This window comes from Mycolicibacterium sp. SMGY-1XX, from assembly GCF_059132455.1.
Genome location: NZ_CP101139.1, coordinates 5,792,480 through 5,847,546, shown reverse-complemented (window position 1 = coordinate 5,847,546; position 55,067 = coordinate 5,792,480). Strand labels below are relative to the sequence as shown.

At 67.5% G+C, this 55,067-nt stretch carries 60 protein-coding genes and 1 pseudogene (2 of these 61 running past the window's edge); 35 read left to right on the top strand and 26 right to left on the bottom strand.

The features are described 5' to 3' along the window. Both NL241_RS27970 and NL241_RS27965 read left to right on the top strand, forming a co-directional pair. Window positions 1-913 carry the 3' end of an AAA family ATPase gene (locus NL241_RS27970; RefSeq protein WP_494395635.1) on the top strand. 1,838 nt of this gene lie to the left of the window's left edge, so 913 of the gene's 2,751 nt are visible here — the last part of the coding sequence; its start codon lies beyond the left edge, outside the window; it ends in the stop codon at window positions 911-913. 48 nt (window positions 914-961) lie between these two features. Further along, entirely contained in the window at window positions 962-1,252 is a 291-nt protein-coding gene (locus NL241_RS27965) for a hypothetical protein (RefSeq protein WP_487692816.1), read from the top strand. A 9-nt stretch (window positions 1,253-1,261) separates the two neighbouring features. On the opposite strand, the gene NL241_RS27960 is transcribed toward NL241_RS27965, so the two are convergent. The 3 genes from NL241_RS27960 to NL241_RS27950 all read right to left on the bottom strand — a co-directional run bounded on the left by NL241_RS27960 (window position 1,262) and on the right by NL241_RS27950 (window position 3,281). Then, window positions 1,262-1,768, bottom strand: coding sequence for a hypothetical protein (locus NL241_RS27960; protein ID WP_494395634.1), 507 nt, complete (start codon window positions 1,766-1,768; stop codon window positions 1,262-1,264). Between the two features lie 193 nt (window positions 1,769-1,961). After that, window positions 1,962-2,150, bottom strand: a complete 189-nt coding sequence (locus tag NL241_RS27955; RefSeq protein ID WP_494395633.1) for a hypothetical protein — start codon at window positions 2,148-2,150, stop codon at window positions 1,962-1,964. Window positions 2,151-2,252: 102 nt separating this feature from the next. After that, window positions 2,253-3,281, bottom strand: a complete 1,029-nt coding sequence (locus tag NL241_RS27950; protein WP_494395632.1) for a CobW family GTP-binding protein — start codon at window positions 3,279-3,281, stop codon at window positions 2,253-2,255. A gap of 103 nt (window positions 3,282-3,384) precedes the next feature. On the opposite strand from NL241_RS27950, the gene NL241_RS27945 reads away from it, so the two are divergent. From NL241_RS27945 to NL241_RS27935, 3 genes are all read left to right on the top strand, one after another. After that, window positions 3,385-4,197 (top strand): acyl-CoA thioesterase domain-containing protein, encoded by an 813-nt coding sequence (locus NL241_RS27945; protein WP_494395631.1) that lies wholly within the window; start codon window positions 3,385-3,387, stop codon window positions 4,195-4,197. Between the two features lie 81 nt (window positions 4,198-4,278). After that, window positions 4,279-5,643: an acetamidase/formamidase family protein gene (locus NL241_RS27940; RefSeq protein ID WP_494395630.1), complete on the top strand. Its 1,365-nt coding sequence runs from the start codon at window positions 4,279-4,281 to the stop codon at window positions 5,641-5,643. A 28-nt stretch (window positions 5,644-5,671) separates the two neighbouring features. After that, a complete protein-coding gene (locus NL241_RS27935) occupies window positions 5,672-6,547 on the top strand; it encodes a peptidoglycan recognition protein family protein (RefSeq protein WP_494395629.1) in 876 nt (291 codons plus the stop codon). Here the strand turns inward: NL241_RS27935 and NL241_RS27930 are convergent. The 5 genes and pseudogenes from NL241_RS27930 to NL241_RS27910 all read right to left on the bottom strand — a co-directional run. Beyond that, window positions 6,530-7,294, bottom strand: coding sequence for a DUF3060 domain-containing protein (locus NL241_RS27930; protein WP_494395628.1), 765 nt, complete (start codon window positions 7,292-7,294; stop codon window positions 6,530-6,532). The two genes, NL241_RS27935 and NL241_RS27930, sit on opposite strands and share 18 nt — an antisense overlap. A 39-nt stretch (window positions 7,295-7,333) precedes the next feature. Next, on the bottom strand, window positions 7,334-7,633 hold the full coding sequence (locus NL241_RS27925) for a hypothetical protein (protein WP_487692823.1): 300 nt from the start codon (window positions 7,631-7,633) through the stop codon (window positions 7,334-7,336). A gap of 134 nt (window positions 7,634-7,767) precedes the next feature. Next, entirely contained in the window at window positions 7,768-8,529 is a 762-nt protein-coding gene (locus NL241_RS27920) for a DUF427 domain-containing protein (protein ID WP_494395627.1), read from the bottom strand. Continuing rightward, entirely contained in the window at window positions 8,526-9,383 is an 858-nt protein-coding gene (locus tag NL241_RS27915; protein ID WP_494395626.1) for an LLM class F420-dependent oxidoreductase, read from the bottom strand. Before NL241_RS27915 ends, NL241_RS27920 begins: the two co-directional genes overlap by 4 nt. A gap of 572 nt (window positions 9,384-9,955) precedes the next feature. Then, window positions 9,956-10,762, bottom strand: a pseudogene (locus NL241_RS27910) (PE-PPE domain-containing protein); the annotation flags it as partial. Between the two features lie 969 nt (window positions 10,763-11,731). On the opposite strand from NL241_RS27910, the gene NL241_RS27905 reads away from it, so the two are divergent. Continuing rightward, window positions 11,732-12,910, top strand: a complete 1,179-nt coding sequence (locus NL241_RS27905; protein ID WP_494395625.1) for a YncE family protein — start codon at window positions 11,732-11,734, stop codon at window positions 12,908-12,910. An 81-nt stretch (window positions 12,911-12,991) separates the two neighbouring features. On the opposite strand, the gene NL241_RS27900 is transcribed toward NL241_RS27905, so the two are convergent. The 4 genes from NL241_RS27900 to NL241_RS27885 all read right to left on the bottom strand — a co-directional run bounded on the left by NL241_RS27900 (window position 12,992) and on the right by NL241_RS27885 (window position 15,145). Further along, entirely contained in the window at window positions 12,992-13,279 is a 288-nt protein-coding gene (locus NL241_RS27900; protein WP_494395624.1) for a hypothetical protein, read from the bottom strand. Between the two features lie 86 nt (window positions 13,280-13,365). Beyond that, window positions 13,366-13,698 carry a YnfA family protein gene (locus NL241_RS27895; RefSeq protein ID WP_494398405.1) on the bottom strand — a complete coding sequence of 111 codons (333 nt, stop codon included), beginning with the start codon at window positions 13,696-13,698 and terminating at the stop codon, window positions 13,366-13,368. 65 nt (window positions 13,699-13,763) lie between these two features. Then, a complete protein-coding gene (locus NL241_RS27890) occupies window positions 13,764-13,913 on the bottom strand; it encodes a hypothetical protein (protein WP_487692829.1) in 150 nt (49 codons plus the stop codon). 41 nt (window positions 13,914-13,954) lie between these two features. Then, window positions 13,955-15,145 carry a lipid-transfer protein gene (locus tag NL241_RS27885; RefSeq protein ID WP_494395623.1) on the bottom strand — a complete coding sequence of 397 codons (1,191 nt, stop codon included), beginning with the start codon at window positions 15,143-15,145 and terminating at the stop codon, window positions 13,955-13,957. A 79-nt stretch (window positions 15,146-15,224) separates the two neighbouring features. Here NL241_RS27885 and NL241_RS27880 point away from each other — a divergent pair, with 79 nt between their 5' ends. Together NL241_RS27880 and NL241_RS27875 are read left to right on the top strand one after the other, a co-directional pair. Beyond that, entirely contained in the window at window positions 15,225-16,292 is a 1,068-nt protein-coding gene (locus NL241_RS27880) for an NAD(P)H-dependent amine dehydrogenase family protein (protein WP_494395622.1), read from the top strand. A gap of 37 nt (window positions 16,293-16,329) precedes the next feature. Beyond that, the gene (locus tag NL241_RS27875) at window positions 16,330-16,602 is read left to right on the top strand and encodes a hypothetical protein (RefSeq protein ID WP_487692832.1); all 273 of its coding nucleotides are present in this window, start codon (window positions 16,330-16,332) and stop codon (window positions 16,600-16,602) included. Here NL241_RS27875 and NL241_RS27870 read toward each other — a convergent pair whose 3' ends face one another. After that, window positions 16,603-16,914: a protein UsfY gene (locus NL241_RS27870; RefSeq protein ID WP_494395621.1), complete on the bottom strand. Its 312-nt coding sequence runs from the start codon at window positions 16,912-16,914 to the stop codon at window positions 16,603-16,605. It lies immediately after the preceding gene. A 160-nt stretch (window positions 16,915-17,074) separates the two neighbouring features. Here NL241_RS27870 and NL241_RS27865 point away from each other — a divergent pair, with 160 nt between their 5' ends. Further along, entirely contained in the window at window positions 17,075-17,932 is an 858-nt protein-coding gene (locus NL241_RS27865; protein ID WP_494395620.1) for a patatin-like phospholipase family protein, read from the top strand. Here NL241_RS27865 and NL241_RS27860 read toward each other — a convergent pair. Further along, window positions 17,929-18,900: a patatin-like phospholipase family protein gene (locus tag NL241_RS27860; RefSeq protein WP_487692835.1), complete on the bottom strand. Its 972-nt coding sequence runs from the start codon at window positions 18,898-18,900 to the stop codon at window positions 17,929-17,931. The genes NL241_RS27865 and NL241_RS27860 overlap by 4 nt on opposite strands. A 73-nt stretch (window positions 18,901-18,973) precedes the next feature. Between NL241_RS27860 and NL241_RS27855 the strand changes: the two genes are divergently transcribed. Next, window positions 18,974-19,315 carry a VOC family protein gene (locus NL241_RS27855; protein WP_494395619.1) on the top strand — a complete coding sequence of 114 codons (342 nt, stop codon included), beginning with the start codon at window positions 18,974-18,976 and terminating at the stop codon, window positions 19,313-19,315. On the opposite strand, the gene NL241_RS27850 is transcribed toward NL241_RS27855, so the two are convergent. Further along, window positions 19,305-20,996, bottom strand: coding sequence for a CocE/NonD family hydrolase (locus NL241_RS27850; protein WP_494395618.1), 1,692 nt, complete (start codon window positions 20,994-20,996; stop codon window positions 19,305-19,307). The two genes, NL241_RS27855 and NL241_RS27850, sit on opposite strands and share 11 nt — an antisense overlap. 63 nt (window positions 20,997-21,059) lie before the next feature. Between NL241_RS27850 and NL241_RS27845 the strand changes: the two genes are divergently transcribed. Beyond that, window positions 21,060-21,665: a TetR/AcrR family transcriptional regulator gene (locus tag NL241_RS27845; RefSeq protein WP_487692838.1), complete on the top strand. Its 606-nt coding sequence runs from the start codon at window positions 21,060-21,062 to the stop codon at window positions 21,663-21,665. 35 nt (window positions 21,666-21,700) lie between these two features. Here NL241_RS27845 and NL241_RS27840 read toward each other — a convergent pair whose 3' ends face one another. Continuing rightward, a complete protein-coding gene (locus NL241_RS27840) occupies window positions 21,701-22,141 on the bottom strand; it encodes a lipoprotein LpqV (RefSeq protein ID WP_487692839.1) in 441 nt (146 codons plus the stop codon). Between the two features lie 120 nt (window positions 22,142-22,261). On the opposite strand from NL241_RS27840, the gene NL241_RS27835 reads away from it, so the two are divergent. Then, on the top strand, window positions 22,262-22,816 hold the full coding sequence (locus tag NL241_RS27835) for a cysteine dioxygenase (protein WP_487692840.1): 555 nt from the start codon (window positions 22,262-22,264) through the stop codon (window positions 22,814-22,816). Beyond that, a complete protein-coding gene (locus NL241_RS27830; RefSeq protein WP_487692841.1) occupies window positions 22,813-23,196 on the top strand; it encodes a rhodanese-like domain-containing protein in 384 nt (127 codons plus the stop codon). The genes NL241_RS27835 and NL241_RS27830 overlap by 4 nt, the downstream gene beginning before the upstream one ends. A 4-nt stretch (window positions 23,197-23,200) precedes the next feature. Here NL241_RS27830 and NL241_RS27825 read toward each other — a convergent pair whose 3' ends face one another. Genes NL241_RS27825 through NL241_RS27815 form a run of 3 tightly spaced genes read right to left on the bottom strand, consistent with a single transcriptional unit; the run spans window position 23,201 to window position 26,744 of the window. Continuing rightward, window positions 23,201-24,892 carry an alpha/beta hydrolase gene (locus NL241_RS27825; RefSeq protein WP_494395617.1) on the bottom strand — a complete coding sequence of 564 codons (1,692 nt, stop codon included), beginning with the start codon at window positions 24,890-24,892 and terminating at the stop codon, window positions 23,201-23,203. 9 nt (window positions 24,893-24,901) lie between these two features. Then, window positions 24,902-25,678 carry an enoyl-CoA hydratase gene (locus NL241_RS27820; RefSeq protein WP_487692843.1) on the bottom strand — a complete coding sequence of 259 codons (777 nt, stop codon included), beginning with the start codon at window positions 25,676-25,678 and terminating at the stop codon, window positions 24,902-24,904. Between the two features lie 7 nt (window positions 25,679-25,685). Continuing rightward, window positions 25,686-26,744: an enoyl-CoA hydratase/isomerase family protein gene (locus NL241_RS27815; protein WP_494395616.1), complete on the bottom strand. Its 1,059-nt coding sequence runs from the start codon at window positions 26,742-26,744 to the stop codon at window positions 25,686-25,688. A gap of 166 nt (window positions 26,745-26,910) precedes the next feature. Between NL241_RS27815 and NL241_RS27810 the strand changes: the two genes are divergently transcribed. Next, complete coding sequence (locus NL241_RS27810) at window positions 26,911-27,750, top strand: Bax inhibitor-1/YccA family protein (protein ID WP_487692845.1); 840 nt, start codon at window positions 26,911-26,913, stop codon at window positions 27,748-27,750. Window positions 27,751-27,880: 130 nt separating this feature from the next. Here the strand turns inward: NL241_RS27810 and NL241_RS27805 are convergent, their stop codons facing one another. Together NL241_RS27805 and NL241_RS27800 are read right to left on the bottom strand one after the other, a co-directional pair. After that, window positions 27,881-29,098, bottom strand: coding sequence for an acetyl-CoA C-acetyltransferase (locus NL241_RS27805; protein ID WP_494395615.1), 1,218 nt, complete (start codon window positions 29,096-29,098; stop codon window positions 27,881-27,883). 39 nt (window positions 29,099-29,137) lie between these two features. Beyond that, window positions 29,138-30,097: an SGNH/GDSL hydrolase family protein gene (locus tag NL241_RS27800; protein WP_487692847.1), complete on the bottom strand. Its 960-nt coding sequence runs from the start codon at window positions 30,095-30,097 to the stop codon at window positions 29,138-29,140. A 213-nt stretch (window positions 30,098-30,310) separates the two neighbouring features. Here NL241_RS27800 and NL241_RS27795 point away from each other — a divergent pair, with 213 nt between their 5' ends. From NL241_RS27795 to NL241_RS27775, 5 genes are all read left to right on the top strand, one after another. After that, a complete protein-coding gene (locus tag NL241_RS27795) occupies window positions 30,311-31,363 on the top strand; it encodes an alpha/beta hydrolase fold domain-containing protein (RefSeq protein ID WP_487692848.1) in 1,053 nt (350 codons plus the stop codon). Between the two features lie 31 nt (window positions 31,364-31,394). Beyond that, window positions 31,395-32,789 (top strand): cystathionine beta-synthase, encoded by a 1,395-nt coding sequence (locus tag NL241_RS27790; protein ID WP_487692849.1) that lies wholly within the window; start codon window positions 31,395-31,397, stop codon window positions 32,787-32,789. Window positions 32,790-33,000: 211 nt separating this feature from the next. Further along, entirely contained in the window at window positions 33,001-33,657 is a 657-nt protein-coding gene (locus NL241_RS27785; protein ID WP_494395614.1) for an Rv1078 family RDD domain-containing protein, read from the top strand. 67 nt (window positions 33,658-33,724) lie between these two features. After that, complete coding sequence (locus NL241_RS27780; protein ID WP_494395613.1) at window positions 33,725-34,369, top strand: Rv1078 family RDD domain-containing protein; 645 nt, start codon at window positions 33,725-33,727, stop codon at window positions 34,367-34,369. A gap of 38 nt (window positions 34,370-34,407) precedes the next feature. Next, a complete protein-coding gene (locus NL241_RS27775) occupies window positions 34,408-35,580 on the top strand; it encodes a cystathionine gamma-synthase (protein WP_494395612.1) in 1,173 nt (390 codons plus the stop codon). A 48-nt stretch (window positions 35,581-35,628) separates the two neighbouring features. Here the strand turns inward: NL241_RS27775 and greA are convergent, their stop codons facing one another. After that, a complete protein-coding gene (gene greA, locus NL241_RS27770) occupies window positions 35,629-36,123 on the bottom strand; it encodes a transcription elongation factor GreA (RefSeq protein WP_487692853.1) in 495 nt (164 codons plus the stop codon). A 249-nt stretch (window positions 36,124-36,372) separates the two neighbouring features. Beyond that, complete coding sequence (locus NL241_RS27765) at window positions 36,373-36,807, bottom strand: DUF4307 domain-containing protein (RefSeq protein ID WP_494395611.1); 435 nt, start codon at window positions 36,805-36,807, stop codon at window positions 36,373-36,375. A 119-nt stretch (window positions 36,808-36,926) separates the two neighbouring features. Between NL241_RS27765 and mca the strand changes: the two genes are divergently transcribed. From mca to NL241_RS27745, 4 genes are read left to right on the top strand one after another with little or no spacing between them, the layout of a single operon-like run. Then, window positions 36,927-37,793: a mycothiol conjugate amidase Mca gene (mca, locus tag NL241_RS27760; RefSeq protein WP_487692855.1), complete on the top strand. Its 867-nt coding sequence runs from the start codon at window positions 36,927-36,929 to the stop codon at window positions 37,791-37,793. Next, complete coding sequence (locus NL241_RS27755) at window positions 37,790-38,071, top strand: hypothetical protein (RefSeq protein ID WP_487692856.1); 282 nt, start codon at window positions 37,790-37,792, stop codon at window positions 38,069-38,071. The genes mca and NL241_RS27755 overlap by 4 nt, the downstream gene beginning before the upstream one ends. Then, window positions 38,064-40,034, top strand: a complete 1,971-nt coding sequence (locus NL241_RS27750) for a thioredoxin domain-containing protein (protein WP_494395610.1) — start codon at window positions 38,064-38,066, stop codon at window positions 40,032-40,034. Before NL241_RS27755 ends, NL241_RS27750 begins: the two co-directional genes overlap by 8 nt. 10 nt (window positions 40,035-40,044) lie before the next feature. Then, complete coding sequence (locus NL241_RS27745) at window positions 40,045-40,413, top strand: nuclear transport factor 2 family protein (protein WP_494395609.1); 369 nt, start codon at window positions 40,045-40,047, stop codon at window positions 40,411-40,413. On the opposite strand, the gene trhA is transcribed toward NL241_RS27745, so the two are convergent. Further along, a complete protein-coding gene (trhA, locus tag NL241_RS27740) occupies window positions 40,400-41,173 on the bottom strand; it encodes a PAQR family membrane homeostasis protein TrhA (RefSeq protein ID WP_487692859.1) in 774 nt (257 codons plus the stop codon). The genes NL241_RS27745 and trhA overlap by 14 nt on opposite strands. An 86-nt stretch (window positions 41,174-41,259) precedes the next feature. On the opposite strand from trhA, the gene NL241_RS27735 reads away from it, so the two are divergent. The 3 genes from NL241_RS27735 (at window position 41,260) to NL241_RS27725 (ending at window position 43,886) form a co-directional block, all read left to right on the top strand. Beyond that, a complete protein-coding gene (locus NL241_RS27735; protein WP_487692860.1) occupies window positions 41,260-42,057 on the top strand; it encodes a (2Z,6E)-farnesyl diphosphate synthase in 798 nt (265 codons plus the stop codon). Window positions 42,058-42,061: 4 nt separating this feature from the next. After that, entirely contained in the window at window positions 42,062-43,405 is a 1,344-nt protein-coding gene (locus NL241_RS27730; protein ID WP_494395608.1) for a hypothetical protein, read from the top strand. A gap of 85 nt (window positions 43,406-43,490) precedes the next feature. Further along, the gene (locus tag NL241_RS27725) at window positions 43,491-43,886 is read left to right on the top strand and encodes a hypothetical protein (RefSeq protein ID WP_494395607.1); all 396 of its coding nucleotides are present in this window, start codon (window positions 43,491-43,493) and stop codon (window positions 43,884-43,886) included. An 81-nt stretch (window positions 43,887-43,967) separates the two neighbouring features. Here the strand turns inward: NL241_RS27725 and coaA are convergent, their stop codons facing one another. Then, entirely contained in the window at window positions 43,968-44,906 is a 939-nt protein-coding gene (gene coaA, locus NL241_RS27720; RefSeq protein ID WP_487692863.1) for a type I pantothenate kinase, read from the bottom strand. 75 nt (window positions 44,907-44,981) lie between these two features. On the opposite strand from coaA, the gene NL241_RS27715 reads away from it, so the two are divergent. The 9 genes from NL241_RS27715 (at window position 44,982) to NL241_RS27675 (ending at window position 54,106) form a co-directional block, all read left to right on the top strand. Continuing rightward, a complete protein-coding gene (locus NL241_RS27715) occupies window positions 44,982-46,181 on the top strand; it encodes a DUF885 domain-containing protein (RefSeq protein ID WP_494395606.1) in 1,200 nt (399 codons plus the stop codon). Window positions 46,182-46,215: 34 nt separating this feature from the next. Then, window positions 46,216-47,706: a glycine hydroxymethyltransferase gene (locus NL241_RS27710; RefSeq protein WP_487692865.1), complete on the top strand. Its 1,491-nt coding sequence runs from the start codon at window positions 46,216-46,218 to the stop codon at window positions 47,704-47,706. A gap of 110 nt (window positions 47,707-47,816) precedes the next feature. After that, window positions 47,817-48,644, top strand: a complete 828-nt coding sequence (locus NL241_RS27705) for an acyl-ACP desaturase (RefSeq protein ID WP_487692866.1) — start codon at window positions 47,817-47,819, stop codon at window positions 48,642-48,644. Window positions 48,645-48,837: 193 nt separating this feature from the next. Then, window positions 48,838-50,151, top strand: a complete 1,314-nt coding sequence (gene phoH2 / locus NL241_RS27700) for an RNA 5'-3' helicase PhoH2 (RefSeq protein ID WP_487692867.1) — start codon at window positions 48,838-48,840, stop codon at window positions 50,149-50,151. Window positions 50,152-50,243: 92 nt separating this feature from the next. Continuing rightward, window positions 50,244-50,948: a polysaccharide deacetylase family protein gene (locus tag NL241_RS27695; protein ID WP_494398404.1), complete on the top strand. Its 705-nt coding sequence runs from the start codon at window positions 50,244-50,246 to the stop codon at window positions 50,946-50,948. After that, window positions 50,945-52,150 carry a cation:proton antiporter domain-containing protein gene (locus NL241_RS27690; protein WP_494395605.1) on the top strand — a complete coding sequence of 402 codons (1,206 nt, stop codon included), beginning with the start codon at window positions 50,945-50,947 and terminating at the stop codon, window positions 52,148-52,150. Before NL241_RS27695 ends, NL241_RS27690 begins: the two co-directional genes overlap by 4 nt. Before the next feature lie 65 nt (window positions 52,151-52,215). After that, window positions 52,216-53,145: an oxygenase MpaB family protein gene (locus NL241_RS27685; protein WP_494395604.1), complete on the top strand. Its 930-nt coding sequence runs from the start codon at window positions 52,216-52,218 to the stop codon at window positions 53,143-53,145. Next, on the top strand, window positions 53,145-53,732 hold the full coding sequence (locus tag NL241_RS27680) for a TetR/AcrR family transcriptional regulator (RefSeq protein WP_494398403.1): 588 nt from the start codon (window positions 53,145-53,147) through the stop codon (window positions 53,730-53,732). The genes NL241_RS27685 and NL241_RS27680 overlap by 1 nt, the downstream gene beginning before the upstream one ends. 20 nt (window positions 53,733-53,752) lie before the next feature. Then, window positions 53,753-54,106 (top strand): DUF732 domain-containing protein, encoded by a 354-nt coding sequence (locus tag NL241_RS27675; RefSeq protein WP_487692870.1) that lies wholly within the window; start codon window positions 53,753-53,755, stop codon window positions 54,104-54,106. Between the two features lie 57 nt (window positions 54,107-54,163). On the opposite strand, the gene NL241_RS27670 is transcribed toward NL241_RS27675, so the two are convergent. Beyond that, window positions 54,164-55,067 carry the 3' portion of a class II fumarate hydratase gene (locus tag NL241_RS27670; RefSeq protein ID WP_494395603.1) on the bottom strand. 509 nt of this gene lie beyond the right edge of the window, so only the last 904 of its 1,413 coding nucleotides appear in the window; its start codon lies off the right edge, out of view; the stop codon is at window positions 54,164-54,166.

Sequence of the window (55,067 nt, the reverse complement as noted above, 5' to 3'; positions counted from 1 at the left end):
GGCCGAGGCGGCGTTGATCGTCGACGACGCAGTGGAACGTGCCCAGCAGCTCGGCGGGGATCTACCGCTGTCGGTGGCGCTGACCAGCAGCGCGTTGAGTGCCGCCTACACGGGTCACGTTGCCAAGGTGCGCGACGAGGTGGCGGCCGCCTATGCCGCCAGCAGGCGGGCCGGATCGGACCGGTTGGGAGAGTGGCCCATCACCGCGCTGGCCTTTCTCGAAGTCTCCCTCGGCGACTACCGCAGGGCACTGAGCACAGTAGAGCCGCTACTGTCCCGGTTTCGTGCCCTGCCGAGGGCCACGGAGATCATCGGATCCTCCTACTTACCCGAGGCCATCGAGGCGATGGTGCATCTCGACCGCTACAGCGATGCGGAGCCGCTGGTGGCGGCGCTCGAGGAGAACGGGAACCGGCTGGACAGGCCCTGGATGCTGGCCAACGGCGGACGTGGCCGCGCGATGCTGCTCGCCGCCGGTGGCCAGGTGGGTGCCGCGGTGGTCGCGGCGACGCACGCCTTGGCCCAATACGAGCGATTGCCAATGCCTTTCGAGCGCGCACGCACCCAGCTGCTGCTGGGGCAGCTGCAACGACGTCAACGCCAGAAGGACGTCGCGGCGGCCACCCTCGAGGAAGCGCTGCGCGCCTTCGACGAGCTTGGCACCCCACTGTGGACAGCGAAGGCCCGTGCCGAGCTGGGGCGTGCCAATGGCGGCCGTCGGGGCGGCGAACTGACCGCCTCCGAACAGCGGGTCGCGGAGCTCGTCGCATCCGGTATGACCAACCGCAGCGTGGCAGCGGAGATGTTCATCAGCCCGAAGACCGTCGAGGCGAACCTCGCACGCATCTATGCAAAGCTCGGCATCCGGTCCCGTGCTGAACTGGGTCGATACATCAGCTTGTCGGAAAAATAGGGAAACCCCCGATAGCTCCAGTGGCGCAGCCGGTTTAGCGTTCAGTCGATGAGCACCACCGTGCCGTGTTACCTCGTCGAATGGTACCGATTCGCTTTCGCCGCTGAGTCGCTGGAGCGCACGGCCGCCCGGCTCAGTGCCACCGCGGCGCTGTTCTCCGACCGCGGGGTGCCGGTGCACCTGACGGCCATGCTCGCAGTTCCCGCCGACGAGGTGCTGTTCGGTGTCTTCACCGCCGACTCCGCCTCGACGGTTGCCCAGACCTGCGCCGAGGCGGGTATCCCGGCCCAGCGGGTCACCAACGCCACCGATCTGGATTTCGCGTCCCGATCCGACTGAGCGCTGGTGCTAGTTCGGCAGCAGCGGACCCACCTTGCGCGCCAACTCCACGGCGGCGTTGTCGGCCTGTTCACCGAGCATGCTCAGTACCGCGACCTGAACGACATTGCTGCGCCCGCCGGCCGGGAATTCGACCGTCCCGTTGCCGAGAAAGCGCATCCCGTCCGGCCCCGGAGTTCCCACCTCGGGAAATCCCGGCTCGGCCGGTGGCAGGGTGCCGTTGACCGCAGTGCGGGGATTGCCGATCTGCAAGGAGACCGACTCGTAGTTGTCCGGGTTTTCCCACAGGCAGCCGGCCAGGCTCGGATCGGTGGTCGTGGACACCCCCTCGATCGGCGTGCCCAACAGCGCTGAGATGTCCTGCGGCGAAATGAGAGAGCACGCGTCGATCGGAGCGACCGCCGCGGTCTCCGTCGGGGTGTGCACGGTGATGGTGTTCTCGCCGGGGCTCGATCCACAGGCGATCAGCGCGCTGGTTGCTGCCACCACGCCCCCGGCCACCAGAATGCGTCTCATCGGTGCACCTTTCCGCTCATCGCACGCTATCGGCCGGCGGCCCGGAAACGAATCGGGTGTTTCCCTACGGTCGGCTGACCGCTGGCTAACCGGCGGCGCTCCGTCGGGGGAAGGCGCCCCACGACCGGCAGAGCGTCCTGGTTGGAGCGCCGCCACACCGGCTGCGTCTGCACGAGCAAACGGGCGGCCCGGCTCAGAAGGTGTTCATCACCCGGCGCACCGGAGGGATGCCCTGGGGGGAGTGACCGGTATCCGAGCAGTGCATGAGGACATCGAGCACTGCCGAGCCGCGGAAGGTGCGGCGCTTCCCATTCCACCCGCACTGGCACTGCGCGCGGTTGTTCAACCACGACACCAGCACGTAGGCGCAGAACTCGGCCATGCCTCACACTGTAGCGTGAGCAAATTAGTGCAGGTATAGATCCATCGGTTTAAGTGTCTGTCTTCCTCATCAGTCACTCCAAGTAGCAAATTGCACAGCTGTTCACCGGCGAAGATGGCGCTGCAGCCGCCGGGTGGCAGCCGGCGACGGTGGGGCGGTGGTGGGGCGTAACGCCGAGGCCAGCCGGGCCTCGACTGCCCCGGTGTCCAGGTGCATGCCGATGGCGACCAGGCAGTTACCCGGCGTGCGGGTCGACGAGCGGGCCACATGCACTGCCGAGCCGACGACGTTCACCACAAACGACCGCGTCGACGAGCGCTGGCGAACCGCGACGGTGCCCTTCATCCGGTACACCCCGGCCGGGGGATCCTCGAGCAGGTCCACCAGCGCCAGGGGATCCACCGGTCCGTCGGTGGTTACCGTCACCGCGTCGGCGTGCACGTGGTCGTGGACGTCTTCGGCCGCCGCGGCATCGGTTGCGCTGTCGAACAGCACGTCGCGGAACGACAGTTGGCCGAACTGGTCCTGAGCGGAGGCCACGTCGTACAACAGCGCCGGATCGATGCGCCCGCCGATGGCCCCCACCACGTGGGCACGCGGGTTGCGCGTACGCACGCGCTCCTCGATGTGCCTGACCACCGCGGGGCGCTCCGGTTCGGGGAACTGATCGAGTTTGTTCACCACCACCAGTGTGGCCGCGCCGTACCGGGCCGGCGCGAGGCCGCCGTCGTCGACGGTGTCGAAGTGGGCAACCGCGTCGACGACGTCGATCACGCCACCGTCACGGACCCCGTCGACCCCGCTGAAACCGACCATCCGCGCGATCGACACCGGGTCGGCCAGCCCGCTGGCTTCGATGATGATGGCGTCGAGGCGCAGCCGCGGGTCGGCGAGCCGGGTCAGTGCGGCGTCGAGTTCACCGTCGTCGGGCAGGCAGCAGATGCAGCCGCCGGCGATCGACGCGGGTTCATCCACTTGGCCGCTGATCAGGCTCGCATCGACGTTGATATCGCCGAAGTCGTTGACCACCACCCCGATGCGGGCGTGCGGTGTCCGCAACACGTGGTTGAGCAGGCTGGTTTTGCCGGCCCCCAGGTAACCCGTGATGGCGATGACGGGAAGTGGTTCCACACGTGTCCTTTTCGATGGGCCAGACGCTTCGGGCGCACCTTACCGCGTCGAACCCGGCTGACCGCCGGCCAGCCGGAGGCGGCCGCTGTGCGACGATGCGGAAATGAGCCAGCGCCCCGCGCACTTCACCCGGATCGACGAGGACCGCTACCAACCCACCCAGTTTGCGCAGAGCCATTGGGGTGAAGATCACCTCAACGGCCCGGCGGTGGTCGGGTTGGCCGCCCATGCGCTGGAGACGCTGTTCGGCCTCGCGGAGTTCCTTCCGGCCCGCCTGACGGTGGATTTGTTCAAGGCCGCGCGGGGCGTGCCGACCAGTACCAAAGCGGTGTTGATCCGAGATGGCAGGAGGGTGCGCAACTCCGAGTGCGAACTGGTGCAGGACGGTGTGACGGTGGCGCGCGCGGTGCTGGTGCAATACCGGCGCGCCGAGGCCCCGCGTGGAGATGAGTGGGTACGGCCCTCCGACTTCACCCGGCCGGCGGAACTCGACGAGGAACGCGGTATCAACATCGGCAGCGACGGACTCGGATGGACCACCGCGATCGTGGACCATCAGAACGCCGCCCGCAAACGCGGTTTCAACCGCACCATCGACGTCGTGGAAGGCCACGGCAACACTCCGTTCGTGCGTGCCGCGATGGCCGCCGAAGGCACCAGCCTGGTCACCAACCTCGGCACCTCGGGGGTCGGGTACATCAACGGTGATCTCACCGTGGCGCTGTCGCGGTTGCCGCTGGACGAGTGGATCGGCGTGGAAGCGGACTCGCACTGGGCGGCCGACGGCGTCTCGGTGGGTGCGTCCACGCTGTTCGATCACCTGGGCGCGTTCGGCACTGGCCTGGTGACGGCGGTGAGTAACCCCGCGGCGCAGATCGATTTCGGGGACGACCCGTTCCCGTCCCGGACCCGCTGACACCTGCGGGTTTTCCCGGGGGCAACACCGGCGCAACATCACCTGGGTAGCTTCGGGCGGACCTACGATTCTGGAGGTCCCATGAACGAATTCGCGCGCGGCGCTGCCCAAACGCTCATCCACGGAATCGGCAGGCGGGATTTCGTGCGGGCGGTCGCGGCAGTGGGAGCCGGCGCGGGTGTGGCGGGGATCGCCACGGCATGCGGTGCGGGTGGCGGCAACCCCGCACCCGCCGCACCCACCGGCGCGGCCGCGGAAGGATTCAACGTCCTGCAACCGGGTCAGGGCGACGTCAGCGGAGATCACTACCTGCAATCCATGCCCGACCAGGTGCTGTGGGGATATGTACCGAATGTCCATGCTGCGCCCGCACTTCAGATGCGCTCGGGTGAAACGGTGACCATCGACGCGGTATCGCACGAAGGCATCCTCGAGGACCAGGGCCGCGACCCGCTGGAGTACTTCGGCGCGCAGGGAGTGGCGGAAAGTGATGTGCTGCAGGACGCCATCGATATCGCCTCCGATTACAACCGGACCCCGCGCAACTTCGACAAGGACGGCCCGCACGTGGTGACCGGGCCGGTGTTCGTCGAAGGGGCGATGCCCGGCGATGTCCTGAAAATCGAGACCCTGCAGGCACTTCCGCGGGTTCCCTATGGTGTGGTGTCGAGCAGGCATGGCAAGGGTGCGCTGGCCCGGACCTCCGATGGCGGTGCCCCCGCGGGTATCACTCCCGAGGAGGTGATGCCGCCCATCGCCGCGGATGGCAGACCGCACCCCGACCCGACGCAGTACGGCAACGTGTCCACCTTCACCGCCGTCGCCGACGGTCACGGGATGATGCCCTACGGCAACGCTCAGGTGCGCTTTCCGCTGCAGCCGTTCATGGGAATGATGGGGGTGGCGTTCTCCCAGGATCCCGATCCCACCGCGGCGAGCGCCAATTCCATTCCTCCCACCGTCGGTGGCGGCAACATCGACATCAAACTGCTGGGCGAGGGCTCGACGTTCTACCTCCCGGTGTTCGCCGAAGGAGCATTGTTCTACGTCGGTGACCCGCACATGGCGATGGGGGACGGCGAGGTGGCGCTGACGGCGATGGAAGGGTCGCTACGCGGCACCTACCGACTCACGGTGTGCAAAGCGGGATCCGGTGACGCGCCGTCGGTGGCCTATCGCTACCCGTTTGCCGAGACAGCACAGGCCTGGGTGCCGATCGGGTTGTCCGACCCTGACGGCGCGATCGACGCACAGGGCAGCGACCTCGACGTGGCGATGCGCCGTGCGGTGGTCAACGCGCTCGACTTCCTGGAGACCGATCAGGGGATGGACCGGGCAACCGCCTATGCCTACCTGTCTGCCGCGGCGGACTTCTCGGTATCCCAGGTGGTGGACCGCACCGTCGGTGTGCACGGCCAGATCTATAAATCGCATTTCGCCGCGTGATGTCGGCACCTCGCTAAAATCGGCGAGCGTGGCCGCCACACCCCCAGCGCAACACCGACGATGGACCGGTGACCCGACGTGGTTGGCCGAGGTGGTGCGTGCCGAGGGGGTGAACCTCGTCGAGTACCCGGGCTGGCAGACCCGCGGGCACGGCGATTTCAAGGACATCCGCGGTGTCATGGTGCACCACACCGGATCTGACAACACCAGTGCCGCCTTGATCGCCGAGGGACGTCCGGATCTCGCGGGCCCGCTGTCGCAACTGCACATCGCCCGCGACGGCACCGTCACCGTCGTGGCGGTCGGGGTGGCCTGGCACGCGGGGGTGGGGCAGTACCCGTGGTTGCCCACCAACATGGGCAATTGGCACACCATCGGTATCGAGTGCGCCAACAGCGGAACCCGCCCGGGCGCGCCGCATCGGCTGAATTGGCCGGACGCACAGTATTTTGCGCTTGTCCGCTGCTGCGCAGCGATCAACCGCCGCCTCGGTCAGAATTCCAGCCGCACCATCGGCCACAAGGAGTACGCCGGGCGGGCGCAGGGAAAATGGGACCCCGGTGCCATCGACATGGACCTGTTGCGTGCCGACATCCAGGCCCAGATCGGCTCAGGCGACGGGACCGCGCCCACCCCGCGACCGCCGGTGCCGGTCGGCGGCTACGCCGATGTCCTGCTGTACCGCGGGAGCACCGGCATCCAGGTCGCCGAGCTGCAACGTCAGCTCAAGACGGAGTATCCGCTGTATGCCGGTGATCTGCGGGTCGACGGGATCTTCGGACCGCAGACCGAGGCTGCCGTACGGGAATTCCAGCGGCGCACAACGGGTCTGAGAGTGGACGGCGTGGTGGGTCCTGCCACCGCAGCGGCCCTGCGGCTTCGGCTCTCAGCCCCGGTCGACTGAATTGCCGTTGCCGGACTGGGTGATCTGCGGAGCGCCGTCGCGGTAGGTGACGGTGTTGTCGAATCCCGAGACCCCGATGCTGCCCACGGCCTCGATCCTGACCTCGTTGCGCACTCCCGAGACCGTCACCGTGCCGCAGGCCCCGGTCAATTCGACCACGTTGTCGACACCGCTGACCGTGATGTCGCCACCCTGGCACACCAGGGTCCGGTGGGCGCCCACCCCGGACACCCGTCCCACCTCGCCCGGCGCGACGGGTGCCGTCGGTGCCTGAGGGGCATCGGGGATGTCGATGTCGGGAATGACGATCGGCGGGATCTCGATGTCGATCGGCGGCAACGCCTGTGGGGTCTCGGTGAGCGAATCGATCACCGATCGGGTGTCGGTCACGGTGTTGGAGAACCACACCGCGATGCCGACTGCGGCGACGGCCCCGACCACCAGCGCCGGTATGGCGAGCAGCCAGACCGCGCGTGCCCCCGGACCGGTGCGCTGGACAGGGCCGGGGTACGGCGCACCGTACCCGGCCGGCGGCGGCATCGGCGGCAACGGCCCGGTCATCGGGGGCGGCGGTGGATAGGGATCCGCCGGATACGGGTGCGTCGGGTACGTGGCGTAGGGCTGGGTCGGTGGGGGATAAGGATCGGCGCCCGGCGGATCGGTGCCCAGTTCCGACGCGCGGGCGCGGTCGGTGAGGGGGCGTTCCAGATCCCGGATCCGGGCTTCCGGGTCGTCCTGCGACTCCATGCGCAGATGCTCCCATACCCGAACGCAGCCGGCCTGTGATCAGCGTGAGCAATTCAGGGACACGGTGATGGTGCGCCGCTCGACATCGAAGACGTTGTTGTCGTCATCGTCGAAGTCGGCGAACGAGCGCTGCACCCGGGGGTTGCGAACCGCCGTCACCTCGCACTCGTCGAGTGGTGCGCTGCCCACGCGGTCGATCTTGACGTCGAAGCCCTGCGCCTCGAGCAACCCGATGGTGGTGGATGCCGACCCGGCAGCCAGTGCGGCCGGCGCCGACAGAACTCCGGCGGCGGCGGCGGTGACGGCCAACCCGGCGGCTGCCACGATGAGACTTTTCATGATGAAACCCCTTGTGCGGGAGCCTGTACGGCTCGTTGTTCTGATGAACACATGTTGTCCCAGCAGGGGTGCCTCCAGCTTGGAGGCTGTGTGGAGATTGCCTGGAGATCGGCAGGAGAACGGCTACCCGCGGTTCAGCTGAAATGGGTGCGGGGACGCGTCAGCGGTTCACCGTCGACGGTGATGTCGACCTTCTCGTTGTAGAACGCCACCAGGCCGGCGATCAGCGCCACCGCGGGCAGCGGATAGTGGTAGCTCCAGGCCAGGTCGGTGTGCAGACCGGTGGCGGTGCGCACCGACCAGTACTGCGACGTGACGCCCTTGTACGGGCACAGCGTCTGGGTTTCCGACGGCTCCAGATTGGCGAAGGCCACGTCGGTCTTGTCGATGTAATACCTTGTGGGCAAACCGGTTTCGAACAGCAGGACGGCGCTGGCGGTGTCGGCGAGCGGCACGCCCTCCAGGGCGACCTGCACCCGGCGGTGTGAACGCAGCGCGTCCACCCGCGCGTACGGATTCCTGGGATGCCCGTAGATGGGTTCGTCCTCCTCGAACCAGTCCAACCGGTTCCAGTCGAACCGCACCAGGCTCGCCATGTCGCCGTCGTCGAACACCCGTGCCGCCGCCGGGTAGGTGAGTCCGCCCGCGGTCAGCGTGTAGAGCCGCGACGCGCCGAACTGCACGGTCTGAGGGTGGTTCTCGTCGTGCAGCAGGCCGGGGCGCACATCGGAGCGCGGGATGTAGTACTGCGGGTAGTACGGCACCTCCCACACGTAGCGCGCCGCCGTCGTATCGAAGACGAGCGTGTCACCGCAGAAACCGCGCACACGCCGTGGGGCGGGCTCGACGCGGCCGCGTTGCGCGGCCGCCTGCGGGTAGTCCGGTGCGCTGTTCATCGGGCCGCCGCGATCTCACCGAGAACCGCAAGATGCTCATCTACGGTGGCCAGACCCGCACCCATCGTGTTGACGGACACGTGGGTGGCGCCGGTGTGCTCCCAGGCCGACAGCCCCTGCGCCACCGCGTCGACATCGCCGCGGTAGGACACCCGCCCCTCCATGCCGAGGGTGGCGGGGTCGCGTCCGGCATCGGCGGCGGCCTGTGTCACCACACCGCGGGCATCGTCGAGTTGACCCCCGGGGTCCATCATCGGGAACCAGCCGTCGGCCAGCCGGCCTGCCCGCCGGTAACCCGGGTCGGAGGCGGCGCCGATCCACACCGGGATGGGTCGCTGTACCGGCAGCGGCGCCAGACCGGCGCCCGTCACCCGGTGGAAGTTGCCGTCGAAGGTCACGGTCTGCTCCGTCCACAGCCGGCGCAGCAGCTCGATCTGCTCACCGGAGCGTTTACCGCGGTTGCCGAAGTCCTCACCGAGCGCTTCGTATTCCACCGCATTCCAACCGATCCCGACGCCCAGCCGAACCCGTCCATTGCTGAGCAGGTCGACCTCGGCGGCCTGTTTGGCCACCAGGACGGTCTGCCGTTGAGGCAGGATGACAACGCCGGTGACCAGTTCGACGGCGTGCGTCACCGCCGCCAGGTAACCGAACATCACCAACGGTTCATGAAATGTCGTGTGGACGTCGTACGGGCCACCCCAGCCGGTGTGCACCGCAGGATCCGCGCCGACCACATGGTCATAGGCCAGGATGTGGGTGAAACCCAACTCCTCGACCCGTTGGCCGTAGGTACGGACCGCCCCGGCGTCGCCGCCCAGTTCAGTCTGGGGAAACACCACTCCGACTCGCATGCCTCAGTCCTCTCGGCGCCGTCACCTCTACGACACCAGAATGAGCGCGATGATTCCCGCGGCGGTGTCAGGCCGCCCTGCCGGTCTCGGAACGGTGTTCCCGGGACGGCGAGGTGTCCGGCTCGGTGTCGTCGGAGGTGTCGGGCATCCGCGGTGCTCTCCGTCGAAGCGTGCTCGTCACGCGCGTCCTCCGCATCGCCGTGATCGTCGTCGGCCGGGCCGTCGGGTTCGGCCGGGTCGGTACCGGTCGGGGATTCTTCGGCGACCCGGCGGACCTCAGGGTCGCGTCGGTCGCGATCCGGGCGGTGTAACGCAGCAGTGCTGCCCCGCTCGACGGTTGGCTCGATGGCGGTGTCCGGCTCCGGCTCCGGCGCGCTGAGGACGCCCACGGTGGGACGCTGCGGTTGTTCCGGTGGTGGTGGTGTCTGTGCCGCACTGATTTTCGCCTGCGCGTCGCGCAGGCCGGTGTCGAATGCCGTGACCAGATCGGCGCCCAACTCGGCGAGGTCGATGCGCGGGAAAAGCCCGAAGGTGGTGGGGACGCCGTATTCGATGTCGCGGTCGTATCCCAGCTCCACGAGCACCCGCAGGGTGGGTTCGATCAGTGCCACAAGTGGTTCCGTGATGGCGGTGGCACCCAGCGCGACGCCCAGATCCCGCAGCGGCTGTACCAGGGGCAGGTTGCGGATCGGGATCGTCACGTAGGTGGTGTCGCCGAAAGTCTGTCGGTTGTTCGGGTCCTGGATCGCCGCCTGGAACTCCTCCTCGGTGTAGCCGTTGCGGGCCAGCAGGTAATCGCCGTGCACGTTGATGCCGATGATCGTGTTGAGCAGGGCGAACGGATTGAGCGGATAACGCGGGAAATCCGCGGCGATGTCGTATTGGAAGGCGATGTCTGTGGTGGGGATGCCCACATCCGTGGGTGTCCCGCCGCTGGCGGTGAACTCCAGGACGGGAATGGTCAGGGGGTAGAAGCGGGCCAGCAGGCCGCCGTTGGGCCGGTGGGGATTCCCGATCAGGACTATCTCGAGGTTGTCCCGGAGCGCTGGAGGTGCGGAGGCGAGACGGCGCTTCACCTCGGTGACCGATGTTGCGCTCTGCGAGCTGCCGAAGAGGACCACGGCCTCGTCGGGATACGCGGACCGCTGTTCGCGCAGTGCGGTTTCCATACTGACCACGCCAGCGGCTGCGGAGCGGTCGTAGGTCAGTGCTTCCCAGCCGCCCCACTGCGGCACCGGCCAGAACTCGGCCGGGTAGTCAACGCCCTGCAGCCGGCAATCAGCGATCTTGCACGACGTTTCGGGGTCCAGGAAGTACTGGCGAACTTTCGGCAGGTAGTCGCCCAGCTCGGCGGGTCTGGGCTGATCGGTGCCGCCCATGACCAGCGCCGTTACGGCAGCGGCTGTGGGTGTGGGGACCGCTGGTGCCCCGCCGAGCACCACGGCTGCGGCCAGTGCCAGCAATGCACTGCCGATCCGCCGTGGTGTTGCGCCGTATGTCGCCATCCTCGCCTCCGAAAATCACGAGCCAGCGTGAACATAATGCCCGTGGTGGCGGTTCGGCCCGAATATCTTCCGAACGGACGACATCAAGACGGCTGTCGTGGCATGTTCCGGCGACGCGGACTTTGCCAGGGTTGTCGCGCCGTGGTCATCAGCTAGGTTTGCCGTTGGCTACGGATTCAGTCTCCGTTCATCACCATGAAGCGATTTGCGGATCTCGCCTCGGTGCGTCCTGGGTCCGCGATTGCGCCGCGAAGCGCGCGCGGCGCGCTGACCTGCACCGTCGTGGGCTCCGCAACGGCGGCCTGATCCGGACACGCATCCGCGGATTCCCACGGAATCCGTAGCGCCTCCTTCTCCCGGAGGCGGCGGCGCCAGCGAACGACCCAGAAACTCCCTGAGGCGGTCTGCGATACGCCGAATCGGTGGTGACGGGCCCGCTACCAGCGCTGCGGGCGGTGTGCGTCGGACACGCTCGAAACGGGGGGTGTGATTCGCGCCTCATTTTCTTTGCGAAGCTAAGAATTTGATAATTAAGAGTAGTCGAAGAATTTGCGCCGGGCGGTTAGCTGTATCGACGTCAATGCTTCTCAAAGGCGTGAAGTAGATAGCTGCCAGCAAACAACACGATTGTATAACGGCATGGTCTGAGCAGGTCCTGAATGCATTCCGCCCGACTGACCACCAGGTTTGTCAGGAACGGAAATGACGCCGTTTTGCGCGGCTACACTCGACCGGGATCAGCGCCCACGTGGCGCTCTACAAGACGGGAAACGCGACACTGCCGCGACCGTCACCAAGGAAGGCCTGGACAACATGGCAAACAAAGTGGCGAATGTGGACGATGTGACTGATGCGATCAGCGGCTTGGTCGAGGCCGACCGCGGCCAGCGGAAGGCGCACTGGCGCCCCGCCCCGCACACCATGCCGACGAACATGCTGCGGTCGCACCTGCACCGGGTGCCGAAGGTTGCCGCAGAAGTTGCCGAGCCGGTGGTCGGCAGCGCTGCCCGTTCCGTCGACGGCGCCGAGACCAGCTTCGCTGCGGTCGGTCGCGCCGCCGTCGGATCGGGTGCCATCACCGCGATGGCGGCCAACGCTTTCGACGGCCGCCTCTTCGTCGCGAACTTCGCCGACGACGCCGTGGCAGTCCTCGACGGTCACACACTCTCGGTGGTGTCGACCATCACCGACGTGCCCGAGCCCTATGCGCTGACCGTCACGCAGGGGCGCGCCTACGTCAGCGCGCTCGACTGCGGACAGGACGTGGTGGCCGTGCTGGACGCCGAGTCGGTGGTGGGTAGCCACCCGTTGAGCGACACCGTGCAGGACGTCGTGGTGGACCGTGAAGGCCGCCAGGTGTACGTCGCCCGGACCGGCGATGACGGCGCCGATGTCGCGGTCATCGACACCACGACCGGCGGGGTCCGGATCGTCGAGCTGATCAGCCGGCCCGGCGAGGCGGCCCACACCCTGCGCCTCAGTGGTGACGGACGCACCTTGTTCGTGACCACCACCGACCAACTCGGCGGCCGCCTGGTGGCGATCAACACCGCGGAGCTGCGGGTCATCGACTCGCTGACCGTTGTCGAGCCCATCCGCGGCCTGGCTGTCAGTCACGACGGCGCCACGGTGTGGGTGGCCACCGACGATGCACAGGCCGGGGGACTGGTGGACGCGGTGGACATGCGCTCGCGTCGTCTGCTGGGAACCGTGTCGGTCGGCAGCGCCGTTCGACAGCTGATGCTCAGCGCAGTCGGCGACCGGGTGTACGTCGTCACCGAGGAATCCGTCGTGGTGGTCTGCGCGAACTCCCACGAGATCGTGGACGGTATCGATACCGGAGCGGTGCCGTCGTGTGTCGCCGAGAGCGTGGACGGCAGCCGGCTCTACATCGCCGACTTCGAGGGGCGCGTGGCGCTCTACTCGGTGGCCTCGGCCACGCCGTCGCTGCTGGCCCGGATGGCGACGCCGGAGGCGCTGGCGGGTCCGGCGGCGCGAGAGCTGGAGCGCGCGGGGGTCTAGCCGAGCGACCGATGCCGGCCGAGGGACGAGGCCGGAGGAGGAGCGAGGCAGTCAGGTCTAGCCGAGCGACCGATGCCGGCGCTAGGTGCAGTTCAGCGAGACCGAGATCGTCTGGCTGGTGATCACCCGGACCGCGCCGGGTTCATCGTCGCCGACGACGCCGACGTACTCGCTGTTGGTCTGCGGATTCCGCACATTGGTCACCACACAGTCGGCCAGCGGTCCGGCGCCCACCCGGTCGATGTTGACGGTGTAGCCCTGGGCCTGAAGATTCGCAATGGTCTCGGCGGCGGTCTGATCTGCCGCTGCCACCCCGGCCGGACCGGCGAGCAGGCCGAACCCGGCCGTCGCCAGCGCTGCGATTGTCATTGCCGTACGCATAACCGTCTCCTTGGATTGCACCCCGGCGATCACTACTGAAAGTACATCGCTGCGGCGCTGTGGAACGTTGCTGTTCAAGCCCCACGCGGTGCGTACATGATGACCGCGACGCCGAGTAGGCAGATGAGCGCGCCGGTCACGTCCCAGCGGTCGGGCCGGAAGCCGTCCAGCGCCATGCCCCATGCCAGGGATCCGGCCACGAACACCCCGCCGTAGGCAGCCAGGATGCGACCGAAATTGGCGTCGGGCTGCAAAGTGGCGACAAATCCGTAGATGCCCAGCGCGGCGACACCCAGCCCGATCCACACCCAGCCGCGATGTTCGCGCACGCCCTGCCACACCAGCCAGGCCCCGCCGATCTCGAATACCGCCGCCACCGCGAACAACAGGACCGACTTGGCAACCATCACGGCGGCCAACCTATGCGATCAGGGCCCACCGATAGGCGCTGCGCTGTATCCGCGCGCCGAAATCACCGGTGCGCGGGCTTGGTTTCCGGCGGGGTGTCATCGCCTTCGGCCTGATCCGGCTGGGTGCCGGCGCCGCTGGTCTTCATAGCGGGATCGCCGTCGGGGTCGATGCCGGTGGTGTCGTCCGGACGCCCGCTGTCGTGTGATGTCATGCGCGGCGCGTACCCGCTGCCGCGCGGTCCAACCGGTGTGCTCAGCGTTCGGCGCGTTGATAGGCGGTGACGACGGCCGCCCCGCCGAGACCGATGTTGTGCTGTAGCGCGGCGCTGACGTCGTCGACCTGACGTTTGTCCGCCGTGCCGCGCAGCTGCCAGGTCAGCTCGGCGCACTGGGCCAGGCCGGTGGCCCCCAGCGGATGGCCCTTGGAGATCAGTCCGCCGGACGGGTTGACCACCCAGCGGCCGCCGTAGGTGGTGTCGTTCTTGTCGATCAGCGCCGGAGCCTCACCCTCGCCGCACAGTCCCAGGGCTTCGTAGAGCAACAACTCGTTGGCCGAGAAGCAGTCGTGCAGTTCGATCACCTGGAAGTCTTCGGGGCCAAGCCCGGATTGGTGGTACACCTGTTGTGCCGCTTGCACATTCATGTCGTAACCGATGATGTTGCGGGCACTGCCGTCGAAGGTGCTGGCGAAGTCGGTGGTCATGGCGTGCCCGACGATCTCGACGGCCTGACCGGCCAGGCCGTGCCTGTCGACGAAGGCCTCGCTGGCCAGGATGGCCGCACCGGAGCCGTCGGAGGTGGGGGAGCACTGCAGCTTGGTCAGCGGGTCGGAGATCATCCGGGCGCCGAGGATGTCGTCGAGGGTGTACTCGTCCTGAAACTGGGCGTACGGGTTGTTGACCGAATGCTTGTGGTTCTTGTGGCCGATTTTCGCGAAGTGCTCGGCGGTGGTTCCGTATTTCTTCATGTGCTCGCGCCCGGCGGCGCCGAACATCCACGGTGCCACCGGGAACGCCATCTCGTCGATCTCGTTGAGCGCCACGATGTGACGCATCATCGGCGACTCACGGTCATCCGCGCCGCCGCCCAGGGATCCCGGTTGCATCTTCTCGAAACCCAGTGCCAGCGTGCAGTCGGCCAGCCCGCCGCGGATGGCCTGTGCCGCGAGGAACAGCGCGGTGGATCCGGTGGAGCAGTTGTTGTTGACGTTGACGATCGGGATGCCCGTCATGCCCAGTTCGTAGAGTGCACGCTGCCCCGATGTCGAGTCACCCGAGCAGTAGCCCACATAGCCCTGCTGGATCTCGGTGTAGTCGATGCCGGCGTCCTCGAGCGCCTTGGTGCCCGACTCCTTGGCCATCTGCGGGTAGTCCCAGCCCTCGCGGCGGCCGGGCTTCTCGAACTTGGTCATACCGACGCCGACGACGAACACTTTGTTGGGCATGAGCACAAAACATACAGATCGCAGCCGGTTTCGTGTAGACCTAAATAGAACGTGTTCTAACTGTCTCCAGGAGGGTTCGGTGGCGCTCAAGGTCGTGCAGTGGGCAACCGGAGGCGTGGGCGTCGCCGCCATCAAAGGGGTGTTGGAACATCCCGACCTCGAACTCGTCGGATGCTGGGTGCACGCGGAGTCCAAAGGCGGCAAGGACGTCGGCGAACTCATCGGCACGGAGCCGGTGGGTGTCCGGGCCACCACCAGCGTCGACGACATCCTGGCCCTGGACGCCGACGCGGTGATCTACGCTCCATTGCTGCCCAACCCCGACGAGGTGGCGGCCCTGCTGCGCTCGGGCAAGAACGTCGTCACTCCCGTCGGTTGGGTCTATCCGAGTGAACGCCAGGGCGCCGCGCTGGCTCGAGCCGGCGCCGAAGGTGGCGCCACGCTGCACGGCACGGGTATCGCGCCCGGCGGGATCAGCGAGAAGTTCCCGTTGCTGCTGTCGGTGATGTCCACCGGGGTGACGTTTGTGCGGGCCGAGGAATTCTCTGATCTGCGCACATATCTGGCACCGGATGTGGTGCGCCATGTCATGGGTTTCGGGGACACCCCGGACAAGGCACTTTCAGGGCCGATGCAGAAGCTGCTCGACGGTGGATTCATTCAAGCGGTGCGGATGATCGTCGACGGGATGGGATTCAGGGCAGACCCGAAAGTGCGTGCCACGCAGGAGATCGCGGTGGCCACGGCCCCCATCGACTCGCCGATCGGCGTGATCGAACCAGGGCAGGTAGCCGGCCGCAGATTCCACTGGGAGGCGCTCGTCGACGGCGAGCCCGTTGCCCGGGTGACGGTGAACTGGCTCATGGGTGAGGAAAACCTGGATCCGGCTTGGGATTTCGGCCCCGAGGGTCAGCGCTACGAGATGGAGATCAAGGGCAACCCGGATTTCACGGTCGTGGTCAGGGGCTTCCAGTCGGAATACGGTGCAGACGACGAGCACGAAGCCGGTGTGGTGGCCACCGCCGCGCACTGCGTCAACTCGATCCCGGAGGTGTGCGCCGCCAAGCCCGGGATCGCCACCTACTTCGATCTACCGCTGTTCTCCGCCAAGGCGGCCCCACATCTGGCCAGACCGGCATACCCCTGATGTGGTTGGCGAACGGCGAGGCGGGTATCCGCTCGTCATGTCTTCCAAACGTTGGGGGTGGACACGGCACCTCGCCGTGCTCGGTGGTTTCGAGATGATTTTCGCGGGTGTGGCCGCAGTGGGGATTTTCCTGACCGCGGCGGCGCTCGGAGTACTCAGTGGTGCGGTCGCCGTCGCCGCGACCGCAGTGGTGTTGTTGGTGATGGGCATGCTGCTGCTGCGGTCCAGCTCAAAGGGCGGCGGGCTATTGGATGCCCGCCGCACCAAGCTGCGCCGGCTGATCTACAAAGCGCAGTACCGGCAGCACTGATCAGCTGCTGGGTGTCTGCCGGTCCGCGTCCGGGTGGGTCTTGACGTACTCGGCCTCGACCCGGCGCACGCGCCGGCGTTCCTTGCTCAGCCAGCCGAAGCCGGCGAACGCCAGCACCGCGGCGATGATGACTGCGACGACCCCCAGGATGGGGTGGCCCGCGGCGAACCCGAACAAGCCGATCACCAGCGACAGCACCGCCAGACCGATGGCGATCAAGGCGGGGAATGCCCTGGTGTTCTTCATGTTCTGGCCGGCATGTTTGCGTGTGGTCCGGACATGATCGACAGGATCATCGGCCTTATTACCCATTGGCTCTCTCCTTGTCTGGACGCCCTTCGATTGCGGGTGTTTTGTGCGTACCCGGCGGCCTTGAATTGAAACGGTGCGCTGAGGTGTCGGGCATGACCTTTCATCAGGGTGAGGCGAGCGGTCACCGAGCGTCAATTCCGAAGTGGCACACTCGACAACCGTGACGAACAAGCGCGGACTCGTATTGGCCGGCGGTGGTCTGGCCGGTATCGCCTGGGAGACCGGCGTGCTGTTGGGCATCGCCGACGAAGAACCCGAAGCCGCCGCCGCGGTGCTGCGCAGCGATGTGCTGGTCGGTACCTCCGCCGGGGCGGCGGTCGCCGCCCAGATCAGCAGTGGTGTGCCGTTGTCGGAGCTGTTCGACCGGCAGGTCGCGGGAACGGTCCGCGAGATCGACCCCGGCATCGGAATCGAGGCGATCACCGAGCTGTTCATCACGGCCATGCTGGTGCCGGACACCACCCGCGAGCAGAAGCTGCAGCGCATCGGGGCCATCGCCACCAAGGCCGACACCGTCGCCGAGCCGGTCCGGCGTCAGGTGATCGCCGATCGGCTGCCGTCCCACGAGTGGCCGGACCGAACGCTGCGGCTCACCGGTATCGACGTCGAGACCGGCGAGCTCACGGTTTTCGACCGCCACAGCGGGGTGTCGCTGGTGGAGGCGGTGGCAGCCAGTTGCGCGGTGCCGGGTGCGTGGCCGCCGGTGACCATCGGGGGACGGCGCTACATGGACGGCGGGGTGGGCAGCACCGTCAACATGTCGGTGGCCTCGGACTGCGACGCGGTACTGGTGCTGCTGCCGTCGGGGGAGAACTCACCGTCCCCGTTCGGCGGCGGCGCCGCCGAGGAGATCAGAGCTTTCCCTGTGCCGACGCTGGCGCTGTTCGCCGACGAGGAGGCCTTGTCGGCCTTCGGCGCCAATCCGCTGGACCCGCAGTGCCGCAAGCCTTCTGCAGTGGCCGGACGAGCGCAGGGGCGGCGCTGCGCCGCGGCGGTCGCCGAGTTCATCAGCCGTTAGGCCGACGGCTCGACGTCCGGTAGGTGCAGCGAGTCGAACGCAGCGACCGCCAATTCCTGCCCGATGTCGATCACCTCGGCGGCGCGGTGGAACTCCAGACTGCGGCACGCGGTGCGGGGAACTTCGATCAGCAGGTCGGGCGGGTACGCCGCCAGGGTGTGCCGGGCCAGCGCGGCCTGGGCGATGTCGATGGTCCGGTTCATCACCTCGAAGCTGCCCAGCTTCGGTGCGGGAGATTCCTTGTCGGCGTCCACCAGCTCGTCGTCGCTGGAGGTGGTGAACCGGCTCAGTACCGACTTGGCCGAGGGGGTGTCGAGTACCGACCGCGCGGCCTTGGTGTCCAGCAGCGCCGATGTGCTGCGCCACACCCGGTTCATCCATTCGGTGCCCGCCCGGCTTTCGACGGCAGCGGCGGGCTGGCGAGGATCGTTGCCCGCCAGGCTGATTGCGATCGTCAGGTCGGCGTTGACCGCGGAGATGGGCGCCATGGGCAGCGGGTCCAGGATTCCACCGTCGGCCAGGAGCCGGCCGTCGAGCACGTGCGGGGTGATCACGCCCGGGATGGCGATGGAGGCGCGGATGGCGGCGTCCACCGGGCCGCGTTGCAACCACACCGATTTGCCGGCGATCAGGTCGGTCGACACCGCGGTGTAGGGGATCGGGAGGTCCTCGATGGTGACGTCGCCCAAGATGTCACGGACCGAATCGAGGATCTTCTCGGCCCGCAGCACGCCGGCCGCGCTGATCGACGGATCCAGTAACCGCAACACCGCGCGTTGGGTCAGCGACCTCGCCCAGTCGGTGTACTCGTCCAACTTGCCTGCGGCGTACAGTCCGCCGACCAGCGCCCCCATGGACGACCCGGAGATCCCGACGACCTGATGGCCGCGGTCGAGCAGTTCGTTGATCACCCCGATGTGGGCGTAGCCGCGCGCCCCACCACTGCCAAGGCACAGCGCCACCCGCATCGCTACATTCTGGCGTGATTCGCCTCAGCCGCAATGGGTAACCCCTGTGTCCGTGATCGGGAAACTTCGCAGCGTGGTGCTCGACTGCAGGAATCCGCGGCTGCTGGCCGCGTTCTACGCCGAGCTGATCGGCGGGCAGGTGCAGATCGACGACGAGACCTGGGTGGTGCTGACGGATCCGCAGAACCGCCGGCTGGCTTTCCAGCTGGCCCCGGAGCACGAACCTCCGGTCTTCCCCGACCGGCGCGGTTCGCAGCAGTTCCATCTCGACATCGAGGTCGACGATATCGAGGCCGCCCAGGCCAAGGTGCTGGCACTGGGCGCCACCCGCGTGACAGATGCGTTGGACGAGAACGATTTCCGGGTGTTCCGCGATCCGGCCGGTCATACGTTCTGTCTGGTGTTCAACGTCTGATCACCGGGACCAGCAGCCGCGGTTCGCGCCCGTCACCCCAGTGCAGCGTGCACGTGCCGCGCGGGCCCGGTGCGTACGCGGCGGGCATCTGGCCGGTCAGCGGGTTCGTCGGCCACAGCCACCGGCCGGCCACCACCAGGCGCACCTGCTCGCCGGCCCGGAACAGCGTCGACGAGGGGCCCAACGGAATGTCCACCTGCACCACCTCACCGGCGTGCATGGGCCGGGGGTGGCGGTAGGTGGGCACCGGTTCGAGGGGGGTCGACGTAGCCTCGTCCAGTTCGCGCATCGACGCCTTCAGCCATCCCGTCGTCACCCGGTCACGGCCGAAGCCGTAAGACCCTTCGAAGGCCACATACTCTGTCCCACGCCACTTTTCGACGCCGACGAAGAGGTCCACATCGTCGGCACCCGTCATCGACACGAACAGCCGGACAGTCATGGGTCCGGTCAGCTCCGTGTCGGACGGGACCGTCCACCCGAAGCGAGCGCCACCGGTGCGGGTGTCGAAACTGATCGCACCCGCGGTCTGCGGTACGGCGGTGGTGAGCCCGTCGGAGCCCAGGTACAGCGGTGTCCACCGCGTCGACGGCAGCGGCCAGCTGTCCTCGTCGCGGACCGCGGCGATCCGGTCCCGGCTTTCGCGCACTTCCAGGCGCACCGCAGGCAGCGGCGGGTCTTCGGCGTTGCGCAGATGCCGGTTCAGGAAGCTGAGCTGTGCGGCTCGGGCCTCGTCGGAGTAGAACGTCGCCCACTTACCGGAGCGGTGGGTGTACAGATGCCGCTCGGGGGAGCCGATGTTCTGGTATCCGCGGATCGAGCCGCGGCTGTGCAGGTTGTTGTCCGAGAAACTGCCACAGATCAGGGCGGGCACCTCGATGGCGCCGAGGCCCGGTGTCACCGATTCCCAGAACTCGTCGCGCACCGGGTGCTTCTTGTTCTGCTGCGCGATGTCGTAGGTCAACCGGTTGTTCTTCAGCCCCCGCGCCCACATCTTCACGAAGCCCACCTCTTGGATGCCGCCCGGCCGCAGTAGATCGCGGTACGGATCGGTCATGCCCTCCCACGGCACGATCGCCTTCAGGTGAGGGGGCTTGTGCGCCGCGGCATTCCATTGCGAGATGGCCAGATACGAGACGCCGATCATCCCGACCGCCCCCGTGCTCCAAGGCTGGGAAGCCGCCCACTCGATCAGATCGCGGGTGTCCTCACCTTCTGCACCGGTCAACAGCGAGCCCACTCCGTCGGAGGTGCCGCACCCGCGCAGATCGCAGTTGACCACCACGAATCCGTGTCCGGTCCACCAGGCGGGATCGGGTGCCTCCCAGCTGGTCAGTGACGAGAACCGGACCCGCGCGGTCTGTCGCAAGACCCGGTACTGGAACGGAATGGTGTGGCCGCGCCCGAAGCGGCGTCGGCGGGGGAGGTTGTCCTTGCCGTAGGGATGCGCGCACAGCAGCACCGGGAAGGGCCCGTCGCCGGGTGGCCGATAGACGTTGACGCGCAGGACGGTGCCGTCGCGCACGGTCACCGCAACGTTGTTGTCGATCAATACCGAACCAGGCGGCGGGTCGTAGACCTCGACCGTGGGGCGGGCGATCCGGTGAATGCGGGTCAATGCGTATCGCAGCGCGCCGGGCCGGCGCCAGGGGCGGTCGGGTGCAGCAGCGTCGACGCTCATAGTTTCACGCTACGTTGAAACTAGTCTCAACGCAACGGGAAACTCGCGGTTACCATGACAGCCATGGCGAAGAAGCCGGCAACACCCGGCCCCAGGGACGAGCGAGGGGTGTTGGCGGCACGCATCCTGCGGGCCGCGCGGGACGCTTTCGCCGAAACGGGCTGGGCCGGCACCACCATCCGCTCGGTGGCGCGGGCCGCCGACGTCGACCCGGCGCTGGTCTACCACTACTTCGGCTCCAAAGAGGCCCTGCTCGACGCAGCCACCGCACCGGAACCGCGATTCCTCGAGCGGGTCGCAGCCACCTGGACGGTCCCACAGCCCGAACTGGGCCGCGCTCTGGTCGAAGTGCTGCTGGCCAACTGGGCCGACGACGAGATCGGCCCGTCGCTGCGGGCGGTGCTGCAGACCGCGGCACACGAACCCCGCACCCGCGAAAAGCTGCGGCTCGTGGTGGAGCGCAGCTTGATGGGGGTGTCCCAGCTCGGCGCCGACGAGCGCGACCGACTGGTCCGCAGCGGACTCATCGCCTCGCAGCTGATGGGCTTCGCGCTGATGCGGTTCGTGTGGAAGATCGAACCGGTGGCGTCGATGAGCGAAGCCGAGGCGGTCGACGCACTGGCGCCCACCTTGCAGCGGTACATCGAAGGCGATCTGACGGGTCGTTGAGCGGGCTTCCGCTCAGCGTGATTGGAACTCGCCGATCACCCGCACTCGTCGTTGGCGGCACCGTTGACGGCCATCACCACGCCGGCCTGCTGGGCGGGTGTCAGCTGTGCCCATGTGGTGTCGAACGTGCCGGGACCGACGGCGCCCGGAGCCTGCAGCACCTTGAGGTAGGCCTCGGCCAGAGTTTGCGGGTCGCCTTGCTGACCCTCCATCCACAGCTTGGCTGCTCGGCACGCCTGCCCGTACTGCGATTCCGTGGCGTCGGCCGGAACATCCACCTTGGTGGTGACCCCGCCGGGGGACACCCCGACGGCCTCCGGCGGGGTGGGCTCGGCCGGCAACGGCGGCAGATCCGAGGTCGTGGTGGGGCTCGACGTGGCCGGCGCAGACTCGTCGCCCCGTTCGTCTCCCGAGCACCCGGCGACCGCCAGGATGACCGCGCCGGCCCCGATGGCCGCAAGCACGTGGCTGCACATGCCGACCAATCTATGCAACACTGTCCGACGTGATGAAGCGCATCGGATTCCGGGAGTGTTGTCGGGCTCGTTGAGCCACCCCAACCCCCATCCGCTGCCGTCTCCTGGAGCTTCATTCCCATGACCGTCGTCGCGCCGTCACCCCTGCACGTCTCTGATATCCCGTCCGTCTCCGGACCCACCCGCCTGCGTCTGCCGGATCTGCTGCATGCCACCGACCGCACCGCCAACGACGTCCTCGAAGGGCGTTACAACCACCTGTTGCCGCCGGGCGGGGTCCCGACGGACCGGCGCTGGTTCACCCGCGTGCACGGTGACGACGAACTGGACGTGTGGCTGATCAGCTGGGTGCGCGGCCACGCCACCGAGCTGCACGATCATGGCGGCTCGCTCGGTGCGCTCACCCTGTTGTCCGGCGCGCTGGACGAATTCCGTTGGGACGGAGGCCAACTGCGTCGTCGTCGGATCGAGGCCGGCGACCAGGCCGCTTTCCCGCTCGGCTGGGTGCACGATGTGGTGTGGGCGCCCAGCACTCCCGTCACGATCAGTGAGCCCACACTGTCGGTGCACGCCTACTCACCGCCGCTGACCGCCATGTCCTACTACGAGGTGACCGACCGGAGTACGCTGCGCCGCAAGCGCACCGAACTCACCGATCACCCGGAGAAGGAATGACCAGCCGCGTAGACACCCTCCTCGAGACCGCCCGCGCGCGGCTGAACCGGATCGAAGCCGCCGACGTGCCCGAAGCCGTGGACCGGGGAGCGCTGCTGGTCGACATCCGTCCGGCGGCATTGCGCGCCCGCGAAGGCGAGGTTCCGGCGGCCCTGGTGATCGAACGCAACTACCTCGAATGGCGCTGCGATCCCACCAGCGATGCGAAGATCCCGGAAGCCACCGGTGACGATGTGGAGTGGTTGATCCTCTGCTCGGAGGGCTACACCTCGAGCCTCGCCGCCGCAGCTCTGCATGACCTCGGTTTGCACCGCGCCACCGATGTGGTGGGCGGCTACCAGGCGTTGGCCGCGGCCGGGGTGCTGGACAAACTGACGTAGCGGGCTATTCGTCCGAGTGCATCATCGGCCGCAGCCGTGCGGTCTTCTCCTCACTCCAGCCCGGAGGCTGCAGCACCGCCGCCCAGCCGTCGACCACACTCTGCACGTAACGGTGGCCATGCCCGTCGGGCACATCGACGGCCACGGCCATATCCGCCGACACCTGCAGGAACGTCACCACCGGGATCCAGTGCACGCTCGACAGCACGTCGTAACCGCGGCGCTCCTTGAGCCAATCCGGTTCGGAGAACAGCAGATCCGGATTCCACCAGGCGATCGGATCGGAGGCGTGCTGGAGGTACACCACGCGCGGTGTGGCCCACGCCTGATCGGGACGGTTCAGATCCTCGGGGCGTGCGGCGAACCGGACGTTTTCGCCGTTGTCGTAGATCGGTAGCCACTCGGGTGACCCCGGGTCGCGGGTGCGGGTCAGCTCGGTCCACATGGTGTTGTTGAACGTCGGACCGGAGAACAACGCACCATCGGTGCGGGCGATGATGTTGTTGAGGCTCAGGAACGGCGCCTCGCCGCCGAAGGAACCGAGACTCTCGCCGAACACCACCAGCTTGGGCCGCTGCGCCTCCGGCATCTCCCGGATCAGCCCGTCGACGGCCTCGAACAGCGCCTGCCCGGCTTGGCGCGCATTCTCCTTGTCGACCAGGAACGACAGCCAGCTCGGCAGGAACGAGTACTGCATCGACACGATCGCGGTGTCGCCGTTGTACATGTACTCCAAGGCGTCGGCCTCGGCCTCGTTGATCCACCCGGTGCCGGTGGTGGTGGCCACCGCGACGACGGCCCGGTCCAGGCCGCCGGTGCGCTGCAATTCGCGGGCCGCCAGCTCGGCGGTGGCGTAGATGCCGTTGGCGGAGTTCAGCCCCGCATACGCCCGGATCGGTTCGGTGGCGGGTGCCCCGTTGAACTCGCTGAGCTGCGCGACGGTCGGGCCGCTGCCGACGAAATTGCGGCCCTGGTGGCCCAGTGACGACCAGCTGACCAGGGACTCGGGCCCACCCGAACGCAATGTGGTGGCGGGAGCCGGGTTGTCCGGGCTCTCTTCGTTGTTCACGGCTTCGAACGAATTGTTCAGCGTGCTCATGGCGAACCGGACGACGATACCGTTCAGGAGCGCGATGGTCAGCGCCACCAACAGCAGCACCACGACCGTAGCCGAAACCCGCGGCGGCGCAACACGATCCAGCTGGCGGACCAGGAACCGCACCAGCCTGCCGACCAGCTGGCCGAGCTCGACGAACAGGAACAGCACCACGATGCCGATGACCGCCGTCAGAGGATGATCGAGCCGGTCCAGCCGCGGCACCCCCATCAGGTCGCGCACGTCGTCCTGCCAATGGTGGAACCAGATGATCATCAGGATCTGGCCGATGACGCCCACCACGACAAGGGTCAGCCATGCCCACCGGGGAGCCGGCGGACTGGTTTCCTTGGAGCGCATGAACCGCACCAGCCAGACCGTGAAAACTCCGAGGCCGTAACCGATCGCGCCGCACGCACCGCTCACGATGCCCTGGAACAGCGGACCGCGGGGCAGTAGCGACGGGGTGAGCGACAGCCAGATCATGAGCAGGCCGCCGGCCGTGCCGACGAAGGTGTAGTGCCGCACCCACCAGGGCGCCCGAGCGGGTGGGGTGGCCTGTTCTGCCTGGGGTTCTTCAGCCGCGGCCGTGACTGTCACGCATGCACTTTAGCGGTGCGTGAAGTTTGCAGCGCGTTTCTCGGTGAACGCGTTCATACCTTCGGTCTGATCGTCGGTGGCGAACGCCGAGTGGAACAGCCGCCGCTCGTACAGGATGCCTTCGGCCAGGGTGACCTCGAAGGATCGGTTGACGGCCTCTTTGGCCATCCGGGCTGCGGGCAGCGACATCTGGGAGACGGTGGTCGCGACGGCCTTGGCCTCGGTGAGCAGCTCGGCGGCCGGCACCACCCGTGACACCAGCCCGGCGCGGTCGGCTTCCTCGGCGCCGATGGTGCGGCCGGTGAGGATCAGGTCCATGGCCTTGGCCTTGCCGATCGCGCGGGTGAGGCGCTGGCTACCGCCCATTCCGGGCAGGACGCCGAGTTTGATTTCCGGCTGACCGAATTTCGCGGTGTCGGCGGCGATCAGGATGTCGCACATCATCGCCAGCTCGCAGCCCCCGCCCAGGGCGTACCCGGCCACCGCCGCGATGGTCGGGGTGCGGACCGCGGCGAATGCGCCCCAGCCGGCGAAGAAGTCGGAACCGAACATCTCGCCGAACGACTTGTCGGCCATCTCCTTGATGTCCGCGCCGGCGGCGAAGGCCTTCTCGTTGCCGGTCACGATGATGGCGCCGACACCGGGGTCGTTGTCGAGTTCGGCTGCGGCGGTGGTGACTTCGGCCATCACCTGACTGTTGAGCGCGTTGAGCGCCTTGGGCCGGTTCAAGGTGATGGTGGCGACGCGGTCATCGCGCTCGACGAGGATGGTCTCGAAGCTGGACATGGTTCTCCTAGAAACTCAGGTCGGGATCGACGGGCTGGAAGTAGGCGTCGATGTCGGCGTCGGTGACAGCCGCGAAGGACGACGGTGACCACTTGGGGTCGCGGTCCTTGTCGACCAGCTGGGCGCGGATGCCCTCGGCGAAATCGTGGCTGCGCAGCGACGCGCACGAGACGCGGTACTCCTGGATCAGCGCCTCCTCCAGCGTCTCGTGATCGGCGGCCCGGCGGATGGCTTCGCGGGTGACGGCCACCGAGACGGGGGAGCGCCCGGCGATGACGTCGGCGGCGGCGTTGGCCGGCCCGGCGTCATGGCCGCGCAGACCGGCCACGATCTCGAGCAGCGGCTTGGGATCCTTGGCGGTGCCGAAGCACTCGTCGATCCAATCCCGTTGCGCGGCAAGGTTGCTGGCCGGAGGCTGCACGGTGTACCGGCTGAGTGCGGCGTCGATACCGTCGGTGGCGATGGCGCTGCTGAACTCGGTCAGCTTGTCATGCGGAACGAAATGGTCGGCGAAACCGAGTTCGATCGCGTCCGCCCCGGTGAACGTCGAACCCGTCAACGCGGCGTAGAGGCCGAGCCCGCCCGGGGTCTGCGCCAGCACGTAGGTGCCGCCGACGTCGGGAATGAAGCCGATGCCGACCTCCGGCATGGCCAGCTTGGTGGTGTCGGTGACCACGCGGACGCTGCCGTGCACACTGAGCCCGACCCCGCCGCCCATCACGATGCCGTCCATCAACGCCACGTAGGGCTTGGGGTAGCGGCCGATCAGCCCGTTGAGCCGGTACTCGTCGTACCAGAACCTGCGGGCCTCGGCGCCGTCCTCGAGGGCGCTGCGCCGCAGTGCCACCACGTCGCCGCCGGCGCACAAGCCACGCTCGCCCGCACCGTCGAGCACCACCGTCGCGATGGCGTCATCGGCAGCCCAGGCGGTCAGGACCTCGGTGAGGCGGGAGACCATGTTCTGGTTCAGCGAGTTGATGGCCTTCGGCCGGTTCAGCGTCACGAACCCGACGCCGCCGTCGATTCGGGTGAGGATCTCGTCGGTCACGGTGCAATGGTAGGACATCCTAGTAACCCGTGGCCCGGCACCTCGGAACGGCTCCCACAGGTAGCCTCATCACCGAGAAAACACTGAGAATTGACCTTGAAGACGGGAACCGATGGCAGGTTTCTGTTCGTTGAGCCAGTGTTCGTGTAAGACTTCCAGGGACCTCACAGGAAAGGAATCGACGGTGCGGGAATCCAGCAACCCGGTATTCCGCTCGCTGCCCAAGCAGCAGGGCGGGTACGCGACATTTGGCTCCGGTGCTGCCGGCGCCGCGACGGCCCAGGTACATCAGGGCTTTGAGCAGCAGTACTCCACCCCGCCGCAGACCGGTGTCTCGCGGCCTCTGACCATCGACGACGTGGTTACCAAGACCGGCATCACGCTGGTCCTGCTGTCCGCCGTCGCTGCTGTTTCGTATTTCATGGTGGGCTCCAACCCCGGTCTCGCCATGCCGTTCACCCTGGTGGGCGGTCTCGGCGGTCTGGTTCTGGTGCTGATCGCCACCTTCGGCCGCAAGCAGGACAACCCGGCCATCGTGCTCAGCTACGCGGCGCTCGAGGGCCTGTTCCTCGGTGCGGTGTCGTTCCTGCTGACCTTCAACATCCAGGGCGCCAGCGCAGGCGCGCTGATCTCGCAGGCGGTGCTCGGCACCTTCGGCGTGTTCTTCGGCATGTTGGTGGTCTACAAGACCGGCGCCATCCGCGTCACCCCGAAGTTCACCCGGATGCTCGTCGCCGGCATGATCGGCGTCCTCGTCCTGGCGCTGGGCAACTTCGTGTTCGCGATGTTCACCGACGGTGCCGGCCCGCTGCGTGACGGCGGTCCGATCGCCATCATCTTCTCGCTGGTGTGCATCGGGCTGGCGGCGTTCAGCTTCCTGCTCGACTTCGATGCCGCTGACCAGATGATCCGCGCCGGTGCGCCGGAGAAGGCCGCCTGGGGCGTCGCCCTCGGCCTGACCGTCACCCTGGTGTGGCTGTACATCGAGATCCTGCGTCTGCTGAGCTACTTCCAGAACGACTAGCTCCAGACCTAAAGAGGCCCGGTCCCGAAAGGGACCGGGCCTTTTGTATTGCGTTGTATTGCCGCCGAGACTGCTGACAGTGCGGCTTTTGTCGACATCCCGCACTCCCGGCAGTCTCGGCGGGAACGAGTTAGGAGAGGCGCTCCAGGACCATCGCCATGCCCTGCCCGCCGCCGACGCACATGGTCTCCAGGCCGAAGGTCTTGTCGTAGGTCGAGAGGTTGTTCAGCAGCGTCGCGGTGATGCGGGCGCCGGTCATGCCGAACGGGTGGCCCAGCGCGATGGCGCCGCCGGAGACGTTCAGCTTGTCCTCGTCCATCCCGAGCTCGCGGGCCGAGCCCAGCACCTGCACGGCGAACGCCTCGTTGATCTCGTAGAGGTCGATATCGGACAGCGACAACTTCGCGTTGCCCAGTGCCTTCTTGACGGCCTCGATGGGGCCCAGGCCCATAATCTCCGGCGACAGCCCGGACACCCCGGTCGACACCACCCGCGCCAGCGGTGTCAGGCCCAGCTCCTTGGCCCTGACATCGCTCATGATCACCAGTGCCGCCGCGCCGTCGTTCAGCGGGCAGGCGTTGCCGGCGGTGATGGTGCCATTCGGCCGGAACACCGGCTTGAGCTGGCTGATCTTCTCGTACGTGGTGCCGGCCCGGGGGCCGTCATCGGTGGAGACGACGGTGCCGTCGGGCAGCGTCACGGGCGAGATCTCACGCTCGAAGAAGCCGTTCTTGATGGCCTCCTCGGCACGGTTCTGCGACCGCACACCCCAGTGGTCCTGATCCTCGCGGCTGATGCCGGTGAAGTTGGCGACGTTCTCGGCGGTCTGCCCCATCGCGATGTAGACGTCCGGTACCAAGCCGTCGGCGCGCGGGTCGTGCCACTCGTCGGCGCCTGCGGCCTGCTCGGCGGTGCGCTCCTGCGCCTCGTCGAAGAACGGGTTCTTGCTGTTGGGAGCGCCGTCGGCGGCACCGATCCCGAAGCGCGACACCGCCTCCACGCCCGCGGAGATGAACACGTCACCCTCGCCGGCCTTGATGGCATGGAACGCCATCCGCGTGGTCTGCAACGACGATGAGCAGTACCGGTTGACCGTGGTGCCGGGCAGGAAGTCGTATCCCAGCTCGACGGCCACGGCCCGGCCGATGTTGTAGCCGGCCTCACCGGCGGGCTGAGCGCAGCCCATGATCAGGTCGTCGATGTCCTTGGGGTCGAGGGCAGGCACCTTGTCCAACACCGCGCGCACCATCTGGGCGGCCAGGTCATCGGTTCGGATGGAGGCCAGGGATCCTTTGACCGCCCGGCCGATCGGTGACCGTGCGGTGGCGACGATGACGGCTTCAGGCATGGGTGCCTCCTTCTCGACTTGAACAAGTGCTTGGTTGCCTCAAACGCTAGCCGCTGTGGCCATGACGGGTGCGGGCACCCCGGTGGTGCGGCGCGGCCACGACCTGGCCAGCATCCGCAGTCGCGTGATAAGCGAGCGGTTCTCGGCGCCGCGCGACTCCCACGGCAGTTCGCCGCTCCACTCGCCGAGCGCGTAGCACAACCCCGGTAACAGCTGCTGGGCCGCGAGGTCATAGCCCGCGGCGGACGGGTGGAAGTGGTCTTCGGAGAACAGCACCTCGGGGGCCTGGTAGAACTCCGGCGAGACCAGGTCGGCGAACGGGACCGGCAGCCCGCCGGCGGCGCGGACCGCCGCGGCCTGCCGCCGCGCGAGGCGCAGCCCGAGGGTGCGGGTGACGAACCGCAGCGGCTGCGGGATCGCGGTGACGACGCCGAAGTCCGGGCAGGTACCCACGACCACCACCGCACCGCTGGCGCGGAGTCGCTTGACGGCGTCCCCGAGACGACGGGCCGAGGCGGCGATGCCGTTGACGGCGGTGATGTCGTTGGCGCCGATCATGATCACGGCGGCATCCGGGGGCGGGCCCGCCACGAACATCGCATCCACCTGGCCGGACAGGCCTTTCGAGGTGGCGCCCACAATTGCCTTGGTGCTCAACCGGATTCGCTTACCCGAGTGTTCGGCCAAACCGCGGGCGATCAGCACGCCGGGCACCTCGTCGGCGTTCTTGCAGCCGTAGCCGGTGGCCGTCGAGTCGCCGAAGATCATCAGGTGGATGTCGAAGGGGACATCGCGTTGCCAGCGCTCGACCGGCCCGCCACCGCGGGTGTACACCCCGTCGGCCCGCGGCGGGACATCCCACGATTTCGGGATGACCTCCCGCGCCCGGACGGCCTGACCGCTGAGGAAATTGCGGGCGCCGACCACACTGACAGCCCCGGTCGAACCCACCAACGCGGCAACCGCGAGGGCTGACCGACGCGAGACGCGTGTACCCACGAGCGACAGTTTAGGTGCGAAAGCAACGCGAACATGACCGCCACGAGACCGGAGAATCACGGTCTGATACCAACAGCGGTATCAAAACAGCCTCTTACAACGTTATAAGCGATAGAGATGCCAAGCTAAATAGCCCGGCTACAGGGCAGTCCCATCGCCCCCCGGGAGCACGGCGCTGACAGGCCGCTACAACGACGTAGGGGAGTGTTTGAAATGACTGCACCCAGCAAAGTCGCTGGCGCACCGCGCGCCACCGTCGGCGCCCCGGCCGTCCGCAGGCACCGGAAGTTCCCGGTCAGCGACGGCGCGCCCGTCGAGGTGATCGAGACCGGACCGAGTATTCGAGCCCGCCTCGTGTCGCTGACCTGTCGCATGACGGTCAGACCCACACTCGCCGTGGCCAGTTATGTCCCCAACCTGCCGTGGCCGTGGGGCCTGGTCGATTTCGCCTCGCGCGCCCTGCTGCCACAGGCCGGGACGGTGCGGGCCACCATCGGCCTGCCCAACGCCGACGCCCAGCTGGTCCGTGCACCGGGGGTGTTGCCGGCCGACGGCAAGCGCCGCATCGTGCTCTACATGCACGGCGGGGCGTTTCTGACCTGCGGCGTGAACTCCCACAACCGCATCGTCACCACGCTCTCGCACGCCGCCGATGCGCCCGTGCTGGTGGTCAACTACCGGATGATCCCCAAACACACCATCGGGCAGGCCGTCGACGACTGCCGAGACGCCTACGCCTGGCTGCGGCTACGCGGCTACGGACCCGACCAGATCGTGCTGGCCGGTGACTCCGCGGGCGGCTATCTGGCGATGGCGCTGTCACAGCGGCTGCAGGCCGAGGGGGAGAAGCCCGCCGCGCTGGTGGCGATCTCCCCGCTGCTGCAGCTGGCCAAGGAGCCCAAACAGGCGCACCCGAACATCAGAACCGATGCGATGTTCCCGCCGAAGGCGTTCGACGCGTTGGTCAGCCTCGTGGCCCGCGCTGCCGCCAGGCACATCGTCGACGGCGAACCCGAACAGGTCTACGAACCCCTCGACCACATCGAGCCAGGCCTGCCCAACACGCTCATTCACGTGTCCGGGTCGGAGGTGCTGTTGCACGACGCCCGGCTGGCGGCGCGCCGGCTGGCCGCCGCGGGCGTGCCGACCGAGGTGCGGGTCTGGCGAGGCCAGGTGCACGATTTCCAGCTGTTCGCGCCCATTGTCCCCGAGGCCAAGCGGTCGCTGCGCCAGATCGGGGAGTACATCCGCGAGGCCACCGGGTAACCACCTCGCCGGGGTAGGCAAAGATGTAGGTATGCGGATCGCGCGGCACATCAGTGAACTCATCGGCAACACCCCGCTGGTCCAGTTGACCTCGGTGGTTCCCGAGGGCGCCGGGACCGTGGTGGCCAAGATCGAGTACCTCAACCCCGGCGGCAGTTCCAAGGACCGCATCGCGGTCAAGATGATCGACGCCGCTGAGGCCGAGGGTCTGCTCAAACCCGGTGGCACCATCGTCGAACCCACCTCCGGAAACACCGGCGTCGGCTTGGCGCTGGTGGCACAGCAGCGGGGCTACAAGTGTGTGTTCGTCTGCCCCGACAAGGTCAGCGAGGACAAACGCAACGTGCTGCGCGCCTACGGCGCCGAAGTGGTCGTCTGCCCCACGGCGGTGGCACCCGACGATCCCGCGTCGTACTACAGCGTGTCCAACCGCCTCGTCGAGGAAATCGAGGGCGCCTGGAAGCCAGACCAGTACTCCAATCCGCACGGCCCCGAGAGTCATTACGAGACAACAGGTCCGGAGATCTGGGCGGACACCGACGGTAAGGTCACCCACTTCGTCGCGGGTGTCGGCACAGGTGGCACCATCACCGGAGCCGGCCGCTACCTCAAAGAGGTTTCCGACGGAGCCGTCAAGGTCGTCGGCGCCGACCCGGAGGGATCGGTGTACTCCGGCGGCACGGGCCGCCCCTACCTGGTGGAGGGCGTCGGAGAGGACTTCTGGCCCAGCGCCTACGACCCCTCGATTCCGGATCAGATCATCGCCGTCTCCGACGCCGACTCGTTCGACATGACGCGCCGGCTGGCGCGCGAAGAAGCCATGCTCGTCGGCGGTTCCTGCGGTATGGCCGTGGTGGCCGCCATCGAGGTGGCCAAACAGGCCGGCCCGGATTCGCTGGTCGTCGTGTTGCTGCCCGACGGGGGCCGCGGCTACATGTCGAAGATCTTCAACGACAACTGGATGTCGTCCTATGGCTTCCTGCGCAGCCGCCTCGACGGTTCCACCGAAGAGGTGACCGTCGGTGATCTACTGCGCGGCAAGTCCGGCGCACTGCCGGATCTGGTGCACACCCATCCGTCGGAAACGGTGCGTGACGCCATCGGAATTCTGCGCGAATACGGCGTTTCGCAGATGCCGGTGGTCGGCGCCGAGCCACCGGTGATGGCAGGCGAAGTGGCGGGCAGTGTTTCTGAACGCGAGCTGCTGTCCGCGGTATTCGAAGGCCGCGCCAAATTGGCCGACGCGGTCGCCCAGCACATGAGCCCGGCTTTGCCATTGGTGGGCGCCGGCGAATTGGTGAGCGCAGCCGCCAAAGACCTGCGTGAATTCGATGCCGTCATGGTGGTCGAAGACGGCAAACCCGTCGGCGTACTGACCCGCAGTGACCTGCTGGGATACCTCTCCGACGGGTCGGCGCGCCGATAGCCGCCCACACCGGGAAAGCCCGGTTGGCGGCAGTGGTCAACAGGGCTGTGGCAAAGAATGGCGGCACCCTTCCCAGCCACCGTGAATTCATAACGGTTGCGCTGAATGTCAGCGCGATGAAGTTTGCATTTTGCCGCGCTGTCATGGGCACTCCTCGGGTACTGTAAGGCCGCTCGAATGCAGCTAGCGGTACCCGTGACTGGAAGGCGTCATGACCGAACAACCGCCAGGCCCGCCGCCCGGCAACCATCCGCCTCCGTCATCCAGTGGCGGATTCCCGCCGCCGGGCAGTTTCCCTCCCGGATATCCGCCGCCGGGGGCGTACCCGCCGCCCCCGGGTTACGGGTTCCCGCCGTTCCCCGGTAGCGGTATCGGCCCGCTCCCGACGTCGGCGTACACCCCGTGGATCACCCGGGTGCTCGCCTTCCTGATCGACTACATCCCGTATCTGGTCATCATCGCCATCGGTTGGGGCGTGTTGATGGGAACCCAAGAGTGCGTTGACTTCTCCGACACCGGGTTGGGCGAGATCCTCGGCGAGTCCTACAACAACCAGGTGTGCGGCGCCTCCACCATCGGGCAGACAGCGGTGACACTGGCCGGTCTGATGGGGTTGGCCTACGTGTTGTGGAATTACGGCTACCGGCAGGGCACCACCGGCTCGAGCATCGGCAAGTCGATCATGAAGTTCAAGGTCGTCAGCGAAAAGACCGGGCAGCCACTGGGTTTCGGGCTTTCACTGGTTCGGCAGCTGGCGCATCTGGTCGATTCGCTGATCTGCGGTATCGGCTATCTGTTCCCGCTGTGGGACAACAAGCGCCAGACCCTGGCGGACAAGATCATGACCACGGTCTGTCTGCCCCTCTAGATCCTCGACAACCCGACCCGTGCATCCGCGCGGGCCGCAACCGCACCGTCCATACCAAGGAGCGATGATGACCGAGTACCCGCCGCCTCCGCCCGGCAATTACCCGCCGCCCGGCAATTACCCGCCGCCACCGCCTGGGAATTACCCTCCGCCGCCCCCGTCCGGCGGAGGGTATGTGCCGCCGCCACCCGGGGCCTATGCCCCGCAGGCCGGCTTCCCGCAGGTCCTGCCCAAGGACGCGTACACCCCGTGGTTCACCCGGGTGCTGGCCTGGCTCATCGACAGCCTGATCGTCGGTATCCCGGTGGGCATCGCCCAGGGCATCGCCGTGGCAACTGGGGAGAACGAATGCACCACCGACACCGTTGACGGGTACAGCGCCTACTGCACCTCCACTCCGTCGGCCTTCGGCCTGGTCCTGACACTCGTGGTCGGTCTCGCGGCCTTTGTGTTCGTGATCTGGAATTACGGCTACCGGCAGGGCACCACCGGCTCGACCATCGGCAAGTCCGTGATGAAATTCAAGGTGGTGAGCGAGAAGACCTGGCAGCCAATCGGTTTCGGGCTCTCGATCGTGCGGCAGCTGGCGCACATCATCGACGGTCTGATCTGCTACATCGGCTACCTGTTCCCGCTGTGGGACGCCAAACGCCAGACGATCGCCGACAAGATCATGACGACCGTCTGCGTGCCCACCCAACCCAAACCCTGATCCACGGCGGCCTTGCTGCGTTCATTACGCTGGCTGAAATGAGCGAGCAGCGCAGCAAGGCCGACGCCCACCGCTGGCAGGGACTGGCCACCAAGGCCATCCACGCCGGATACCGCCCCGACCCCGCCACCGGGGCCGTCAACGCGCCCATCTATGCGAGTTCGACGTTCGCCCAGGACGGCGTGGGCGGGCTGCGTGGCGGATTCGAATATGCCCGCACCGGAAATCCCACCCGCCAGGCGCTGGAAGCGTCGCTGGCCGCCGTCGAGGACGGCACCTTCGGGCGGGCCTTCAGCTCCGGCATGGCCGCCACCGACTGCGTGCTGCGCGCCGTTCTCCGCCCGGGAGATCACATCGTCATCCCCGATGACGCCTACGGCGGCACCTTCCGGTTGATCGACAAGGTGTTCACCCACTGGGGGATCAGCCACACGCCGGTCGCGCTCGGTGACCTCGCGGCCGTCCGCGCTGCCTGCACCGACAAGACCGCACTGATCTGGGTGGAGACACCCACCAATCCGCTGCTGACGATCGCCGATATCGCCGGGATCGCCGAAGTGGCCCGCGAATTCAAAGCAAAAGTGTTGGTGGACAACACCTTTGCCTCGCCTGCGCTGCAGCAGCCGCTGAGGCTGGGCGCCGATATCGTGCTGCACTCCACCACCAAGTACATCGGCGGGCACTCCGATGTGGTGGGCGGAGCGTTGGTGACCGACGACGAGGAGCTCGACACCGCGTTCGCATTCCTGCAGAACGGCGCCGGAGCGGTCCCCGGTCCCTTCGACGCCTACCTGATCATGCGGGGCCTGAAGACGCTGGCACTGCGGATGCAGCGGCACAGCGAGAACGGTGCCGCGGTCGCCGAGTTCCTGGCCGGCCATCCGGCCGTCAGTTCGGTGCTCTACCCGGGCCTGCCCGGGCATCCCAACCACGAGGTCGCGGCCCGGCAGATGAGCGGATTCGGCGGCATGGTGTCGGTGCGGATGGCCGGAGGAATCGAGGCGGCCCGGGAACTGTGCGCGAGGACCGAGATCTTCATCCTCGCCGAGTCGCTGGGCGGGGTGGAATCACTGATCGAGCATCCGGGTGCGATGACGCACGCCTCCACCGCCGGTTCGCAGCTGGAGGTACCCGCGGATCTGGTGCGGCTGTCCGTGGGGATCGAAGAGATCGGCGATCTGATCGGCGACCTGGAGCAGGCCCTGGCCTAGCAGAACGGCGCGGATCCCCGGAGGGATCCGCGCCGTCCTCGGAACAGCTCAGGCGTGGTACGGCTCGGCGCTGACCAGTGTCACCTTGACGGTGTTGCCATTGGGCACCGTGTAGGTGCGGGTCTCGCCGACCTTGGCGTCGATCAGCGCGCCACCGAGCGGTGAGTTGGGGGAGTACACCTCGAGCTTGCCGTCGTTGACGGCCTGCTCCCGTGTGCCGATCAGGAAGGTCTCGGTGTCGGATTCGTCACCGTCGTAGTAGACCTTGACCACCGAACCGGGCAGCGCGACACCGGACTGCTTGGGGGCCTCGCCGACCTTGGCGTTGTTCAGCAGCTCCTGCAGCTGACGGATGCGGGCCTCTTCCTGGCCCTGCTGCTCACGCGCCGCGTGGTAGCCGCCGTTCTCGCGCAGGTCGCCCTCTTCGCGACGGTCGTTGATCTCGGCGGCGATGACGGGACGGTTGGCGATCAACTGGTCCAACTCGGCTTTGAGCCGGTCATAGGACTCTTGGGTCAGCCAGGTCACCTGGGTATCAGTCATCTCGCGCTCCTGTCATCTGTGTTGGTCCGCGATATCCGCGTTGGTCAGTCTCGTGACGGTCGCTGTATGCCGGGAGGCTGCCGAGGGTGTGGTAGCCGCGTGTATTGACATCTCACAGCCGCGGTTACACGCGCTATAGACGCAATACACGGTCCCAGCAGGAACCGTGTATCAAGCGAGCATACCACCGGCGGGCCAGCCGATTTTCACGATTTCGCCGGACGGCGTTGGTTGTGTGGATGCCGTCGGCTAGGGCGCCACCAGGTAGCCGGGCACATTGGTGCCGCAGCCGTAGACGTCCCCCACCGCGGGAGGAAGGCTGGTCTTCACCAACCCGCTGACCTGCACCGTTGCTTGATCTGACGGTTCCACCAGCAGCTCGCGGCGACCCGTCTCGCTGCCATCACGAGAGCGGCCCCGAATGATGCACACCGCCGCCTGCGACGGGTCGGACCGGGTGACGTTGAAGGTCACTTCCACGGTCTGCTCGTCGATCAACCGGTACGCCACCATCTCGCCGTCGACGTCGGTGCTGTTGATCCGCTGGAACCCGATCACCGCCGCGATGCCGCCGAGCGTCACCACCAGCACTGCCAGCGCGATCACGAGCCAGCGCCGGGACCGCCGCGCTGTCGGTTGGCGGCCGTACCGGGACTCCGGGCGGATCAACGGGCCGTCGGTCAAGGGAGGATCACCGTGCTTTCGGGTCCCGACCGGCGGAATGGAACGATCGGGATGGAAGTATTAAGCATGAGGGGCCGATCGTATCGGCACCCGGAACAACGGCGAGACGAAGGCGAACGGTGACCGAACTGCGGCTGATGGCGGTGCACGCGCATCCGGACGACGAGTCCAGCAAGGGTGCCGCGACTATGGCCAAGTATGCGGCCGAGGGCCATCGGGTCATGGTGGTCTCTCTGACCGGCGGCGAGCGTGGTGACATCCTCAACCCCGCGATGGACCTGCCCGACGTGCACGGCCGTATCCACGAGATCCGGCGCGACGAGATGGCACGCGCCGCCGAGATCCTCGGTATCGAGCACGAGTGGCTGGGCTACATCGACTCCGGCTTGCCCGAGGGCGACCCGCTGCCGCCCCTGCCCGAAGACGCCTTCGCGCTGGTTCCGCTGGAGGAACCCGTCGGCAAGCTGGTGCGGTTGATCCGCGAATTCAAACCGCACGTGATGACCACCTACGACGAGAACGGCGGCTATCCGCATCCGGACCACATCCGCTGCCACGAGGTGTCGGTGGCCGCGTACGAGGCGGCCGGCGACTACCGGCTGTACCCCGAGGCGGGCACGCCGTGGACCATCTCCAAGCTCTACTACAACCACGGTTTCCTGCGGCAGCGGATGCAGGTGCTCCAGGACGAGTTCGCCAAACACGATCAGGAGGGGCCGTTCGCCAAGTGGCTGGAGAACTGGGACCCCGACGACGATCTGTTGTCCAAGCGGGTGACCACCCGGATCGAGTGCTCCGACTACTTCGAAGTGCGGGACAAGGCACTGCTGGCCCATGCCACCCAGATCGATCCGAACAGCTTCTTCTTCACCACGCCCATGGAATGGCAGAAGCGCCTGTGGCCCACCGAGGAGTACGAGCTGGCGCGCAGCCGGGTACCGGTTGACCTGCCCGAAGATGATTTGTTCGCCGGGGTCCAACCGTGAACGAGATCTTCCTCGCCGCGGTGACGCTGCTCGCGGAGGAAGCGCCACCCCGCAACACCGGACCCGACTTCGGCAAGGCCAGCCCGTTCGGGCTGCTGGTGGTGGTGCTGCTCCTGGTCGGCACCTTTGCGCTGGTGTGGTCGATGAACCGCCACCTCAAGCGGTTGCCGGAATCCTTCGACCCCGAACATCCCGAACCTGATCAGGCGGTGGACGACGGCACCGTCGACCCCGATCCGGCGGAGACCAGCCCGCCGCCCCGGGAGCCCGGTGGCTAATCAGCTCGCCACGGCGACCAGCCCGTATCTGCGCCAGCATGCCGACAATCCGGTGCACTGGGTGGAATGGTCGCCGCGAGCGCTGGCCGAGGCCGCCCGCCGCGACGTGCCGATCCTGCTGTCGATCGGATACGCGGCGTGCCACTGGTGCCATGTGATGGCACACGAGTCGTTCGAGTCCGACGACGTGGCCGAGGTGATGAACGCCGACTTCGTGTGCATCAAGGTCGACCGGGAAGAACGACCCGACCTCGACGCGGTGTACATGAACGCCACCGTCGCGCTGACCGGGCAGGGTGGCTGGCCGATGACCTGCTTCCTGACCCCGGGCGGCAGACCGTTCTTCTGCGGCACCTACTACCCGAAAACCCAGTTCCTGCAACTGCTTGCCGCCGTCACCGACACCTGGCGAAGCCGCCGCGGCGACGTCGAGACCGCCTCGGAACAGATCGCCGGTGAACTGCGCGCCATGTCCGGCGCTGTCCCCGGGGGCGGCCCGGAGATCACCGCGGCGCTGTGTGACCATGCCACGGCGGCGGTACTGGCCGACGAGGACGGCGCCCACGGTGGATTCGGGCAGGCACCCAAGTTTCCGCCGTCGGCTCTGCTGGAGGCGTTGCTGCGCAGTCATGAACGCACCGGTGCCGCGGATGTGCTGGCGGTGGTGCAGCGCGCCGGTGCGGCGATGGCGCGCGGCGGTATCTACGACCAGCTGGCCGGTGGATTTGCCCGCTACAGCGTCGACTCCGCTTGGGTGGTACCGCATTTCGAGAAGATGCTGTACGACAACGCGTTGCTGCTGCGGTTTTATGCACATTGGGCGCGACGCACCGCTGATCCGCTGGCACTGCGCGTGACGGCCCAGACCGCGGACTTCCTGCTGCGCGATCTGGCCGACGGTGAGCTGTTCATCTCGTCGCTCGACGCCGATGCCGACGGCCAGGAAGGGTCCACCTACGTCTGGACGCCCGCGCAGCTGCGCGAGGTCCTGGGCGACGACGACGGCACTTGGGCGGCAAGGGTTTTCCAGGTGACGGACACCGGGACGTTCGAGCACGGCAGTTCCGTGCTGCAACTGCCCGCCGATGTCGACGACGACCGGTTGCGCCGAGTCGGTGCGGCCCTGCTGGCTGCCCGCGCGCAACGGGTGCAGCCCGCCCGCGACGACAAGATCGTGACGGCCTGGAACGGTTTGGCGATCACGGCGCTGTGCGAGGCCGCGGTGGCGCTGCGACGGCCCGACCTCATCGAGGCTGCGCGGCGGTGTGCGTCGGCGCTGCTGGACCGCCACCTGATCGACGGCCGGCTGCGTCGCACCAGCCTGGGTGGCCGGGTCGGTGACGGCGCGGCGATCCTCGAGGACCACGCCGCCCTGGCCACCGGCCTGCTCGCTGTGTACCAGCTGACCGGGGAGTTCCTGGATGCGGCGCGCGGGCTGATCGACACCGCCCTGCAGCATTTCGCCGACCCCGAGCGGCCCGGCCGGTGGTTCGACACCGCCGACGATGCCGAGACGCTGGTGGTCCGGCCGGGCGACCCGCTGGACGGTGCCACGCCGTCGGGTGCGTCGCTGATCGCCGAAGCCCTGCTGACCGCCGCGCACCTCGTCGGGTCCGACACCTACGCCAACGCCGCCGCGCAGACGCTGCTGGCGCATTCGAAGCTGCTGGCCGCGGCGCCGCGGTCAGCGGGCCATTGGCTGGCCGTGGCCGAAGCCGCGGTGCGCGGGCCGCTGCAGATCGCGGTGGCATGTGAACCGGGCTCGCCGTTGTTGGAGACCGCCCGACGGCTCGCCCCCGGCGGGACGATCGTGGTGGGCGGGCCGGTGGACAGCTCGGAATTGCTGATCGGACGCGACCGGGTGGGCGGACAGGATGCCGCCTACGTGTGCCGCGGCCGGATGTGCGATCTGCCCGTCACGGGCGCGGTGGAACTTGCTGCCGCGCTGGGTGTCTCCGTGTAGCGTGCGGCCCATGAGTCTCGATCCCGCAGCCCTGGTCCAGCGTTACCTCGACACCGTGGTCAGCGGTAGCGCCGAGGACGTCGCCGCGCTGTACGCCGAGGACGCCACGCTCGAAGATCCCGTGGGCGGCGGCGAGGTGCACATCGGCCGTACCGCCATCGCCGGTTTCTACGGGGCCACCGCGGGCGCCGAGGTGAGCACCGAGCTGTTGGAGCTCCGCGTCGGCGGGCACGAGGCCGCGTTCGTGTTCGCGATCACCGTGACGATGGGTGAGACCAAGGTCCGCATCGAACCGATCGAGGTCATGACGTTCAACGGTGCCGGCGAGATCACCTCGATGAAGGCCTATTGGGGCCCGTCGGACATCAAGCAACTGTAGAGAACACCGCGAACCACATCGCGATGTAGTGGCAGATGGCCGCCACGGCGGTGCAGGCGTGGAAGAACTCGTGATGACCGAACGTCGTCGGCCACGGGTTGGGCCACTTCAGGCCGTACAGCACGCCGCCGATGCTGTAGAGCGCGCCACCGACGATCAGCAGCACCACCGCCGCCACTCCGGCGCCGTCCATGATCGGGCCGATGAACCAGGCCGCCACCCATCCCAGCAGCAAGTAGAGCGGCACTCCCACCCACGCGGGCGCCGACGGCCAGAACATCTTCAGGGCCACACCGGCCAGTGCGCCGCCCCAGACGATCCAGAACAGCAGCATGCCCTTTTCCGCGGGCAGTGCCAGTAGTGCGAACGGGGTGTAGCTGCCCGCGATGAAGATGAAGATCATCGAGTGGTCGGCGCGCTTCATCCACTTGCGTGCGGTCGGCGAGTGCCAGTGCACCCGGTGATAGGTCGCACTGACGGCGAACATGGCGACGATGGTGAAGGTGTAGATCAGCGTCGCCAGACCCGCCAGCGTGGACTCCACCGCCCAGGAGACCGACACCAGGGTGGCCCCACAGATGACGGCGACCACCGCCGAGTACAGGTGGATCCAGCCGCGGGCTCGCGGCTTGCCGAGGAACTCGGCGACACCATCGACGATCGCTTCGGGGAAGTCCTCTGCGGTGTCTCTGGGGGTGTCACCGTCGGCGGCGCTGCGGGAGTGCCGTTGCGAACCGTCGGTCCCGGTGGGTGCCGTCATCTCAATCTCCACTCCCGGCAGCTGCACGGCTGCAGTTGGTCCGGATCGTTCAGGCATCGCTCTGTGCCACAGTAGTCTGGATTTTCGTGGACATCATTCCCCCGCAACTCAAAGAGCCGGTGTATCGGCTGTATGAGTTGCGGCTGCGTCAGGAGCTGACGCGGTCCAAGTCACAACTGCCGCGACACATCGCCGTGCTGTGCGACGGGAACCGCCGCTGGGCGCGTGACGCCGGATACGACGACGTGAGTTACGGCTATCTGGTGGGTGCGGCCAAGATCGCCGAGATGCTGCGCTGGTGCCAGGACATCGGCATCGAGATGACGACGGTCTACCTGCTGTCGACCGAGAACCTCCAACGCGACCACGACGAGCTCGCCGCCCTGATCGAGATCATCACCGGCGTGGTCGAAGAGATCTGCGCACCCGCCAACCGGTGGAGCGTGCGCACTGTCGGTGACCTGTCGCTGCTCGGTGAGGAACCGGCCCGCCGCGTCCGTGACGCCGTCGAACGTACGGCGAGCACCCAGGCGGCGCGACCGTTTCACGTCAACGTCGCCGTCGGGTATGGCGGGCGCCAGGAGATCGTCGACGCGGCCCGGTCGCTGCTGTCGAAGGAACTGGCCAACGGCACGCCACCGGAGAAGCTCGTCGAGGCGGTCACCGTGGAGGCGATCTCGGAGAACCTGTACACCTCGGGTCAGCCGGACCCGGATCTGGTGATCCGCACCTCGGGGGAGCAGCGGCTGTCCGGCTTCCTGCTCTGGCAGAGCGCGTATTCGGAGATGTGGTTCACCGAGGCGCACTGGCCGGCGTTCCGCCGGGTCGACTTCCTGCGGGCACTGCGCGACTACATCAAACGGCATCGGCGCTTCGGGATCTGATCACATGGCCGCCCTCTCAGCCGTGGTGTTCGCGCTGAGTTGGTGGCTGGGGTTGTATCTGCTGGCCCGCGATCCGCGGAAACCGGTGCTGGGGCTGGCGGCGCTGGGGTTGTGCAGTTTCGCGGTGGTGGTCGCGCTGGATGCGGTTCGGCTCACCAGCCAGGCCGGGTACCTGGGCCGCATCGAGATCTTCCTGGTGGCGGTGCCCGGGGTGGCGTGGTTTGCGGTGCTGTTGGAGCTGGCCCGCCCCCACGAGCGCTGGCGGCTTCGTGAGCTCGGTGCAGTCGGGGTCGTCGCCGCTTTGGCGGTGACGGGGGCCGCGCTCGCCGGTGGCGTCGACGGGCCGCTGCGAGCCGGGCACTGGCTGATGTTCACGGTGATCTCGGTGTCGTCGCTCGGGGCGATGGTGCGGGCCTACCGGCGACCGCAACGCCCGGGATCGGCGATGGGGGTGCTGGTTGTCGCGACGCTGTTCTTCGCGCTGGGCAACGCCATCCTGGTGATCCCGCTCGGTCTGCTGCCGAGTTGGCTGGCGTTGGCGTCGACGGGCTTCGATCTGCTGCTGTTGGGCGTGGCCGTCGCGCTGTGGGATGCGTTCGACGAAGGGCAGGCGCTGCGGGCCGGGATGCTGAGGTCGTTCGTCGGCTCGGTGTTGGTGGCGTTGGTGTTCGGCGGGCAGGCACTGATCGGGTTGGCCGTCACCGGCTCGTCGGGCCGGCTGGTGGTGACGGTGCTGCTGTTCACCAGCCTGGCGGTGGCCCTGGCCATCACGGTGCTGGCCGACCCGCTGGCCGGGGTGCTGGACCGGCTGACGTTCTCGCCTGCGTTGCAGGCCGACCGGGCCGCACTGCGGCGCACCGAGGCGGCCTTGCCGCTGCGTTCGGCCAATCCGCTGGACGAGCTGGATGACGATACGTTCGCCCGGCTGACCCGTCGCGCCCTCGGCCATTACGGTGACCTGTCCAAGCTCGTCGCCAGCCCGCTGACCGCCCTACCCGTCATCGATGAGCGGCTGGCGGCGCGCGGGGCACCCGATCAACCACTGGAGCGGGCCGCCGAACTCAAGGCCGTGCTGGCCGACCGGATCGCCGCGCTGAAGCCTCGCGATGCCGGCGACTTCGGCACCACCGAGGAGTGGCGGCACTACAACTCGCTGTACTTCCCGTACGTCGCCGGCGTGCGGGCCTACGCGCAGAACGCCACCGCCGCGGGTCTGGATCCGGTGGCCCGTCAGGCGTGGCAGTGGTTGGTCACCGAGGTGCCGCAGCGCTCGCTGCACAACTGGCAGAACGCGGCGGCCCGGGTGATCGCGGCGGATCTGCGTGGACAGGTAGCGCTCTGGCAGTAGTTGGCAGTAGCGTGCGTCGACCTGGCAGTGGCCGCTGAGCAGCATCGATGGTGTCAGAACACTCATCGATGCACAGGAGCGCCGCATGACTGCCATCTCTGCCCCGGCCACCGACTCGCTGCTGCGATTCGCCCTCCGCCTCGACGCCACTGCCACCGGAATGTGCGGTGTGGCGTTGGCTGCGTTCGCCGGACCGCTGTCGTCCCTGACCGGTTTCACGCCCAACCAGGAGTATGTCGTGGGCGCCGCGCTGGTGCTCTACGGCGTGGTGGTGTACAGCCTGGCCGGGCTGGAGTCGGTGCGCCGGGCCGGGATCGGCGTGGTGATCGCCAATCTGGTCTGCACCGCGGCTGCGGTGGCCGTCGCGGTGTCCGGGATGCTGCCGCTGACCGCGCTGGGGGTGACGGCACTGTGGTTCAGCGCCGTGTACACCACGGCGTTCGCGATCGCCCAGTACCTGGGGGTGAGGCGTATGGCGTGATATCCGGGCGCCGGAAGAGGTTACGTCGCCTTGGGATTTCGGCGCGCTGGTAACCGCTCAGCGGTTATGAGCGCGCCGAAATCACAGTTTTCGGAGGCGCAGGCGGTTGATCGAGTGGTCGGAGTCCTTGCGCAGCACCAGGGTGGCGCGCGGCCGGGTCGGCAGGATGTTCTCCATCAGGTTGGGCCGGTTGATGGAATGCCAGATGTCGCGAGCGGCGAAAACCGCCTGCTCGTCGGTGAGGGTGGCGTAGTGGTGGAAGTGTGACGCGGGGTCGGCGAAGGCCCCGGCACGCATCGCCAGGAAGCGCGAGACGTACCACCCCTCGATGTCCTCGATCCGCGCGTCGACGTACACCGAGAAATCGAACAGATCCGAGACCATCAGCGTCGGCCCCGTCTGCAGGACGTTGAGTCCCTCCAGAATGAGGATGTCGGGGTGGCGCACCACGTGCTTCTCGTCGGGCACGATGTCGTAGAGCAGGTGCGAGTACACCGGTGCGCACACCTGATCGGCGCCGGACTTCACCGTCGTGACGAACCGCATCAACGCCCTGCGGTCATAACTCTCCGGAAACCCTTTGCGATGCATCAGGTTTCGCCGGGTGAGCTCGTGGTTGGGGTAGAGGAACCCGTCGGTGGTCACCAGGTCGACGCGAGGGTGATGACCCCAGCGCGCCAGCAGTGCCTGCAGCACGCGGGCCGTGGTGGACTTGCCCACCGCGACGCTGCCCGCCACGCCGATGACGAACGGAACCGGCCGGTCGGGATTCTGCTGCGGTTCGCCGAGGAACTCCGCGGTGGCCGCGAACAGCCGTTGCCGGGCGGCCACCTGCAGGTGGATCAACCGGGCCAGCGGCAGGTAGACCTCTTCGACCTCCAGCAGGTCCAACTGCTCGCCGAGGCCGCGCAGCCCGACCACTTCTTCCTCGGTCAGCTTCAGCGGGGTCGACATACGCAATGCACGCCATTGACTCCGGTCGAACTCCACGTAGGGGCTCGGCTCGCTCAGGCGCGCCATGCGTAGTTCATACCGCATTACCCCGAGCGCATGACCAGCAGGTGTCGGATGCCGCGCCCAACTAATCTGTCCGACATGGATTCCGACACCCTGATCCGCGAGTACCTGCTGCTCGGTTTGCGGTTCGATCGCATCGAGGAGGGTTACGTCGACTCCTTCACCGGTGACCAGACGCTGCGCCAGGCCGTGGCCAACGAAACCGCCCCTGATCCGGCCGACCTGACCCGGCAGGCGCACCGGCTCCTGGACGCGCTGCCGCAGGCCTCGCTGGAGCCGGCGCGGGCCGACTACCTGCGCGCCCACCTGCGCGCACTGGCCTGTTCGGGGCGCAAGTTCGCCGGTGAGCCGGTGGGGTTCGTCGACGAGGTGCGGGACTACTTCGACGTCACCATCAGCAAGGGCGACACCGACCGATACGCCGAGGCGCACACCAAACTGGATGCCGCGCTGGGTGGCAGCGGACCGCTGGCCGATCGGATGCAGGCCTACCGGGCGGGCGAGGAGATCCCGCCCGAGCGGCTCGGCGAGTGCATCGAGGCGTTCTCCAGCGCCTTGCGTGATCGGGTGCGCGCGGAGTTCCCGCTCGATGCCCGCGAGACCATCAACTACGAGATCGTCACCGACAAACCGTGGTCGGGGTTCAACTACTACGAAGGCGACTACCGCTCCACCGTCGCCGTCAACGCCGACCTCAAGCAGCAGATGTCCAATCTGCCGCGGCTGGTGGCCCACGAGTCCTATCCGGGGCATCACACCGAACACTGCCGCAAGGAAGCGGGTCTGGTGGAGAAGCAGAATCAGCTGGAACAGACCATCTTCCTGGTCAACACACCACAGTGCCTGATGGCCGAAGGCCTGGCCGATCTGGCGTTGTATGCAGCGGTCGGCCCGGGCTGGGGTGTGTGGGCCACCGAGATCTACGCCGATCTGGGGTTGACGTTCGACGGGGAGCGGGCCGAGGCCATCTCGGAGGCGTCGGCGGCGCTGGCCGACGTGCGTCAGGACGCGGCGCTGATGTTGCACGACGAACACCGCGACGTCGACGACGTCGCGGCCTTCCTGCAGCGGTGGCTGCTGGTCAACGACGCCCGCGCCCGGCAGGCCCTGCGCTTCCTGTCCTCGCCGCTGTGGCGCGCCTACACCAGTACCTATGTCGAGGGCTACCGCCTGCTGCGGGGCTGGCTGGAGGCCCGGCCGGCCGAGGTGAGCCTCACCCAGCAGTTCACCCGGCTGCTCGACGAGCCGCTGATCCCGTCGAGCCTGCGGGCGGCGTGACTGACGCGGGGTCTCGGCGACTACCCTTGACCCCATGACTGCCGAGTCTCTTGCTGCTGGAACCACCGCACCGTACGTAGCTCCGGGAGCCGACTACGCCGCCACCGCCAGCGAGGCCTACCAGGCTGCGCTGCGCGTCATCGAATCCGTCGAGCCCCGCGTCGCGGCCGCCACCCGCAAAGAGCTTGCCGACCAACGTGACTCGCTGAAACTGATCGCCAGTGAGAACTACGCGTCGCCGGCCACGCTGCTCACCATGGGCACCTGGTTCTCCGACAAGTACGCCGAAGGCACTGTCGGGCACCGGTTCTACGCGGCCTGCCAGAACGTCGACACCGTGGAGGCACTGGCCGCCGAACACGCCCGCGAGCTGTTCGGAAGCCCCTACGCCTACGCCCAGCCGCACTCCGGTATCGACGCCAACCTGGTGGCGTTCTGGGCCATCCTGGCGACCAAGGTCGAGGCCCCCGGGCTGGCCGAACTCGGCGCCAAGCACGTCAACGACCTGTCCGAAGCCGACTGGGAGAGCCTGCGCGCCAAGCTGGGCAACCAGCGGCTGCTGGGGATGTCGCTGGACACCGGCGGCCACCTCACCCACGGCTTCCGCCCCAACATCTCGGGCAAGATGTTCCACCAGCGCCAGTACGGCACCGACCCCGAGACGGGTCTGCTGGACTACGACGCCGTGGCCGCGGCCGCCCGCGAATTCAAGCCGCTGATCCTGGTGGCGGGCTATTCGGCCTACCCGCGCCGGGTGAACTTCGCCAAGATGCGTGAGATCGCCGACGAGGTGGGTGCCACCTTGATGGTCGACATGGCGCACTTCGCCGGCCTGGTGGCGGGCAAGGTGTTCACCGGTGACGAGGACCCGGTGCCCCATGCGCATGTCACCACGACGACCACGCACAAGTCGTTGCGCGGCCCGCGTGGTGGCCTGGTGCTGGCCACCGAGGAGTTCGCCCCGGCCGTCGACAAGGGCTGCCCGATGGTGCTCGGCGGTCCGCTGTCACATGTGATGGCCGCCAAGGCCGTGGCACTCGCCGAGGCCCGGCAGCCGGAGTTCCGGACGTACGCCCAGCGCATCGCCGACAACGCCAAGGCGCTGGCCGAGGGCTTCCTCAAGCGCGGCGCCCGGTTGGTCACCGGCGGCACCGACAACCACCTGGTGCTGCTGGACGTGACGTCGTTCGGGCTCACCGGCCGGCAGGCGGAGTCGGCGCTGCTCGATTCGGGCATCGTCACCAACCGCAACGCCATTCCGGCCGATCCGAACGGGGCCTGGTACACCAGTGGCATCCGGTTCGGTTCCCCGGCGCTGACCACACGCGGGTTCGGTACCGACGACTTCGACCGGGTGGCCGAGCTGGTGGTGGAGGTGCTGTCGAACACCCAGCCGACCGCCGCCTCGTCCGGCCCGTCCAAGGCGAAGTACACGCTGGCCGACGGCACCGCCGAACGGGTGCACGCGGCCGCCGCCGAACTGCTGGCCGCCAACCCGCTGTACCCGGGCCTGCAGGTGCAGTAGCGGCCGTATCGCCGGACCCGCGGAGGACCGGCGAAGGACCAAAGTCACCAGTCCGCCGGACACGCTCCACCGATTTCGGGGAATGTGTGAACTCGGGTTACAGTTATTTCATGGCTGATACACCCGTTGCCAACGCACTGACGCTGGAGCTGGAGCCCGTTGTCGCCGAGAACTACCGGCGTCACGTCGAGACCGCGAACGTGTGGTTCGCGCACGACTACGTGCCCTTCGAACAGGGCAAGAACTTCGCTTTCCTCGGGGGCACGGACTGGGACGAGTCCGAGGTCACGCTGCCCAAGCACGTCGTCGACGCGCTCGAGATCCTGCTGATCACCAAGGACAACCTCGCCGGTTACCACCGCGAGCTGGTCGAGCACTTCATCCTCGAATGGAAGTGGGGCCGCTGGCTCGGGCGCTGGACCGCCGAAGAGCACCTCCACGCCGTGGTGCTGCGCAACTACCTGGTGGTCACCCGTAACTTCGACCCCACGGCCAACGAAGACGTGCGCGTCGAGCACGTGATGAAGGGCTACCGGGCCGACGAGTTCAGCCAGATCGAGACCCTGGTCTTCATGGCGCTCTTCGAGCGTGCCCACGCCGTGTTCTGCCGGCGGCTGGCCGAGCAGATCGACGAGCCGGTGCTCAAGTCGATGATCGAGAAGATCGCCCTCGACGAGGAACGCCACGAACTGTTCTTCTCCAATCTGGTCCGGTGGTGCCTGGAGCACGACGATGCCGAGACCGTTCGGGCGGTCGCCGCGCGTGCCGCGGGACTGCAGGTCCCGGGAGCCGATATCGACGCGTATGCCGACAAGGTGTCCGTTGTCGCCGAAGCCGGCATTTTCGGGCCTGACCAGCTGCGACAGGTGATCTCCGACGAGATCACCGCGCTGGGCCTGGCCGGGGAGCCGGAGCTCACCGGTTTCGTAACGAAGTAGTCACGAGAAAGTCGCGCGCGCCTGCCCGGCGAGATCCCCGCAACGGGGGTAGCGTCGCACTCGATGGCCAGCAACTTGCTTCGCTATCCGGGCGGTACTCCCGTAGTTACTACGGCAGGACCGGCCCCGGTCCTGGTGCCGCAGCGCCCGCCGAAATCTCTCCGCGGGGCCGTGCGGAGTCGAGGAGCGCCACGTGACAAATTCGCTGGTTCGGACGTACGTACTCGATACGTCTGTTTTGCTCTCGGATCCCTGGGCTTGCACCAGGTTTGCCGAACATGAGGTGATAGTGCCGCTGGTGGTGATCAGCGAGTTGGAGGCCAAACGCCACCATCACGAACTCGGCTGGTTCGCCCGCCAGGCACTGCGCATGTTCGATGATCTCCGGTTGGAGCACGGGCGCCTCGATCAGCCCATTCCCGTTGGGACGCAGGGCGGTACGTTGCAGGTCGAGCTCAACCACAGCGACCCCACCGTCTTGCCGCTGGGCTTCCGCACCGAAACCAACGACGCGCGCATCCTGACCTGCGCGGCCAATCTGGCTGCCGAGGGCAAACTCGTCACCCTCGTAAGCAAGGACATCCCGCTGCGCGTCAAGGCCGGCGCGGTGGGCCTGGCCGCCGACGAGTACCACGCCCAGGATGTAGTGACCTCCGGTTGGACCGGGATGACGGAACTGGACGTGTCCGCTGAGGACATCGACGGCATGTTCACCGAGGGCGAGATCGACCTGGAAGCGGCGCGGGATCTGCCGTGCCACACCGGTGTTCGGCTGCTCGGTGGCAGTTCGAGTGCGCTCGGCCGGGTGAACCCCGACAAGCGGGTGCAGCTGGTCCGCGGTGACCGCGAAGTGTTCGGCCTCCGGGGAAGGTCAGCCGAACAACGCGTCGCACTGGATCTGCTGCTCGACGAATCGGTGGGCATCGTGTCCCTCGGCGGCAAGGCCGGCACCGGCAAGTCGGCGCTGGCGCTGTGCGCGGGTCTGGAGGCGGTGCTGGAACGCCGCACCCAGCGCAAGGTCGTGGTGTTCCGGCCGCTGTACGCGGTCGGCGGGCAAGACCTCGGCTACCTGCCGGGCAGCGAGAGCGACAAGATGGGCCCTTGGGCGCAAGCCGTTTTCGACACCCTCGAAGGGTTGGCCAGCCCGGCCGTGCTCGAAGAGGTGCTCTCGCGCGGCATGCTCGAGGTGCTGCCGCTGACTCACATCCGCGGCCGGTCACTGCACGACTCGTTCGTGATCGTCGACGAAGCGCAGTCGCTGGAGCGCAATGTGCTGCTGACCGTGCTGTCGCGGTTGGGTGCCGGGTCGCGGGTGGTGCTCACCCATGACGTGGCGCAGCGTGACAACCTGCGGGTCGGCCGGCATGACGGTGTGGCCGCGGTGATCGAAAAGCTGAAGGGGCACCCGCTGTTCGCCCACATCACGCTGCTGCGCAGTGAGCGCTCGCCGATCGCTGCGCTCGTCACCGAGATGCTCGAGGAGATCAGCCCCGGCGCCCTGCCGTGACACGTGAGTTCGGCGCGCTCATCACCGCTCAGCGGCGATGAGCGCGCCGAAATCGTTAGTCTGTGACCGTGTGGATCCGCGCGGTGATCGCGATGCTGATGGTGGTGCTGCTGTGGTTCACCACCCAGGCCGAAGCTGACGCCGACGACGTCGATTGCGCGGTGGTCAAGTGTGTGGCGCTGACGTTCGACGACGGGCCGGGTCCGCACACCGACCGCCTGCTGCAGGTGCTGGCCGCCGCCGATGCCGAGGCGACGTTCTTTCTCGTCGGCGAGAAGGTGGCGGCAGACCCGTTGGCCGCCAAGCGCATTGCCGATGCCGGCATGGAGATCGGCAATCACAGCTGGAGCCATCCCGACCTGACCACCATTCCGGCGGCGGAGGTGGCGACGCAGTTCAGCAGTACCACCGCCGCCATCGAGGCGGCGACCGGGCAGCGGCCGGTGCTCATGCGCCCCGGCTTCGGGATGCTCGACGACGAGGTGCTGTCTCAGGCCGGACACCAGGGCCTGGCCGCGATCAATTGGGATGTGGTGCCCTATGACTGGCTGCACGACACCGACACCGCTGCGTCCCGTGCGGTACTGATGGCGCACCTGCGGCCGGGTTCGGTGGTGCTGTTGCACGACACCTTCGCCTCCACCGTCGACCTCGTGGAAGAGTTTCTCCCGGTGTTGCGCGCCAACGGATATCACCCGGTGACCGTGAGCCGGCTGCTCGGTCCGCGGCAGCCGGGCAGTGTGTACGGCGGCCGGGACAACGGCCCGCCCGTCCACGACTTGCGCGACGTCCCATGACCCACGAGTCCGCCTTGGTGCTGACCCTGCTGGTGCTGGGCTATGCCGTGGTGTCCGGTCTGGTGGCCCGCTGGTATGTGGCGCCCGCACTGATCTTCATCGCAGCCGGCCTGCTGCTGGGCCCGTCGGGGCTGGGTGTTCTCGACATCGGAGCGGACACAGCCACTTTCACCGTCGTGGCCCAGCTGGCCCTGACCGTGATCCTGTTCAATCAGGCTGCCGAACTCGATCTGCGCTCGGTGCTCAAACGGGGTCACGAGAGTTTCCGGCTGATCCTGATCGGTATCCCGCTGACTCTGGGACTCGGAACCGTCACCGCGCTGGTGGTGCTGCCGGTGATGCCGGTGTGGGAAGCGGTGTGCCTGGCGGCTATCGTCGCGCCGCTGGAGGTGACGCTCATCGAGGCGCTCCTGGAGGACCGCCGGATCCCCGAACGGGTGCGGCACGCCCTGGCGATGGAGAGCGGCTGCTACGACGGGTTCGCTCTGGCAGCGCTTTTCGCCGCGCTGGCGCTGGCCTCGGAACGGTCCGAGACCGCCTCGAACTGGGGCTGGTTCCTGCTGCGCACCGAACTGCTGTCGCTGTGCGCGGGCGCCGCCGTCGGGCTGCTCGGCGGACTGGCGGTCGCGAAGTCGTACGAACACCGCTGGATCAACGGCACCTGGGCGCAGTTGGCGACGGTCGCGGTGGCACTGCTGTGTTTCCAGGTGGGGGAGATGTTCCACGGCAGCGGTTTCGTGGCGGCGTTCGCAGGCGGGCTGGCGACCGCGGTGCTGGCCCAGCGGACCGGCGCCGAGGTGCCGCGTCAGGTGTCCGATGCCGCCGGGCACCTGCTGGAGTTGTTGGTGTTCGCCATGTTCGGTGCGGCCGCGGTGATCATCGGCTGGCGCGATGCGGACTGGCGGGTGGTGGTGTTCGCCGTGCTGGCGGTGTTCGTGGTGCGGGTGGTGGCGGTATGGCTGGCGCTGATCCGCACCGATGTGCCGACCCGCAGCCGGTTGTTCATCGGCTGGTTCGGGCCGCGGGGGATCGGCACCCTGGTGCTCGGTCTGCTCGTGGTGCAGGAGGGGGCCATCGAGCAGGTGGACCTGATCACCCAGACCGTGGTCGTCGCCGTCACACTCAGCCTGGTGGTGCACAGCGCCACCGCACCGCTGGGAATCAGGTTGGTGCAACGCGACCGACTGGCGCGCCAGGCGTAATGTGCCATTGACATATTGACACAGCTGGCTAGTCTTTGTTTCAACTTCTGAGGAACGAGGGCACCATGAGTGCGTCAGCAGCAGAAGCCCCCGCGCAGGTGGCGGTGCGGCCATGGGTGATCCGTGAGTTCCGTAAACACACCGGTAGCGCGCTGGCGGGTGTTTTCGGCGGAGCGGCCTTCGACGAGGTGGCGCTGGCCCCGGTGGCCGCGGCCGTCGACCGTACCGGCCGCTTCGCCGGCAATTTCGCCGACCGCGGGGTGCGCAGCGGCGCGGCGACCATGCTGGTGTTCTTCGGTGACGCAGAGGACCGCGCCGCCGAGGCCGAGCGGCTCAAGCGGCTGCACCGGGACGTGAAGGGCAGCGGCAAAGGCGATTTCGTTGATGTCCGGTACAGCGCGCTGGCGCCGGAGCTGTGGAAATGGATCGGGGTCAGCGGACTGCTGGTGCCCATCCGCTCGTTCACCCCTGCCACCGGCATCGCCATGACCAGCATGGAACGCGAAACCGCCTACCGGATGCTGGTCGAGGCGTTCAGCGCGCTGGAACTGCCCGCCAGAGCGGGCACGCTGCCGCAGACCTACGCCGAGGCGATCAGCTATTACGAAGACATGGTGGCGAACAAGTTGGGCGCCAACGCTTTTCTGGACCAGGCGGTGGCAACGCTCGACAAGCTCCCGTTGCCGACGCTGGGTATCTCCGGGCCGGTGCGGGCGGCGGTGACGCCGGCGTGGCTGTTGGCCCGGCCGGCGATCGGGCGCTTCGTGAAAGTGTGCTCATTCGGCATCATGCACCCGAAAGTGCGTGACATGACCGGCTTTCGGTGGTCCCGCAGGCACGACCTGGAGTTCTTCGCCTACACCGCTGCGCTGCAGCTGGCCTGGCGGGTGCTGCCGGAGCGGGTGGTTCTGGTGCCGCTGGCGCACAACCGCCTCGAGTACGAAAAGATCGTCGCGGCATACCGGTCCGTGGGCCTCGATTCCTTCGCCCCGTGATGCGGCGCCAACACAACACCGCGTCACCGTCGGAGCAGGAAGACGCCATCCTCAAAGCCGCGATCGAGGAGATCGAACTGGTCGGGATGGTGCGAGCGAGCCTGGACGTGGTGGCGCGGCAGGCCGGGGTGAGCCGCAGCACGCTCTACCGCAGGTTTCCCAATCGCGAATCGTTGATGTCGGCCGTCGGGCGGCGCACCTTCGAAACAGCGCTGAACCGGCTTGCCACCATCTCGGTGGGCGCCAGCCCACAGGACGCGGCCGTCGCGGCATTCGGGGAGGGTCTGCGGCTGCTGACGACGATGCCGATCCTGCGTCACTTCCTCCAGCTCGACGCGGGCACCGTGATCGTCGAAGGCATGTACGCCGAGGCCGGTGAGTTCCTGACCGTCAGCGCCCACGCAATGGCCGCCGGCCTGCGGGCCGCGGGCGCACAGATGCCGGACGCTGAGCTGCTCGCAGTGTCCGAGTTGCACATCCGGCTGGCCTGTTCGCTGGCGCAGGTGCCCACGCCGTCGCTGGACATCGGCGATCAGGATGCGGTGCGTACCTACGCCGCTCGGCATCTGGCACCGCTGGTGTGGTGAATGCTCTACGCTCAGCGGCTATGAGGATGGCGCTGGCTTTGGGTGGAGCGTTGGCCGTGATGGGGATCGGCACTGCGGCCGTCGGAATGGCGCCGGCCGCGCAGGCCGATCAGATCGGGTATCTGGTCAACGTGACGGTGAAGCCGGGCTACAACTTCCCGAATGCCGACGCCGCACTGCAATACGGCTATCTGCTGTGTGACCGGATCCGGGGCGGCGAGCCGTATCCGATGCTCGCCCGGTCTATCAAGGACTACTTCCGCACCGACGAGTACGGCGCGTCGTACCTGTTGAGTCAGGCCACCGGTGAACTGTGCCCGGCCCAGATCTGGGCGCTGCGGCAGTCCGCGGCCGGCTACACCCCCCAGCCCTAAACGGGATTTGGGCGCGATTTCAACCGCTCAGCGGTCGAAATCGCGCCCAAATCGCAACTAATCCCCGTCGCGCACCTTGGCCATCGCCAGCACGTCCAGGCGCTTGTCCAGCTCGGCCTCGGACAGCTTGTCGCCGATCAGGCCGCGGTCGATGACCGTCTGCCGAATGGTTTTCTTCTCCTTGAGCGCCTGCTTGGCCACCGCGGCGGCCTCCTCGTAGCCGATGGCCGAGTTCAGCGGCGTCACGATCGACGGCGACGACTCGGCCAGCTCCAGCAGGTGTGCCTCGTTGGCCACCAGGCCGTCGATGCACCGGCCGGCGAACAGCTTCGACACATTGGCCAGCAGCGTGAACGACTCGAGGATGTTGCGCGCCATCATCGGGATGTAGACGTTGAGTTCGAAGGCGCCGGAGAGACCACCGACGGCCACCGCCGCGTCGTTGCCGATCACCTGGGCCGCGACCTGCGTGACGGCCTCGGGGATGACGGGGTTGACCTTGCCCGGCATGATCGAGCTGCCCGGCTGCAGGTCCGGCAGCTGGATCTCGCCCAGGCCGGTCAGCGGACCCGAGCCCATCCAGCGGATGTCGTTGGCGATCTTGGTCAGTGACACGGCGATGGTCTTGAGCGCACCGGAGGCCTCGACCAGACCGTCGCGGGCGGCCTGCGCCTCGAAAGAGTCCTCCGCCGTGCGCAATTCGGCCAGGCCGGTGTCGTTGACCAACACCTCGACCACCTTGGCACCGAAGCCGTCGGGGGCGTTGAGACCGGTGCCGACGGCGGTGCCGCCGATGGCCAGCTCGCCCAGGCGTGGCAACGTCGCGCGAACCCGTTCGATACCGGCCTGCACCTGGCGGGCGTAGCCGCCGAACTCCTGGCCGAGTGTCACCGGCACGGCGTCCATCAGGTGGGTGCGGCCGGACTTGACGGTGGTACGCCACTGCCGGGCCTTGTTGGCC

Excerpts from the sequence above, each read along its gene's own strand:
- coaA (WP_487692863.1), bottom strand. The coding sequence starts at position 44,906 with ATGGCGCGCCTGAGCGAGCCGAGCCCCTACGTGGAGTTCGACCGGAGT.
- NL241_RS27945 (WP_494395631.1), top strand. The coding sequence starts at position 3,385 with ATGAGCCAGCGCCCCGCGCACTTCACCCGGATCGACGAGGACCGCTAC.
- NL241_RS27690 (WP_494395605.1), top strand. The coding sequence starts at position 50,945 with ATGACCCACGAGTCCGCCTTGGTGCTGACCCTGCTGGTGCTGGGCTAT.
- NL241_RS27675 (WP_487692870.1), top strand. The coding sequence starts at position 53,753 with ATGAGGATGGCGCTGGCTTTGGGTGGAGCGTTGGCCGTGATGGGGATC.
- NL241_RS27835 (WP_487692840.1), top strand. The coding sequence starts at position 22,262 with ATGACCGTCGTCGCGCCGTCACCCCTGCACGTCTCTGATATCCCGTCC.
- NL241_RS27830 (WP_487692841.1), top strand. The coding sequence starts at position 22,813 with ATGACCAGCCGCGTAGACACCCTCCTCGAGACCGCCCGCGCGCGGCTG.
- NL241_RS27745 (WP_494395609.1), top strand. The coding sequence starts at position 40,045 with ATGAGTCTCGATCCCGCAGCCCTGGTCCAGCGTTACCTCGACACCGTG.
- NL241_RS27900 (WP_494395624.1), bottom strand. The coding sequence starts at position 13,279 with ATGACAATCGCAGCGCTGGCGACGGCCGGGTTCGGCCTGCTCGCCGGT.
- NL241_RS27925 (WP_487692823.1), bottom strand. The coding sequence starts at position 7,633 with ATGAAAAGTCTCATCGTGGCAGCCGCCGGGTTGGCCGTCACCGCCGCC.
- NL241_RS27890 (WP_487692829.1), bottom strand. The coding sequence starts at position 13,913 with ATGACATCACACGACAGCGGGCGTCCGGACGACACCACCGGCATCGAC.
- NL241_RS27785 (WP_494395614.1), top strand. The coding sequence starts at position 33,001 with ATGACCGAACAACCGCCAGGCCCGCCGCCCGGCAACCATCCGCCTCCG.
- NL241_RS27790 (WP_487692849.1), top strand. The coding sequence starts at position 31,395 with ATGCGGATCGCGCGGCACATCAGTGAACTCATCGGCAACACCCCGCTG.
- greA (WP_487692853.1), bottom strand. The coding sequence starts at position 36,123 with ATGACTGATACCCAGGTGACCTGGCTGACCCAAGAGTCCTATGACCGG.
- NL241_RS27930 (WP_494395628.1), bottom strand. The coding sequence starts at position 7,294 with ATGGAGTCGCAGGACGACCCGGAAGCCCGGATCCGGGATCTGGAACGC.
- NL241_RS27955 (WP_494395633.1), bottom strand. The coding sequence starts at position 2,150 with ATGGCCGAGTTCTGCGCCTACGTGCTGGTGTCGTGGTTGAACAACCGC.
- NL241_RS27795 (WP_487692848.1), top strand. The coding sequence starts at position 30,311 with ATGACTGCACCCAGCAAAGTCGCTGGCGCACCGCGCGCCACCGTCGGC.
- NL241_RS27860 (WP_487692835.1), bottom strand. The coding sequence starts at position 18,900 with ATGCGGGTGGCGCTGTGCCTTGGCAGTGGTGGGGCGCGCGGCTACGCC.
- NL241_RS27805 (WP_494395615.1), bottom strand. The coding sequence starts at position 29,098 with ATGCCTGAAGCCGTCATCGTCGCCACCGCACGGTCACCGATCGGCCGG.
- NL241_RS27695 (WP_494398404.1), top strand. The coding sequence starts at position 50,244 with ATGCTGATGGTGGTGCTGCTGTGGTTCACCACCCAGGCCGAAGCTGAC.
- NL241_RS27815 (WP_494395616.1), bottom strand. The coding sequence starts at position 26,744 with ATGTCCTACCATTGCACCGTGACCGACGAGATCCTCACCCGAATCGAC.
- NL241_RS27840 (WP_487692839.1), bottom strand. The coding sequence starts at position 22,141 with ATGTGCAGCCACGTGCTTGCGGCCATCGGGGCCGGCGCGGTCATCCTG.
- NL241_RS27885 (WP_494395623.1), bottom strand. The coding sequence starts at position 15,145 with ATGCCCAACAAAGTGTTCGTCGTCGGCGTCGGTATGACCAAGTTCGAG.
- NL241_RS27820 (WP_487692843.1), bottom strand. The coding sequence starts at position 25,678 with ATGTCCAGCTTCGAGACCATCCTCGTCGAGCGCGATGACCGCGTCGCC.
- NL241_RS27960 (WP_494395634.1), bottom strand. The coding sequence starts at position 1,768 with ATGAGACGCATTCTGGTGGCCGGGGGCGTGGTGGCAGCAACCAGCGCG.
- NL241_RS27705 (WP_487692866.1), top strand. The coding sequence starts at position 47,817 with ATGGCTGATACACCCGTTGCCAACGCACTGACGCTGGAGCTGGAGCCC.
- trhA (WP_487692859.1), bottom strand. The coding sequence starts at position 41,173 with ATGACGGCACCCACCGGGACCGACGGTTCGCAACGGCACTCCCGCAGC.
- NL241_RS27685 (WP_494395604.1), top strand. The coding sequence starts at position 52,216 with ATGAGTGCGTCAGCAGCAGAAGCCCCCGCGCAGGTGGCGGTGCGGCCA.
- NL241_RS27730 (WP_494395608.1), top strand. The coding sequence starts at position 42,062 with ATGGCCGCCCTCTCAGCCGTGGTGTTCGCGCTGAGTTGGTGGCTGGGG.
- NL241_RS27715 (WP_494395606.1), top strand. The coding sequence starts at position 44,982 with ATGGATTCCGACACCCTGATCCGCGAGTACCTGCTGCTCGGTTTGCGG.
- NL241_RS27775 (WP_494395612.1), top strand. The coding sequence starts at position 34,408 with ATGAGCGAGCAGCGCAGCAAGGCCGACGCCCACCGCTGGCAGGGACTG.
- NL241_RS27875 (WP_487692832.1), top strand. The coding sequence starts at position 16,330 with ATGTCTTCCAAACGTTGGGGGTGGACACGGCACCTCGCCGTGCTCGGT.
- NL241_RS27680 (WP_494398403.1), top strand. The coding sequence starts at position 53,145 with ATGCGGCGCCAACACAACACCGCGTCACCGTCGGAGCAGGAAGACGCC.
- NL241_RS27965 (WP_487692816.1), top strand. The coding sequence starts at position 962 with ATGAGCACCACCGTGCCGTGTTACCTCGTCGAATGGTACCGATTCGCT.
- NL241_RS27920 (WP_494395627.1), bottom strand. The coding sequence starts at position 8,529 with ATGAACAGCGCACCGGACTACCCGCAGGCGGCCGCGCAACGCGGCCGC.
- NL241_RS27845 (WP_487692838.1), top strand. The coding sequence starts at position 21,060 with ATGGCGAAGAAGCCGGCAACACCCGGCCCCAGGGACGAGCGAGGGGTG.
- NL241_RS27940 (WP_494395630.1), top strand. The coding sequence starts at position 4,279 with ATGAACGAATTCGCGCGCGGCGCTGCCCAAACGCTCATCCACGGAATC.
- NL241_RS27710 (WP_487692865.1), top strand. The coding sequence starts at position 46,216 with ATGACTGCCGAGTCTCTTGCTGCTGGAACCACCGCACCGTACGTAGCT.
- NL241_RS27780 (WP_494395613.1), top strand. The coding sequence starts at position 33,725 with ATGACCGAGTACCCGCCGCCTCCGCCCGGCAATTACCCGCCGCCCGGC.
- NL241_RS27915 (WP_494395626.1), bottom strand. The coding sequence starts at position 9,383 with ATGCGAGTCGGAGTGGTGTTTCCCCAGACTGAACTGGGCGGCGACGCC.
- NL241_RS27725 (WP_494395607.1), top strand. The coding sequence starts at position 43,491 with ATGACTGCCATCTCTGCCCCGGCCACCGACTCGCTGCTGCGATTCGCC.
- NL241_RS27895 (WP_494398405.1), bottom strand. The coding sequence starts at position 13,698 with ATGGTTGCCAAGTCGGTCCTGTTGTTCGCGGTGGCGGCGGTATTCGAG.
- NL241_RS27850 (WP_494395618.1), bottom strand. The coding sequence starts at position 20,996 with ATGAGCGTCGACGCTGCTGCACCCGACCGCCCCTGGCGCCGGCCCGGC.
- NL241_RS27870 (WP_494395621.1), bottom strand. The coding sequence starts at position 16,914 with ATGGGTAATAAGGCCGATGATCCTGTCGATCATGTCCGGACCACACGC.